The organism is Euzebyales bacterium (genome assembly GCA_036374135.1).
Classification (GTDB): Bacteria; Actinomycetota; Nitriliruptoria; order Euzebyales; family JAHELV01; genus JAHELV01.
The window spans coordinates 1-57671 of sequence record DASUUK010000069.1 but is presented as its reverse complement, the minus strand read 5'-3'; the positions used below and the strand labels follow the sequence as shown (position 1 = coordinate 57671).

At 71.9% G+C, this 57671-nt stretch carries 54 protein-coding genes (1 of these 54 running past the window's edge); 21 read left to right on the top strand and 33 right to left on the bottom strand.

The features are described from left to right. The 4 genes from pucD to VFZ70_12130 form a co-directional block, all read left to right on the top strand. A protein-coding gene (gene pucD / locus VFZ70_12145) for a xanthine dehydrogenase subunit D (GenBank protein ID HEX6256548.1) crosses the window boundary here: on the top strand, positions 1–800 show its end. It extends 1546 nt beyond the left edge of the window; only the last 800 of its 2346 coding nucleotides appear in the window; its start codon lies off the left edge, out of view; its stop codon occupies positions 798–800. A gap of 4 nt (positions 801–804) precedes the next feature. After that, positions 805–1695: a urate oxidase gene (gene pucL / locus VFZ70_12140; protein ID HEX6256547.1), complete on the top strand. Its 891-nt coding sequence runs from the start codon at positions 805–807 to the stop codon at positions 1693–1695. Between the two features lie 41 nt (positions 1696–1736). Next, positions 1737–2780, top strand: a complete 1044-nt coding sequence (gene add / locus VFZ70_12135) for an adenosine deaminase (GenBank protein ID HEX6256546.1) — start codon at positions 1737–1739, stop codon at positions 2778–2780. A gap of 239 nt (positions 2781–3019) precedes the next feature. Further along, positions 3020–4540 (top strand): GGDEF domain-containing protein, encoded by a 1521-nt coding sequence (locus VFZ70_12130; GenBank protein HEX6256545.1) that lies wholly within the window; start codon positions 3020–3022, stop codon positions 4538–4540. Here VFZ70_12130 and VFZ70_12125 read toward each other — a convergent pair. The 4 genes from VFZ70_12125 to VFZ70_12110 all read right to left on the bottom strand — a co-directional run bounded on the left by VFZ70_12125 (position 4500) and on the right by VFZ70_12110 (position 8736). Further along, on the bottom strand, positions 4500–5069 hold the full coding sequence (locus VFZ70_12125) for a hypothetical protein (GenBank protein ID HEX6256544.1): 570 nt from the start codon (positions 5067–5069) through the stop codon (positions 4500–4502). The two genes, VFZ70_12130 and VFZ70_12125, sit on opposite strands and share 41 nt — an antisense overlap. A gap of 77 nt (positions 5070–5146) precedes the next feature. Further along, positions 5147–6280, bottom strand: coding sequence for a Coenzyme F420 hydrogenase/dehydrogenase, beta subunit C-terminal domain (locus tag VFZ70_12120; GenBank protein HEX6256543.1), 1134 nt, complete (start codon positions 6278–6280; stop codon positions 5147–5149). 247 nt (positions 6281–6527) lie between these two features. Further along, positions 6528–7394 (bottom strand): universal stress protein, encoded by an 867-nt coding sequence (locus tag VFZ70_12115; GenBank protein ID HEX6256542.1) that lies wholly within the window; start codon positions 7392–7394, stop codon positions 6528–6530. 61 nt (positions 7395–7455) lie between these two features. Next, complete coding sequence (locus tag VFZ70_12110; GenBank protein ID HEX6256541.1) at positions 7456–8736, bottom strand: hypothetical protein; 1281 nt, start codon at positions 8734–8736, stop codon at positions 7456–7458. 164 nt (positions 8737–8900) lie between these two features. Between VFZ70_12110 and VFZ70_12105 the strand changes: the two genes are divergently transcribed. Both VFZ70_12105 and VFZ70_12100 read left to right on the top strand, forming a co-directional pair. Beyond that, positions 8901–10016: a sialidase family protein gene (locus VFZ70_12105; protein HEX6256540.1), complete on the top strand. Its 1116-nt coding sequence runs from the start codon at positions 8901–8903 to the stop codon at positions 10014–10016. Then, a complete protein-coding gene (locus VFZ70_12100) occupies positions 10013–10351 on the top strand; it encodes a hypothetical protein (protein HEX6256539.1) in 339 nt (112 codons plus the stop codon). The genes VFZ70_12105 and VFZ70_12100 overlap by 4 nt, the downstream gene beginning before the upstream one ends. Before the next feature lie 36 nt (positions 10352–10387). Here the strand turns inward: VFZ70_12100 and VFZ70_12095 are convergent, their stop codons facing one another. The 7 genes from VFZ70_12095 to hutH form a co-directional block, all read right to left on the bottom strand. Beyond that, positions 10388–11410: a sigma-70 family RNA polymerase sigma factor gene (locus VFZ70_12095; GenBank protein ID HEX6256538.1), complete on the bottom strand. Its 1023-nt coding sequence runs from the start codon at positions 11408–11410 to the stop codon at positions 10388–10390. 116 nt (positions 11411–11526) lie between these two features. Beyond that, positions 11527–12765, bottom strand: a complete 1239-nt coding sequence (gene kynU / locus VFZ70_12090; GenBank protein HEX6256537.1) for a kynureninase — start codon at positions 12763–12765, stop codon at positions 11527–11529. A 35-nt stretch (positions 12766–12800) separates the two neighbouring features. Next, positions 12801–14006, bottom strand: coding sequence for an imidazolonepropionase (gene hutI, locus VFZ70_12085; GenBank protein HEX6256536.1), 1206 nt, complete (start codon positions 14004–14006; stop codon positions 12801–12803). Then, the gene (locus VFZ70_12080; GenBank protein ID HEX6256535.1) at positions 14003–15337 is read right to left on the bottom strand and encodes a formimidoylglutamate deiminase; all 1335 of its coding nucleotides are present in this window, start codon (positions 15335–15337) and stop codon (positions 14003–14005) included. The genes hutI and VFZ70_12080 overlap by 4 nt, the downstream gene beginning before the upstream one ends. After that, positions 15334–16557, bottom strand: coding sequence for an allantoate amidohydrolase (locus VFZ70_12075; protein HEX6256534.1), 1224 nt, complete (start codon positions 16555–16557; stop codon positions 15334–15336). Before VFZ70_12075 ends, VFZ70_12080 begins: the two co-directional genes overlap by 4 nt. After that, complete coding sequence (gene hutU, locus VFZ70_12070) at positions 16554–18227, bottom strand: urocanate hydratase (GenBank protein ID HEX6256533.1); 1674 nt, start codon at positions 18225–18227, stop codon at positions 16554–16556. The genes VFZ70_12075 and hutU overlap by 4 nt, the downstream gene beginning before the upstream one ends. Continuing rightward, positions 18224–19789, bottom strand: coding sequence for a histidine ammonia-lyase (gene hutH, locus VFZ70_12065; GenBank protein ID HEX6256532.1), 1566 nt, complete (start codon positions 19787–19789; stop codon positions 18224–18226). The genes hutU and hutH overlap by 4 nt, the downstream gene beginning before the upstream one ends. Before the next feature lie 101 nt (positions 19790–19890). Here hutH and VFZ70_12060 point away from each other — a divergent pair, with 101 nt between their 5' ends. The 4 genes from VFZ70_12060 (at position 19891) to VFZ70_12045 (ending at position 24222) form a co-directional block, all read left to right on the top strand. After that, positions 19891–20679: an IclR family transcriptional regulator gene (locus tag VFZ70_12060; GenBank protein ID HEX6256531.1), complete on the top strand. Its 789-nt coding sequence runs from the start codon at positions 19891–19893 to the stop codon at positions 20677–20679. A 219-nt stretch (positions 20680–20898) separates the two neighbouring features. Beyond that, positions 20899–22032: a M20/M25/M40 family metallo-hydrolase gene (locus VFZ70_12055; protein HEX6256530.1), complete on the top strand. Its 1134-nt coding sequence runs from the start codon at positions 20899–20901 to the stop codon at positions 22030–22032. Further along, positions 22029–23093: a pyridoxal-phosphate dependent enzyme gene (locus VFZ70_12050; GenBank protein HEX6256529.1), complete on the top strand. Its 1065-nt coding sequence runs from the start codon at positions 22029–22031 to the stop codon at positions 23091–23093. The genes VFZ70_12055 and VFZ70_12050 overlap by 4 nt, the downstream gene beginning before the upstream one ends. Before the next feature lie 16 nt (positions 23094–23109). Further along, the gene (locus VFZ70_12045) at positions 23110–24222 is read left to right on the top strand and encodes a helix-turn-helix transcriptional regulator (GenBank protein HEX6256528.1); all 1113 of its coding nucleotides are present in this window, start codon (positions 23110–23112) and stop codon (positions 24220–24222) included. A gap of 304 nt (positions 24223–24526) precedes the next feature. Here the strand turns inward: VFZ70_12045 and VFZ70_12040 are convergent, their stop codons facing one another. The 3 genes from VFZ70_12040 to VFZ70_12030 are packed head-to-tail and all read right to left on the bottom strand — an operon-like array spanning position 24527 to position 26515. Next, positions 24527–25312 carry a cupredoxin domain-containing protein gene (locus VFZ70_12040; GenBank protein HEX6256527.1) on the bottom strand — a complete coding sequence of 262 codons (786 nt, stop codon included), beginning with the start codon at positions 25310–25312 and terminating at the stop codon, positions 24527–24529. Between the two features lie 31 nt (positions 25313–25343). Then, entirely contained in the window at positions 25344–25775 is a 432-nt protein-coding gene (locus VFZ70_12035) for an ester cyclase (GenBank protein HEX6256526.1), read from the bottom strand. A 26-nt stretch (positions 25776–25801) separates the two neighbouring features. After that, positions 25802–26515 carry a hypothetical protein gene (locus VFZ70_12030; GenBank protein HEX6256525.1) on the bottom strand — a complete coding sequence of 238 codons (714 nt, stop codon included), beginning with the start codon at positions 26513–26515 and terminating at the stop codon, positions 25802–25804. Between the two features lie 153 nt (positions 26516–26668). On the opposite strand from VFZ70_12030, the gene VFZ70_12025 reads away from it, so the two are divergent. Next, positions 26669–29338 carry an AAA family ATPase gene (locus VFZ70_12025; GenBank protein ID HEX6256524.1) on the top strand — a complete coding sequence of 890 codons (2670 nt, stop codon included), beginning with the start codon at positions 26669–26671 and terminating at the stop codon, positions 29336–29338. Between the two features lie 328 nt (positions 29339–29666). On the opposite strand, the gene VFZ70_12020 is transcribed toward VFZ70_12025, so the two are convergent. Both VFZ70_12020 and VFZ70_12015 read right to left on the bottom strand, forming a co-directional pair. Beyond that, complete coding sequence (locus VFZ70_12020) at positions 29667–30035, bottom strand: DUF3995 domain-containing protein (protein HEX6256523.1); 369 nt, start codon at positions 30033–30035, stop codon at positions 29667–29669. Further along, positions 30001–30498, bottom strand: coding sequence for a MarR family transcriptional regulator (locus VFZ70_12015; GenBank protein HEX6256522.1), 498 nt, complete (start codon positions 30496–30498; stop codon positions 30001–30003). Before VFZ70_12015 ends, VFZ70_12020 begins: the two co-directional genes overlap by 35 nt. Positions 30499–30627: 129 nt before the next feature. Here VFZ70_12015 and VFZ70_12010 point away from each other — a divergent pair, with 129 nt between their 5' ends. The 5 genes from VFZ70_12010 to VFZ70_11990 all read left to right on the top strand — a co-directional run bounded on the left by VFZ70_12010 (position 30628) and on the right by VFZ70_11990 (position 36961). Next, positions 30628–31845: an NAD(P)/FAD-dependent oxidoreductase gene (locus VFZ70_12010; GenBank protein HEX6256521.1), complete on the top strand. Its 1218-nt coding sequence runs from the start codon at positions 30628–30630 to the stop codon at positions 31843–31845. Between the two features lie 119 nt (positions 31846–31964). Then, entirely contained in the window at positions 31965–32456 is a 492-nt protein-coding gene (locus VFZ70_12005) for a pyridoxamine 5'-phosphate oxidase family protein (GenBank protein ID HEX6256520.1), read from the top strand. Between the two features lie 59 nt (positions 32457–32515). Next, complete coding sequence (locus VFZ70_12000; GenBank protein HEX6256519.1) at positions 32516–33367, top strand: isocitrate lyase/phosphoenolpyruvate mutase family protein; 852 nt, start codon at positions 32516–32518, stop codon at positions 33365–33367. Between the two features lie 144 nt (positions 33368–33511). Next, positions 33512–35926, top strand: coding sequence for a phosphatase PAP2 family protein (locus VFZ70_11995; GenBank protein ID HEX6256518.1), 2415 nt, complete (start codon positions 33512–33514; stop codon positions 35924–35926). Positions 35927–36133: 207 nt separating this feature from the next. Continuing rightward, positions 36134–36961, top strand: coding sequence for a CPBP family intramembrane glutamic endopeptidase (locus VFZ70_11990; GenBank protein ID HEX6256517.1), 828 nt, complete (start codon positions 36134–36136; stop codon positions 36959–36961). A 526-nt stretch (positions 36962–37487) separates the two neighbouring features. Here VFZ70_11990 and VFZ70_11985 read toward each other — a convergent pair. Continuing rightward, the gene (locus tag VFZ70_11985; protein ID HEX6256516.1) at positions 37488–38372 is read right to left on the bottom strand and encodes a TIGR03619 family F420-dependent LLM class oxidoreductase; all 885 of its coding nucleotides are present in this window, start codon (positions 38370–38372) and stop codon (positions 37488–37490) included. Next, the gene (locus VFZ70_11980; GenBank protein ID HEX6256515.1) at positions 38372–38866 is read right to left on the bottom strand and encodes a nucleoside deaminase; all 495 of its coding nucleotides are present in this window, start codon (positions 38864–38866) and stop codon (positions 38372–38374) included. Before VFZ70_11980 ends, VFZ70_11985 begins: the two co-directional genes overlap by 1 nt. A 522-nt stretch (positions 38867–39388) precedes the next feature. On the opposite strand from VFZ70_11980, the gene VFZ70_11975 reads away from it, so the two are divergent. After that, on the top strand, positions 39389–39952 hold the full coding sequence (locus tag VFZ70_11975) for a CGNR zinc finger domain-containing protein (GenBank protein ID HEX6256514.1): 564 nt from the start codon (positions 39389–39391) through the stop codon (positions 39950–39952). Between the two features lie 187 nt (positions 39953–40139). On the opposite strand, the gene VFZ70_11970 is transcribed toward VFZ70_11975, so the two are convergent. The 3 genes from VFZ70_11970 to VFZ70_11960 all read right to left on the bottom strand — a co-directional run bounded on the left by VFZ70_11970 (position 40140) and on the right by VFZ70_11960 (position 44094). Then, complete coding sequence (locus VFZ70_11970; GenBank protein ID HEX6256513.1) at positions 40140–41570, bottom strand: aldehyde dehydrogenase family protein; 1431 nt, start codon at positions 41568–41570, stop codon at positions 40140–40142. Positions 41571–41667: 97 nt separating this feature from the next. Continuing rightward, entirely contained in the window at positions 41668–42552 is an 885-nt protein-coding gene (locus VFZ70_11965; GenBank protein ID HEX6256512.1) for an amidohydrolase family protein, read from the bottom strand. Between the two features lie 9 nt (positions 42553–42561). Beyond that, complete coding sequence (locus VFZ70_11960) at positions 42562–44094, bottom strand: benzoate-CoA ligase family protein (GenBank protein HEX6256511.1); 1533 nt, start codon at positions 44092–44094, stop codon at positions 42562–42564. 95 nt (positions 44095–44189) lie between these two features. Here VFZ70_11960 and VFZ70_11955 point away from each other — a divergent pair, with 95 nt between their 5' ends. The 4 genes from VFZ70_11955 to VFZ70_11940 all read left to right on the top strand — a co-directional run bounded on the left by VFZ70_11955 (position 44190) and on the right by VFZ70_11940 (position 47579). Beyond that, positions 44190–44606: a thioesterase family protein gene (locus tag VFZ70_11955; protein HEX6256510.1), complete on the top strand. Its 417-nt coding sequence runs from the start codon at positions 44190–44192 to the stop codon at positions 44604–44606. A gap of 149 nt (positions 44607–44755) precedes the next feature. Continuing rightward, positions 44756–46186, top strand: coding sequence for an aldehyde dehydrogenase family protein (locus VFZ70_11950; GenBank protein HEX6256509.1), 1431 nt, complete (start codon positions 44756–44758; stop codon positions 46184–46186). 12 nt (positions 46187–46198) lie between these two features. After that, a complete protein-coding gene (locus VFZ70_11945) occupies positions 46199–46969 on the top strand; it encodes an enoyl-CoA hydratase-related protein (protein HEX6256508.1) in 771 nt (256 codons plus the stop codon). A 55-nt stretch (positions 46970–47024) separates the two neighbouring features. Further along, entirely contained in the window at positions 47025–47579 is a 555-nt protein-coding gene (locus VFZ70_11940) for a TetR/AcrR family transcriptional regulator (GenBank protein HEX6256507.1), read from the top strand. A 117-nt stretch (positions 47580–47696) separates the two neighbouring features. Here the strand turns inward: VFZ70_11940 and VFZ70_11935 are convergent, their stop codons facing one another. The 12 genes from VFZ70_11935 to VFZ70_11880 all read right to left on the bottom strand — a co-directional run. Further along, positions 47697–48809, bottom strand: a complete 1113-nt coding sequence (locus VFZ70_11935) for a glycosyl hydrolase family 8 (GenBank protein ID HEX6256506.1) — start codon at positions 48807–48809, stop codon at positions 47697–47699. Beyond that, entirely contained in the window at positions 48806–49834 is a 1029-nt protein-coding gene (locus tag VFZ70_11930; GenBank protein HEX6256505.1) for a GtrA family protein, read from the bottom strand. The genes VFZ70_11935 and VFZ70_11930 overlap by 4 nt, the downstream gene beginning before the upstream one ends. Continuing rightward, on the bottom strand, positions 49831–50526 hold the full coding sequence (locus tag VFZ70_11925; protein ID HEX6256504.1) for a glycosyltransferase: 696 nt from the start codon (positions 50524–50526) through the stop codon (positions 49831–49833). The genes VFZ70_11930 and VFZ70_11925 overlap by 4 nt, the downstream gene beginning before the upstream one ends. Continuing rightward, on the bottom strand, positions 50526–52259 hold the full coding sequence (locus VFZ70_11920; GenBank protein ID HEX6256503.1) for a DUF4214 domain-containing protein: 1734 nt from the start codon (positions 52257–52259) through the stop codon (positions 50526–50528). Before VFZ70_11920 ends, VFZ70_11925 begins: the two co-directional genes overlap by 1 nt. Next, positions 52256–53527, bottom strand: a complete 1272-nt coding sequence (locus VFZ70_11915) for a glycosyltransferase (protein HEX6256502.1) — start codon at positions 53525–53527, stop codon at positions 52256–52258. The genes VFZ70_11920 and VFZ70_11915 overlap by 4 nt, the downstream gene beginning before the upstream one ends. A 357-nt stretch (positions 53528–53884) precedes the next feature. After that, positions 53885–54655 (bottom strand): enoyl-CoA hydratase/isomerase family protein, encoded by a 771-nt coding sequence (locus VFZ70_11910; protein ID HEX6256501.1) that lies wholly within the window; start codon positions 54653–54655, stop codon positions 53885–53887. A gap of 135 nt (positions 54656–54790) precedes the next feature. After that, complete coding sequence (locus tag VFZ70_11905; GenBank protein ID HEX6256500.1) at positions 54791–55552, bottom strand: Phenylacetic acid catabolic protein; 762 nt, start codon at positions 55550–55552, stop codon at positions 54791–54793. Beyond that, positions 55549–55755, bottom strand: coding sequence for a hypothetical protein (locus VFZ70_11900; GenBank protein ID HEX6256499.1), 207 nt, complete (start codon positions 55753–55755; stop codon positions 55549–55551). Before VFZ70_11900 ends, VFZ70_11905 begins: the two co-directional genes overlap by 4 nt. Before the next feature lie 2 nt (positions 55756–55757). Further along, positions 55758–55967 carry a hypothetical protein gene (locus VFZ70_11895; GenBank protein ID HEX6256498.1) on the bottom strand — a complete coding sequence of 70 codons (210 nt, stop codon included), beginning with the start codon at positions 55965–55967 and terminating at the stop codon, positions 55758–55760. Between the two features lies 1 nt (position 55968). Continuing rightward, on the bottom strand, positions 55969–56298 hold the full coding sequence (locus tag VFZ70_11890) for a metal-sulfur cluster assembly factor (protein HEX6256497.1): 330 nt from the start codon (positions 56296–56298) through the stop codon (positions 55969–55971). A gap of 65 nt (positions 56299–56363) precedes the next feature. Continuing rightward, positions 56364–57302 carry a Phenylacetic acid catabolic protein gene (locus VFZ70_11885; GenBank protein HEX6256496.1) on the bottom strand — a complete coding sequence of 313 codons (939 nt, stop codon included), beginning with the start codon at positions 57300–57302 and terminating at the stop codon, positions 56364–56366. A gap of 149 nt (positions 57303–57451) precedes the next feature. Continuing rightward, positions 57452–57671, bottom strand: a 220-nt coding sequence (locus tag VFZ70_11880) for a LuxR C-terminal-related transcriptional regulator (protein HEX6256495.1), incomplete at its 5' end; no start/stop codon positions are given.

Here is a 57671-nt window from a genome sequence, read left to right as displayed (position 1 = left end):
AGATCGTCCGCACCGAGCTGTGGGCGCAGGTCGTGCACCTGCACCAGGCCGACACGGCGATCGGCTCGGCGGGCTCGACCAGCGCGTCGCGCCAGACGTGGATGAGCGGCGGCGCGGTGCAGGGTGCGTGCGACCGGGTGCGTGAACGCCTGCTCCAGCGGGTCGCTGACAGGCGTGGGATCGACCTCACGGGGGCGCGCCGCGAGGTGCTGGCCCTGCGCGACGGCGAGATCCGCCACGTCGACGACGGCTGGTCGGTCCCGCTCGGCGAGGCGTTGGAGGACGGGCCGGTCGAGGCGAACTACGAGCACCACCACGTACGCACCGACCCGTTCGACGAGCGCGGACAGGGCGACGCACACGTGTCGTTCGTGTTCGCCGCGCACCGCGCCGTGGTCGACGTCGATCCCGAGCTGGGGCTCGTGCGCGTCCAGCAGCTCACGACAGGCCAGGACGTCGGGCGCGCGCTGAACCCGCGGGCCGTCATCGGCCAGATCGAGGGCGGCATCGCCCAAGGGGTGGGACTGGCAGTGATGGAGGAGATCGTGCTCGACGAAGGCTGCATCGCGAACCCGTCGTTCACCGACTACCTGATCCCGACCGCGCTCGACATGCCCGTCGTCGATGCGACGCTGATCGAGCAACCCGAGCCGGGAGCACCGTACGGCGCCAAGGGCGTCGGCGAGCCACCCACGATCTCGTCGACGCCGGCCGTCGTCGCCGCGATCCGCGACGCCACGGGCCTCGACCTGCGACGGGTGCCCGTCCGCCCCGACGACATCGCGCTGCGCAGGAGCTGACGCCATGGGGATCACGCTCGGACACACCCAGTACGGCAAGGCCGAGAACAGGGTCGTCCGGCTGCTGCGTGACAACGACCCGCACCGGATCTGCGACTACAGCGTGAGTGTCAGCCTCGCCGGCGACTTCGACGCGGCGCACCTGGACGGGGACAACCGCAACGTGCTCCCGACCGACACCGCGAAGAACACGACCTTCGCGTACGCCGCGCACGACGACGTCGCGCAACCCGAGTCGTACGGGCTGGCGCTGGCCCGTCACTTCGTCGACGACGTGGAGCCCGTCTCCGGCGCCCGCATCAGCATCGATATGTTCCCGTGGACGCGGCTGAGCCACGGTGGCTTCCCCCATCCCCACGCGTTCGTCCGTGCGGGCAGCCACATCCGCACCGCGTCGGTCGCCTACGACGGCACGTCGACGTGGGTCGTGTCCGGGATCCGCGCCATGACGGTGCTGAAGACGACCGACTCGGAGTTCGAGGGGTTCCACACCGACGCCTACACCACGCTCGAGCCGGCGAAGGACCGCGTGCTGGCCACCACCGTGCGCGCCCAATGGTGGCACGCCGCCGACGACCGCGACTGGGACCGGTCGTTCGACACCGTCCACGCCACCATGCTCGACACGTTCGCCGGCCACTACAGCCGATCGCTCCAGGAGAGCGTGTACCTGATGGGCGAAGCCGTGCTGACCGCAGATCCCGGCATCGCGGAGATCCGGATCTCGTGCCCGAACTCACACCACTTCACGTACGACCTCGGCAGGTTCGGCATCGACAACCCCAACGAGGTGTTCCACGCCGACGACCGCCCGTACGGGTTGATCGAGGCGACGATCCGTCGCGAGGACGCGCCCGTCCCCGGCCCGGCGTTCGATCCCGGACAGGGCTGGTAGCGGCGACCTCCAGGTGTCGACGAGGGGAGGATGGCATGGGCATGACCGAGGCGGACCGCGCCGTGCTGGACGCACTACCCAAGGTCGACCTGCACTGCCACATCGAAGGGACGATGCGTCCGGCGACGGTCGTCGAGCTGGCGGACCGCAACGGTCGCGAGCTGCCGACCCGCGACCCGACCGAGCTGTACGCCTACACGAGCCTCGACACGTTCCTCGACGTGTTCTGGCTGGTGCAGTCGATGCTCACGACACGGGACGACTGGGCCCAGCTCGCCCGCGAGGCCGTGATCGATCAGGCGGCCAGCGGGTTGGTCTACGGTGAGCTCTTCTTCACGCCCGCGCGGCACCTCGACGCCGGCCAGGACCTGGCCGACATCGTCGCCGGCCTCGACGAGGGTCTGACCGCCGGCGAGCGGGAGACCGGCGCACGGGTCGCGCTGATCGCCGACATGGACCGCGCGTTCGGCGTGGCCGCCGCCGACGAGCTGGTCGATCGACTCGTCGAGTTGCGACGCGCAGGCGCGACCGGGACCGAACGGATCATCGGTGTCGGCATGGACTCGACGGAGCACGACGTCGATCCCGCCGGGTACGCCAACGCCTACCGGGCCGCGGCGTCGGCGGGGCTGCGCCGTACCGCCCACCAGGGCGAGACGATGCCGCCGTGGACGATCCGCACCGCTCTGGAGGTGCTCGGATGCGAGCGCATCGACCACGGTCTGACGATCCTCGATGACACCGAGCTGACACGCCGGATGGCCGACGACCGCATTCCGTTGACGGTGTGCCCGAGCTCGAACGTGCTGATCGCCAACCATGTCGACCGCCTCGAGCTGCACCCCTATCCGCGGATGCGCGAGGCCGGGCTGCTGGCGACCGTCAACACCGATGACCCTGCGCTGACGGATCTCACGCTGGCCGGCGAGTACCGGGCCGTCGCCGAGGCGTTCGGCTACGACCTCGACGACATGGTCGCCATCGCCCTCGACGGCATCGACGCGACGTGGCTCGATGACGACGATCGCCGCCTGTTGCGATCCCGCGTGCGCGACACGCTCGAACGGCACCGGCAGGGCACGTGAGGGCCCGGCAGCGGCGCGCCCACCACACGGACATCAGCTCCTGCCCGGTGTCACCCTCGCGGGACACGTCGAGCATCATCCGTCGCCGCTGGCCATCGAACCCCACGCCGCGTGCGTGTGCTGTCCGCAGACGGGAACGTGGATAGCGCAACGCGCGGACCCACGCACCGACCACCGCCGGCCGACGGACGGCGGGAGCGCCGGCGGCGGGGACCGCACGAGCGATCAGGTTCGAGGCGATGATGCACACTGAGGGTGGACCGGTCGACGACACGATGGACGGCGACGCCGCGATGGAGGAGCGCACCACCGACCAGGACGCCGTGCTGCACCGGTTGGCGGCCCACCTGGCCGTACCCGCCGACGCCCTCGATGCCTTCGTGTTCCGTCGCGTCGACGGCGGAAGGATGGTGCACCTCGGAGGCCGCGGGCGCGCCGTGGGCTGGGCCGGCGTCGTGGATGTGACGCTCAACGACGAGCAGCTGCTCCACGAGGCGTGGACGACGGCGCGGCCCGTCCGGCATCGCCATGCCGAGGCGCGTCGGGTGTTCGGCCCCTACTGGGCGCGGTCCGCCGTGGTCGTGCCGTTGCCACCCGACCACCTCGTGGTCCTCGGTGGCACGGGCCGCATCGACGCGCCGGACGAGATCATGACGCTGGCCGGCGAACTGGTCGACCACATCGGCGAGATCTCACCGGCCAAGCGGCTGGCCGACGAACTGGAGGTGCTCCACGCGGTCCGGCGCATCGCACAGATCGCGCAGACCGATGTGCAGGCCGCGGCGGACGACATCGTCGCCATCGCCGCGGGCGCCCTGTCGTGCGAGCTGGCGGCGCTGTGGATGCCCGAGCCGGAGATGCTCGCCGTGGTCGACACGACGAGCGGACCGACCCGTGTTCCCGCCGCGGCCGACGCACTTGCGCCGGCGATGGCCCGCCTGCTGGCCGACCGTGACACCCTGCCGCACTGCCAGCAGGACAACGCCACCCGTCCACTGCCAAGCCCCCTGGGCGCCGACAGCCCGGTCGTGGCGTGGTACGCGGTGCCGATCGCCGGGCCGCCGGACGGGTTGCTGCTGCTGTGCCACACGACCGCCAAGCCCCGGGGCTTCACGCTGCTGTGCCAGCAGGTCGGGCGCAACATCGCGGAGGCCGCGGCCACACCGTTGGCGACCGCGCTGGCCCAGGAGCGCCTGGCTGCCCGGCTCGCGCAGGTCAGCGTCGAGGCACGTCAGGATCCCCTGACCGGTCTGGCGAACCGGCGCGTGTGGCTCGAGGCGGTCGCCGAACTGTCGGCCGACCGCCGCCGGCACGAGGTCGTCGTGGCGATGCTCGACGTCGACGGGCTCAAGCAGATCAATGACGAGCTCGGACACCGGGTCGGCGACGACGTGCTGCGCGCGGTCGCGCACGCGCTCCAGCGCTCGGTCCGCGAGGGCGACGTCGCCGCCCGCCTGGGCGGCGACGAGTTCGCGGTGCTGCTGCGTGACATCGACGACGCGGCGGCCCGCCCGATCATCCGCCGGATCACCGAGGCGATCGATCAGCTGCCGCCATTCGGCGCGCGCCGCGCGTCGGCGTCGCTCGGTTGGGCGCACGTCGCGGCTGACGGCCACCTCGACGACGCGCTGCGCGCGGCCGACCGCGCGATGTACGCGGCGAAGCGTACGCGGGCGGCGGCGACCACCGCGTCCGGCGTCGCGCGATCTGCGGGGCGGCTCAGAGGAACCGTGCCGGGTCGAAGCGCTCCAGGGGGATGATCCGGACCCGGGGCAGCGGCGCGGTGAAGCAATCGACGTCGTCCTCGAGATCGAAGAAGTCGAGCCCGTCGTCGATCAAGCGGCCGAATCGGGAGTTGACGAACTCCCGGGACCCGAGCAGACCGATCCTGCGGACACCGTCCAGGAGGTTGACCACGTGGTCCACGAAGTCCCCGTCGTGGCTGGCCAGCAGCACGTCGCCCTCGCGCTCGCGGATGGCCTCGAGCGTGCGCTGGATGCCGATGTCGACGACCTTCTCCCCGGCGTCACCGGCCAGTGGGATCGGGCGGTAGCTCATCGCCAGGAGCGCCTGCACGAAGCTCATGGGCAACTGTCCTGACGACGCGTTGAGGAAGAACAGGGCGTTGACCGGCTGACCCCACACCCGGGCCGCGAAGTCGCGCACCTGCTCCCATCGGGGGCGTTCCTCGGGCTGAGGCCGCCGGCCGAGCACGCTCGAGCCCAGCGTGGCGTCGATGTTCTCGCCATCGACGAGGAGATACGTCGTCCGTCCACCTGGTTCGTCCACGTCTTCGATGCTATCCGGCGACGGCGCGGAGCCGATGGCGCCACGATCGGTGTCCGGGGCCAGGGCGCGACGGCTGGTCAGGTCGCGTCGACGACCGGAAGCAGCGCGGGAGCGCGGCGGTCGGTGGGCAGGTCGTCGGCGGGCCAGCGCTTGCGGGACCTGCGCGACAGCGCGCGCAGCAGCTTCATGGCCACCGGGTCGTCCTCCGCGGGCTTCGCCTCGATCAGATCGGCGTCGATGACCCCCGCCATCCATTCCTCGCCGCGCTGCGTGCGCACGAGCGTCAGCGTCCAGTCTTCGTCGGCGCCGATCCCGCCGACCGAGATGTCGGCGTGCTCCGCGGCGAAGTCCGGGCACTTCAGGCAACCCGGACGCGTGTGCGGGTGCAGTTCCTTCAACGGGATCTCGTGGTACCCACCGTCACGGGTCCACACCATGTACCGGCCCTTGACGTTGATCTTGGTCACGTCGGCGACGTCGATGCCGTGCTCGGCCAGCACCGTCTGCTGCCCGTCGTAGGTGAAGGTCTTCGAGCACAGCAGGCCGATCGTGAGCGCCAGCTTGTTCTTGTACTTGTTGACGCCGTAGGCCGACACCGTGCCGTTGATCGAGGCCTGACACGACATGCCGACCAGCGCGACCTGCTTGAGCCGCTCGTCCGCGGCCTCCTCCAGGGCGAGGGGGTTCGCCGAGTACGTGTACCGCGACCCTGCGGTGGCCAGCACGTCGTCGCGCGTTCGCGCCAGGAACGGCGCCGAGTCGAACGGACCACGCTCGTCGACGATCCGCGACACCGCGGCGGCCTCGATCAGGCCCTGTTCGAGGCCCCAGATCAGCAGGACCGACACCAGCCCGCCATCCTGTCCCGCGTCATGCACGGCGGCGTCGGTCGCGCGGCACAGCAACAGGGACCGCGCGATGCCGTACACCTCGTCGGGCTCCCGCGGCCGGCCGAACAGCTCGACGTCCAGATCGGACTCCCACGCGCGGAAGCGGGGGCACGCCCGCGTGCAGATGTCGCACCCGCGGTCGCCGATCCAGCATCCGTCGAAGGCGTTTCCCTCGCCGATCTGCACCGGCCAGTAGTCGTCGGTGTAGCCCAGCACGTCCCGCGGGCACGCCATCACGCACGCCGCGCATCCGGTGCACAGCCCAGTGTCGACGACCTCGTGGTACAGCTCGTGCCAGTGGACGTTGTCACGGTCAGCCACGCGATGCCTCCTCGACGGACGGGCGGAGGGCCACAGCCCTGGCCGAGAGTGAGCTGAGAATCGCACTGCCTCCGACCACCACACGATGTCCAGCGGGTCCATGATGCGCTGGCTCATCAGCGCACCGCAAGGGGGTCCGGTACCGATCAGCGCGCGGATGGATCGGTCGCGGCGGTCACCGCTGGCCGACTGCGTGCACCGTCGAGGGGCGCACCGCCACCATTTCCCGTTGTCCGGCAGCGGTCGCCTACCGTCCCACCAGCGTCGCGGGCGCGTGTCGGACCATCTGGTCGCTGACCGATCCCAGGACCGCGCGGTCGACCGCGTCGATCCCGCGCGATCCCACGACCGCCAGCGCGGCCCCCGAGTTGTCGATCTCGGCGAGCAGGCGCTTGACCGGGTGTCCCATGACGACCTGCGTGTCGACGCTGAACCCTGCCGCGCCCAGTCGCTCCGCGGCGCGCTCGGCGTGCTCGCGCGCCGGAGCGAGCACCTCGGCCTCGACCTCGGGCGACGGCGCCCGGGTCGCGTAGCCGGTGTACGGCGGCGACAGCCTCGGCGCGAGCAGCTTGGCCGCCGCGAGGACGGTCACCGGGCACCGTTGCGCGTCCAGCAGCTCCGCCGCGACGTCGACCGCGCGCATCGCATGGTCCGAGCCGTCGACGCCGACGACCACCCCGGCCGAGGTGCCGTGGGGTGCCTGATGCGTCACCAGCACCGACATGGGCGCGGTGTGCAGCAGGCTGGTGCTGACGCTGCCGAGCAGACGGACACCGAACCACCGCACGCCGGAGCCCATCACGATCAGCTGCGCGTCGACCTCGCCCGCCAGCGCGATGAGGGTCGCCGCCGGTCTTCCGTCGTGGACGGCGCCGTCGGCCTCGAAGCCGGCCGAGCCGAGCTGTTCGACGGCCCGGTCGACGGCCTCGTCCGCCGACCGGCGGCGGGCCTCGTCTGACCGGAGCGCGGCGCCGAGGTACCGGAGCTCGGGCAGCCCGTCCGCCACCACAGACGCGGCGGTCACCTGGACACGTGCCGGGTCCGCGAGCAGTTCGAGCAACCGGCCGGCGTCCAGGGCCGCGGCGCCTCCATCGGTTGCGTACACCACTCGCATCACAGGCTCGAATCGTCGACGGGGCGGTCAGCCGGTGGAGCATGATAGGGGACGCGGCGCATCACGTGCTCGACACCCGACGGATGGCATAGCTCAGCGCGAGGAATGGCTGGCCGAACAGCGTGAAGGTGTGCCGGGCGGACAGACGTCCGCCGACGACGCGCACGTCGAGCGTCTCGGCGAACCCGTCGACCGACAACGCGGTGAGCCGGTCGGAATCCGGATCGACGTACGTGAGGTAGTGACCGGGGTGCGCCAGTTCGCTGCGGCTCGACAGCGTGAGCGATCCGTCGGCGTGGCTGTGGGGCAGCAGCGTGGCCGTGAAGCTGCCGTGGGGCACGGGGAACCCGACGCTGACGTATCCCCGGTCCGCGTCGCGGTAGGTGGTGTAGACGCCGACGTAGATCGGCTCGCCGGTGTCGGCGAACGAGCGGATCCATCCGCGGACGTCGACGACACCGTCGCGGTCGACGTCGATCGTGTCGATGCGGCTGCGCACACCGCGCAGCGCCTCGCGCTGGTTCATCGGCACCCTGGCCTGCCCGAGCGGCCTGGCGACCAACGACCGGTACAGCACGTATCCGGGACGCACCCACGCCCGCCAGTGCGGCGTGATGTCGAGCGCGAACCGGGTGGTGTGCTCGTAGAACTCGCGGACCAGGGGATCGACCGCATCCGGGTCGAAGTCGGGACCGCGCAGATCGTCCAGCGACGCCACGATCCCGACATCGCGGGCGTCCCGCACGTAGTCGCCCCCGAGGGCACCGGCGAGGGCCGCGACGTAGTCCACGCCGACGTAGGGACCGTCAGCGGCCAGCGGCACGACGAACGGGAGGTCGGCGGCCTCGACCTCCTCGGCGAGCAGGGCGACCTGCGGAGCCCGGAACGCGACGGCTGACAGGCACCGGTACACGGTCATCGTGACCGCGGCCACCATGGCGCCGTCGACGACGCCCGCACGCCGGGCCACGCGTCCGCACGCCGCACCGACCAGTGGCCCGGCCAGCACCTTCTCCGGTCGCACGCCCAGCACGCCGGCGAGTGCGCCGGTCGCCGTGGCGACGCCTGTCGGACCGAGACCGGCAGCCCGTGCCAGAAGCGCGCCGAGCGGTGCGGCCAGTGCCGCACTGGTCAGCACGCGGCTCCACAGCGCGGGGATCTCGTGCGGTCGCTGCCGTGTCCGTGCGACGATCGATGCCGTGGCGAGCACCGCCGCACCGGCGGCCGCGCCGATGACGCGCGCCATCCGGCGGCGACCGCCGGTGAGCGCGACGCCGGCCGTGCCGCCGATCACCGCGGCCGTGGCCAGCGCCGCTGGGTCGTGGGGAGATCTGTCGGCCATCGGATCCGCACCCTACCCTGCGCGCCGATCGAGCCCATCGTGGCGCACGGCGATGAGCTTCGCCCGGCACGAGCGTCTACCTGGGTGGAAGTTGGCGGGCCACCGGTGGAAGACTGCAACGACAACGGCCGGCCCCGACGATCGCGACAGGAGTGGAGCAGACGATGAGTGGCGTGCGCGTGCTGGTGGGCACCAGCAAGGGAGGGTTCGTGCTGACCGCTGACGGTCACCGGCAGAGCTGGGACGTGACCGGACCGCTGTTCGGCGGGTGGGAGGTCTACCACATGGCCGGTTCGCCTGCGGACCCGGACCGGCTGTACGCGTCGCAGTCAACCGGGTGGTTCGGACAGGTCATCCAGCGCTCCGACGACGGCGGCGCCTCCTGGGAGGCGGTCGGCAACGACTTCACCTACGAGGGAGACCCGGGCACGCACCAGTTCTACGACGGATCGTCGGTCCCGTGGAAGTTCACCCGTGTGTGGCACCTGCTGCCGTCGGACGATGACCCCGATGCGGTCCTCGCCGGTGTCGAGGACGCCGCGCTGTTCAGCACCACCGACGGCGGCAACTCGTGGTCCGAACTGCCCGGGCTGCGGACGCACACCACCGCCTCGTCGTGGGCACCCGGTGCCGGCGGGATGTGCCTGCACACGATCCTGCCGCGTCCCGACGACCCGGCGAGCATGCTGGTCGCGATCTCGTCGGCGGGGGTGTTGTCGACGGAGGACGACGGCGCGACCTGGGCGCTGGCGAACAAGGGCCTGATGTCGGAGTTCCTGCCGGAGCCCGAGGCGGAGGCGGGCCACTGCGTGCACAAGCTCGCACGGCACCCGGAGCGTCCCGACGTGGTGTTCATGCAGAAGCACTGGGACGTCATGCGCTCCGACGACGGCGGGCGGTCGTGGCGCGAGATCAGCGGGAACCTGCCGAGCGACTTCGGCTTCGTGGTCGACGTCCACGCACACGAGCCCGACACCGTCTACGTCGTCCCGATCACCAGCGACGGCGAGCACTACCCACCCGACGGAAGGCTGCGCGTGTACCGCTCGCGCGTCGGTGGCGACGAGTGGGAGCCGCTGACCGACGGGTTGCCGCAGTCGGACTGCTACGTCAACGTGCTGCGCGACGCGATGGCGGTCGACGCGATCGATCCCTGCGGTGTGTACGTCGGCACGACCGGCGGCCAGGTGTACGTCTCCCCGGACGCCGGTGACCACTGGACGCCCATCGTGCGGGATCTGCCCCGGGTGCTGTCGGTCGAGGTGCAGACCCTGCCATGACATCCGGAGAGCACCAGCCCGGACCGGACGGCACGGTGCCGATCAGGGTCGCCGTGCCCCAGCACCTGCGCACCCTCGCGGACGTCAGCGGTCACGTGGTCGTGGCAGTGCCGACGCCGGTGACCGTCGCCGCGGTCGTCGACGCGCTCGAGTCCGCGCATCCGGCGCTGGCCGGGACGATCCGCGATCGCGACACCGGGCGCCGTCGGGCGATGATCCGGGTGTACGCCGACGGCGAGGACTACTCCGACACCTGGACCGGCGCGACGCTACCGGACGCGGTCGTCGACGGGCGGGAGCCGCTGCGGCTCGTGGGAGCGATCGCAGGTGGCTGACGGCGGCGAACGCCGGGCGCCGGGCCGCCTGGGTGGCTACCCGGCGCCCGGCGTCGCGGTGACCGCGGCGTCGTCCCCGTCGTCGAGGCGGGCGGACAGGCCGAACAGCGGGAAGACCCGGTCGGTGTCGAGGAAGAACGTGAACCCGGTGATGCGGCCGCCGGACGTCTCGAGCACCTGCAGGGCCCACGGCTCGTGGCGACCGCCGGGCCCGCTGGGCCGGTACTGGCCGAACGCGGGGCGACCGTTGGCCACGGTCGGCAGCAGCCGCGAACCCCGGCATGCGGCACCGGGTCCCGCCCAGAACGCGGTGATCGTGTCCGGTCCCTCGAGCCACAGTTCGTAGGGCGGCATCGACTGCACGGCGTCGTCGCGCATCAGCGTCGCCAGTTCCGCGAGGTCGTACCGCTCGAACGCGTCGACGTACCGGGCCAGCAGTGCCTGCTGCTGGTCGTCCATCGGCGCGAACGGGTCGCCGTCGGTCAGGTGCTGGTCCTTGAGCGACGCGCGTGCCCGCTGCAGCGCGCTGTTGACCGACGCGACGCTGGCGTCGAGCAGGTCGGCCACGTCGGCGGCCGGCCACCGCAGGACCTCACGAAGCAGCAGCACGGCGCGCTGACGCGACGGCAGTCGCTGCAACGCCGCGATGAACCCCAGCCGCACCGAGTCGCGGAAGACGGCGACCTCTGCGGGATCGGCTTCTGTGGGCACGACGCGTTCGTCGGCGATCGGACCGACCCATGTGGTCTCGCCGCGCACGGCCCCGGCGTGGTCGATCGCGCCGGACGTTCCCGGTCCGAGGTCCATCGGCAGCGCGCGTCGGCGCCGGCCGCGCAGCTGATCGAGGCACACGTTGGTCGCGATGCGATACAGCCACGTCCGCAGCGACGACCGCCCGGCGAACCGGTCGCGGCTGCGCCACGCGCGCAGCATGGTCTCCTGCACCGCGTCCTCGGCCTCCGCAGCGGAGCCGAGCATCCGGTAGCAGTGCGCCGTCAGCTCCCGGCGGTGCCGCTCGAAAGCGTGGTCCAGATCGCCGCGTGCGATGGTCGTCGTCATCGCGCGCCCCATGGGATGTGGCCTGGCGGCTCGGCCGCTGTCGCGTTCATCGTTCCAACGCTACACGCCCGCGCCGCGGGCGGTGCGGGCCCACACCGGTCCATCGTCGACCCACGTCACCGCTGTGCGGACAGCTCGGCCCGCAGGACCGACATTCCGGCGTGCACCTCGGCGAAGCTGGTGCTCAGCGGTGACAGGCCGATGCGGACGCTGTCGGGCTCCCGGTGGTCGGGAATGACGCCGCGGTCCCACAGGCGGTCGACGACCTCACGGAATCCGGGTCGTCGCAGCGTCACGTGACCGCCACGCCGGGCGCTGGCGCGGGGCGAGGCGACCTCGACGCCGAGAGCCGCGAGCCACGCGTCGACCAGGTCGAGGGCGTACGAGGTCAGTCGCACCGACTTGGCCCGCACCGCTGCGATGCCCACGCCGGCGAGCACATCCAGGCTCGCGGTCAGCGGCACCATCGCCAGGATCGGCGGGGTGCCGCTGAGCACGCTGCGCAGCCCCTGCGCCGGTTCGTAGCGGGGCTCCATGGCGAAGGGGTCACGGCGACCGATCCATCCCCAGATCGGCTGACGCACGACGTCCTGCAGGTCCCGGCGGACGTACGCGAACGCCGGCGAGCCCGGCCCGGCGTTGAGGTACTTGTAGGTGCACCCGACCGCCAGGTCGACATCCCAGTCGTCCAGCGCCAGCTCCACCGACCCGACCGAGTGGCTGAGGTCCCACAGCATCAGCGCGCCGGCGTCGTGGGTGAGCCGGGTGATGGTGGCGGCGTCGGCCATCCAGCCGGAGCGGTAGGCCACGTGACTGAGCGACACGAGCGCCGTGTCGGCATCGACGACGGCGGCAACCTGGTCGGTGGTCACGCCAGTCGCGTCGTCGGTGCGGATCCACACCAGATCCAGACCACGGTCCGCCGCCACGCCCTCCAGGACGTAGCGGTCGGTCGGGAAGTCGTTGGAGTCGACGACGATCCGACGGCGGTCCGGTCGTGCGGTGACTGCGGCGTGTGCCAGCTTGTACAGCAGCACGGTCGTCGAGTCGGCGACGACGACCTGCCCGGGCCCAGCCCCGAGCGCGACGCGACCCAGCCTGTCACCTACCTGTTCCGGCCAGTCGAGCCAGCCATCGGACCACCCACGGATGAGGCGTCGGGCCCACCGGTCGTCGATGAACGCCTGCATGCGCTCGGCGGACGCACGCAACGGCCGGCCGAGCGAGTTGCCGTCGAAGTAGGCGACCACGTCGGTGTCGTCGACATGGAGGAACTGCTGGCGGTACGACGCGAGCGGGTCGGCCGCGTCGAGCGCCCGCGCGCGGTCCAGCAGGTCGTCGTCATCTGCAGTCACGGTCCGCCCTCCTCGCCGCGGCAACAGTGCCGACGCTACCCGTCGGTGTCACCGATCCGGTCGCCGGCACGCCACACTGCGTGCGGCCGCACACCCCACGACCACGCGAACGCGCCCTCGTGGTCGGCGTCCCAGGCCACGAGGTCCGCGCGCGCCCCGACCTCGACCACGCCCCGATCGCGCAGCCGCAGTGCCCGCGCCCCGCCGACCGTGGCCGCCGTCAACGCCCGGTCGACGCTCAGACCGAGGGCCGCGACGGCGAGGCACACGACCAGGCTCATGTCGGTCGTGCCGACCATCCCGGGATTGTGGTCGCTGCCGAGGGCGATCGTCACGCCGTGGCGTCGCAGCGCATCGACATCCGGCACACGGCCGACCGCGAGGGCCGTGCCGGGACACAGCACCGCCGCGACGCCGGCCGCCGCCAGGGCACGGGCATCGGCGGGAGTGACGTGCAGCAGGTGGTCGGCCGACGCGGCACCGAGCTCGGCCGCCAGCCAGGCACCGCCGGTGTGGGCCAGTTCGTCCGCGTGGATGCGTGCCAGCAGGCCGGCACGCTGTGCCGCGGTCAGCACGCGGCGCGCCTGCTCGACCGTGAAGTAGCCGGCATCGCAGAACACGTCGCAGGCGTCCGCCCCGGCCGCGGCCGCGGCGGGGATCCAGGACGTCACCGCGTCGATGTGTTCATCGGCGGTCACGACGTCGTCCGGCGGCAGCGCGTGCGCGCCCAGGAAGGTCACCTGCACGTCGGGCAGCCCGTCGGTCGCGCGCAGACCGTCGAGCAGGGCCACGGCGCCCAGTTCGCCCTCGCGGGTGAGGTCGTACCCGGTCTTCGCCTCGACCGTCGTCGCGCCGGCCGCGACCCAACGACGCAGTCGGTCACGGACCGCAGTGTGCAGCGCGTCGGCGTCCGCGGCCCGTGTGGCCGTGACGGTCGCGCCGATGCCGGTGTCGGCGTCCGAGGCGCCGTAGGGCTGGCCGGCGGTGCGGGCGGCGATCTCTGGCAGGCGCGGGCGGGTGTACACGGGGTGGGTGTGCGCGTCGATCAGGCCGGGGGTCACCAGACCGCCGGCACAGTCGATGCGGTCCTCCCAGACCAGACCATCGACGGCCGGGTCCTGGCCGGACCGCCCGATCCAGGTGATCGCACCGTCAGCCATCGCGACCGCGGCGTGCTCCACGACGCCCCGCGCCCCGCACGTGAACAGGCGGCCGATGCGGTCGAGCAGCACCCCGCTCACGGCGCCACCGCCGCGATCGCCTCCCGCAGCCGGGCACCGACATCGCCGACGCGCACGTGGCATCCGCCGGCCACGACCACCCGGCCGCCGACGATCACCTCACGGACATCGGCCGCCGTCGCGGCGAACACGACCATGGCAGCGTCGGGCGGCTCGGCAGCCGCCAGACGTGGTCCCGCCACATCGACGACGATCAGGTCGGCGAGGCGTCCGACCTCGATGCGTCCCGCGTCCCACCCCAGCGCAGCCATGCCCGCACTGGTGGCGGCCTCCAGCAGCGCGGCGGGACGATGGTGGCCGCGTCGACCGGTCACCAGGCGCTGGTCGAGTTCGATGGCACGGACCTCCTCGAACAGGTCGATGACGGCGTGGCTGTCGCTGCCGACCGCGAGCGGGCAGCCGGCCGACGCGAGCGCGGACGCGGGCCCGACGCCGTCGGCCAGGCTGCGTTCGGTGGTCGGGCACAGGCAGACGATGGTCGAGTCGCGCCCGAGCAGCGCGACGTCCTCGGGCGACACATGGGTGGCGTGCACCGCGGTCGTGGCGGGCCCGAGCACGCCGCCATCGGCGAGCAACGCGGTCGGTGTACGGCCGGTCGCGGCCGCGCACGCGTCGTTCTCCGCCGGCTGCTCCGACAGGTGGACGTGCAACGGCGCATCGCGGCCCGCGGCCCACCGGGCGACGACGCCGATCGCGTCGGCGGGGACGGCCCGAACGCTGTGGATGGCCGCGCCGATCCGCAGCGTGCGCGTGGTTGGCATCCGTTCGACGCGGGACGCCCACGCGTCGACGTCGCCGTCGCTGAAGCGGCGCTGGGTTGCGTCGAGGTCCGTGCCGAACCCGCCCCGCAGGTAGCACGCGTCGATCAGGGTGAGCCGGATGCCGGCGTCGGCAGCGGCGGTGGCCAGCGCGTGGCCCATCGCGTTGGGATCCGTGTGCACCCGTCCGTCCGGCGCGTGGTGCAGGTAGTGGAACTCACCGACGGCGGTGACGCCGGCGAGCGCCATCTCGGCATACGTCGCCCGCGCGAGGGCGTAGGACGTGTCGGGGTCCAGCCGCGCGGCGACCCCGTACATCTGGCGCCGCCACGACCAGAAGTCTCCCGGCCCCTGCTCGGTCCGTCCACGCAGCGCACGGTGGAACGCGTGGCTGTGGGTGTTCGCCAGGCCCGGCAGCACCATGCCGCCGAGATGTCGCGCTCCGGGTGGCGCGGGAACGCCGCTGGCGACAGCGGTGATGCGTTCGCCGTCCGCGGTGATCGCAACGTCGCGGGCGACATGGCCACCAGTCCCGGTCGGCAGCCATGCGTACGGTGCGAACCACGTGGTCATCTGCCGATCAGGTCCTCCAGCACGTCGGTGAGTGCCGTCACGCCTGCGGCGCAGTCGGACGGGTCGGCGTGCTCGTGTGGGCTGTGGCTGACGCCGGTCGGGTTGCGCACGAACAGCATCGCGGCCGGGACCTGCGCGGCGAGGACGGCGGCGTCGTGGCCGGCGGCCGTCGGGATGCGCGGCACCGAGGGACCGAGACGCTCCGCCAGACGGTCCACGAGCGCGGCATCGAACGTCGTCGCCGCACCGCGCGAGTCCAGGTCGACCGTGGCGGCGCACCCGTGGTGGGCGGCGGCGGCACTGACATCGCTGCGCCAGCGCGTGTAGAACCCGTCCAGGGTGGCGTCGTCGGCGGCACGCGCGTCGAGGAACGCGGTGACACGCGCCGGCACCGTGCTCGCGGCGTTCGGCGTCACGTCCACGCGACCGATGGTCGCGCGGCAGCCCAGCCGGGCCGCGTGGGACCGCGCCGCGGTGGTCGCGGCGGCCGCGACCAGCATCGGGTCGGCGCGGTCGTCCAGCGCGGTCGTGCCGGCGTGGTTGGCCTCACCGTCGACATGCAGGCGCCATCGGCCCCTCGGCCACACCCCCGCACACAGCGCCACCCCGGCACCTGCGTCGACCAGGTGGCGTCCCTGTTCCACGTGCAGTTCGACCATCGCCGTGACACGCCATAGGCGTGCGGGATCGGGACCGACGCCGTCGGGGTCGACGCGGGCGCGGCGCAACGCTGCCTCCACGCTGGTCCCCGCGGCGTCCCGACGCCCCAGCACGTCGGCGGCGACGCGACGGCCGGTCAGCAGCCCCGAGCCGAACGTCGGTGTGTTGAACCTCGCGCCCTCCTCGTCGGCGAAGGCCACGACGGCCAGCGACGTCGACCCGATCCGCACGCCGCGCCCGCGCAGTGCGTCGACCGCCGACAACGCCGACACGACGCCGAGCGCACCGTCGTACGCGCCACCGCGCACAACCGTGTCGAGGTGGCTGCCGGTCACCACGACGTCGGCGTCGCGCTCGCCCCACCACGCCCACAGGTTGCCGTTGCGGTCGGTCTCGACGTCCAGACCGCGCGCCTCCGCGGCGGCGGCGAACCACGCGCGCGCGGACAGATCCTCGTCGCTCCACGCGAGCCGCGTGCAGCCCGGGGCGTCGGCATGCGCGCCGATGCGGGCGAGGTCGGCGAGGAGCGCGGCGAACCCGGTGGTGCCGGCGGTGCTCACCGGTCGGCGTCGCCGTCGTCGAGCATCGGCATGCGGATGCCGCGCTCGGTCGCGGTGCGACGCGCGAGGTCGTAGCCGGCGTCGGCGTGGCGGACGACGCCGGTGCCGGGGTCGGTCGTCAGCACCCGCTCGAGGCGCTGCGCGCTGGTATCGGTGCCCTCGGCCACCACGACCATCCCGGCGTGCAGCGACTTGCCGATGCCCACGCCGCCGCCGTGGTGCACGCTGACCCACGACGCGCCGGCCGCAGTGTTGACCAGCGCGTTGAGGATCGGCCAGTCGGCGATCGCGTCGCTGCCGTCGGCCATCGCCTCGGTCTCGCGGTGCGGAGAGGCGACCGAGCCCGCGTCGAGGTGGTCACGGCCGATCACCAGTGGCGCGCTGACCTCGCCCGACGCCACCAGGTCGTTGAAGCGCCGCCCCAGCCGCGCCCGCTCGCCGTAGCCGAGCCAGCAGATCCGCGACGGCAGCCCCTGGAAGGCGACCCGCTCCTGCGCCAGCCGGATCCACCGGCCGAGGGTCTCGTCGTCGGCGAACTCGTCGAGCACCGCGCGGTCGGTCGCAGCGATGTCTGCGGGATCACCCGACAGCGCCGCCCACCGGAACGGCCCGCGTCCCTCGCAGAACAGCGGCCGGATGTAGGCCGGGACGAACCCCGGGTACGCGAACGCGTCTTCGAACCCGCCCTCGCGCGCCCCACCGCGCAGGCTGTTGCCGTAGTCGAAGACCTCCGCGCCCACGTCCTGGTAGCCGACCATCGCCGCGCAGTGCCGGGCCATCGATGCGTGCGCACGCTGGACGTACTCTGCGGGCTTGCGCGCGCGCAGATCATCAGCCTCGTTCAGCGTGAGCCCGGCGGGGATGTACCCGCCCAGCGGATCGTGCGCGGACGTCTGATCGGTCACGACGTCGAACGCGACGCCCCGGCGCAGCACATGGGGGAAGACGTCCGCGGCGTTGCCGATGACGCCGACCGACAGGGCGCGCCCCGCGTCGGCGGCGTCGCGGACGCGGGCCAGCGCGTCATCGAGGTCGTCCGCGAGCTCGTCCAGGTAGCGGGTCTCCAGCCGGCGCTGCGCGCGACGCGGGTCGACCTCGACGCACAGCGCGACGCCCTCGTTCATGGTGACGGCCAGCGGCTGGGCACCGCCCATGCCGCCGAGGCCCGCCGTCAGGACGGTCCGGCCACGCAGGGAGCCACCGAAGCGCTGCCGGGCCACGGCCGCGAAGGTCTCGTACGTGCCCTGCAGGATCCCCTGGGTGCCGATGTAGATCCAGCTGCCGGCGGTCATCTGGCCGTACATCGTCAGCCCGTCGCGCTCCAGGGCGCGGAAGGTCTCCCAGTCCGCCCAGTCGGGCACCAGCAGCGAGTTGGCGATCAGCACCCGCGGCGCCCATTCGTGCGTGCGGAAGACAGCGACCGGCTTGCCGGACTGCACCAGCAGCGTCTCGTCGTCGGCCAGGTCGCGAAGCGTGGCGACGATGGCGTGGAACGCTGGCCAGCTGCGCGCCGCCCGGCCGGACCCGCCGTACACGACCAGGTCGTCCGGACGCTCGGCGACGTCCGGGTCCAGGTTGTTCATCAGCATCCGCAGGGCGGCCTCCTGGGTCCAGCCCCGGCAGGTCCGCTCCACGCCGCGCGGGGCGCGGATGGTGGGGATGTCGCTCATGACGGCTCCAGTCCGAATCGCAGGGTCGTGATGCCGGTCGCGTCGGCCGCCGCGGCGAGCAGGGCGCCGTCTGCGATGACGGCCGCGACCGCCTCGATCTCGTCGGCGACGACACGGTCGCGTCCCGGTCCCGCGATGCCGGCGGCGCGGATCGCGTCCCGCGCGGCGGCGGTGCCGGGCGCAGGCTCGAGTGGGGCACGTAGATCCAGCGCACGCGCCGCAGTGAGCAGTTCGACGGCCAGCACGCGTCCGAGCCCGTCGATCGCTCGGCGCAGCTTGCGCGCGGCGGCCCAGCCCATCGACACGTGGTCCTCCTGCATCGCACTGGACGGGATCGAGTCGACGCTGGCGGGAGCGGCCAGGCGCTTGAGCTCGCTGACGACGCCCGCGGCCGTGTACTGGGCGATCATCAGGCCCGAGTCGACACCCGGGTCGTCGGCGAGGAAGGCCGGCAACCCGCCGTTGCGGGCGACGTCGAGGAAGCGATCCGTGCGCCGCTCGCTCATGCTGGCGACGTCGGCGACGGCGATCGCGAGGAAGTCGAGCACATAGCCCAACGGGGCACCGTGGAAGTTGCCGTTCGACTCGACGCGGCCGTCGACGGTGACGACCGGGTTGTCGATCGCGGCCGCGAGCTCACGGTCGGCGACGGCGGTGGCGTGGGCCACGGTGTCGCGCGCTGCCCCGTGCACCTGTGGCGCGCACCGCAACGCGTACGCGTCCTGCACGCGCGTGCACGCCGGTGTGCGGTGGCTGGCCATGACGCCACTGCCGGCGAGCAGCGCCCGGAGATGCGCGGCGGACACCGCCTGACCCGGATGCGGCCGGAGTGCCTGCAGGTCGTCGGCGAACACGGCGTCGGTGCCCAGCAGCGCTTCGACGCTCATCGCCGCGGCGACGTCGGCGGTCGGCAGCAGCCGGCGCAGGTCCCAGATGGCGAGCACCAGCATCCCGAGCATCCCGTCGGTGCCGTTGATCAGCGCGAGCCCCTCCTTCTCGCGGTAGGCCACGGGCGCGATGCCGTGGGCGCGCAACGCATCGGCGGCCGGTCGGATCCGACCGCCGGCGTCACGGACGTCGCCTTCGCCCATGAGGGCGAGGGCGACATGGCTCAACGGCGCAAGATCGCCGGAGCATCCCAGGGACCCGTGCTCACGCACGATCGGCGTCAGGCCGGCGTTCAGCAGTGCCGCGTACGACCGGACCGTCACCGGCCGCACACCCGTGCGACCCGTGGCCAGCGTCGACAGGCGCAGCAGCATCATCGCCCGCACGACCTCCCGCTCGACCTCGTCGCCCGCGCCCGCCGCGTGCGAACGGATGAGGCTGGCCTGCAGCCGCGAGCGCAGCCCGGGTGGGATGTGCCGGGTCGCCATGGCGCCGAACCCGGTCGACACGCCGTAGTGCGGCTGCGTGTCGTCGGCGAGCGCTTCGACGACGGCGCGGCTGCGCGCCACCTCGTCCATGGCGTCGTCCGCGACGCGCACCGGCACGTCGTGTCGTGCGACGCGCACGACGTCCGCCGCGTCGACCGGGCCGGTGCCCACCACCAGCGTCTGCATGGCCATGTTCGCACTGTGGCCGCAGACGGACGCGCGGCGCCACGCCTGTACGCCGCAATCTGTCTGCGATCACAGACAGGCGGCCGCATATCGTGGGTAGTGTGGAGCACCGCAGGTCGGCCGCCCGGCGCGGCGTCCCCGCCGCGCGACACACGCTCGCGATCCTGCGGGCGTTGGCCGCACAGCCGGGGCCGGTGCCCGCGGCGGTGCTTGCCCGCGATCTGGGCCTGCCGCGCTCGACGACCTACCACCTGCTCGGCGAGCTGACCGCGGCGGGGTTCGTCGTCCACCTGCCCGAGGAGCACCGCTACGGCCTCGGCGTGACCGCGTACGAGATCGGCGCCGCCTACATGCGGCAGGAACCACTCGCGCGCCTGGGCCGTCCGGTGCTGGCCCGCCTCGTCGACCGTGTCGGCCACACCGCGCACCTCGCGGTGCTGCACGGACGCGAGGTCCTGTACATCGTCGAGGAACGCGCGCCCGGCAGACCGCCGCTGGTCACCGACGTCGGCGTCCGCCTGCCCGCGCACCTGACGGCCAGCGGCCGTGCGATCCTCGCGGCGCTCCCGGTCGCCCAGGTGCACGCGCTGTTCCCCGACCGGGCGGCATTCGTGGATCGCCACGGCACCGGGCCCGCCTCGCCCACCGCGTTGCGGAGCCTGCTGCGCGACGTGCGCCGGGCGGGTCACGCCACCGAGCACGGCGACGTCACCCCGGGGTTCGCGTCGGTCGGAGCTGCCGCGAGGGACCACTCCGGCCACCCCGTGGCGAGCGTCGCCGTGACCTACCCGTCGGCGGCGGTCGACCCGGGTGCGCACCGGTGGTTGATCGATCAGGTCGCCGCCGGCGCGAACGAGTTGACCCGCCGCATCGGCGGCCGCGCGGGCTGACGGCCGCAGGCGGGTCAGCTGACCCGGTCCCGGTGCACGACGTCGATGACGGGACGACGGGATACCGACGCCACGGCCGACCGCTGTGATGCCGGGACCCGTAGGAGATCGATTCCGTGTGTCCGCGACGTCTGGACGGGTGACGCTCGCCGCAGCAGGGGCGGCGCCGCACGCCGGGGCGACGGTTGCGCACCCGGTCGCCGGCCCGATACTGACGTCATGCCACACGCCGCCGTCGGTCTGCTCCGGGACCTCGTCGCGATCGACTCGGTCAACCCGTCGCTCGTACCGGGCGCGGCCGGCGAACGCGAGATCGCACGGTTCGTGGACCGGTGGGCCAGGGATGCGGGGCTCGCCACGCAGATCGTGGAGACGACCCCGGGACGCCCCAGCGTGATCGTCCGGGGCGGGACGGCGGGCGGCGGACCGACGCTGCTCCTGTGCGGGCATCTCGACACGGTGGGCGTGCGCGGCATGACCGATCCACACGAGCCGCGTGTGGACGGCGATCGCATGCACGGTCGCGGCGCCTACGACATGAAGGGCGGGCTCGCAGCAGCCCTGATCTCCTGTCGCGACGCGACCCTGGCGGGGATCGCCGGGGAGGTGGTCGTCGCGGCCGTCGCTGACGAGGAGCACGCCAGCCTCGGCGTCCGGGCGGTGCTCACCCACGTCTCGGCCGATGCGGCGGTCGTGACCGAGCCGACCGAGCTGACGGTCGCGGTCGCGCACAAGGGCTTTGTCTGGACGCAGATCGACGTGACGGGCAGTGCGGCGCACGGTTCGCGACCGCACCTGGGTGTCGATGCGATCCTGAAGACCGGCCCGGTCATCGTCGGCCTGTCCGATCTCGACGCGCGCCTGCGCGCCGACGAGCATCCGTTGCTCGGGTCGGGCTCGCTGCACGCCTCGCTGATCGACGGCGGTCTGGGGGAGTCGACGATCCCCGACCGCTGCACACTGACCGTCGAACGCCGCACGCTGCCGGGCGAGACCGGCGCAGACGTCGAACGTGACATCGAGGACCTGCTCGGACGGTGTCGTGACGCCGATCCCGATCTGCGCGCGCAGCAACGCACCACGCTCGTGCGCGACCCGTTCGAGGTGCCGCCCACCGAGCCGATCGTCGGCGTCGTCCGGGACGCCGCGACAGCGGTGATGGGCCGCCCGCCGAAGGTCGGCGGCGTCAGCTACTGGAGCGATGCGGCGTTCATCGCGGCGGCGGAGATCCCGACCGTGTTGTTCGGGCCCGCAGGTGACGGGGCGCACGCCGCAGTCGAGTGGGTCAGCATCGAGGCGACCGCGGCGTGCGCCGACGTGCTGACCGCCGCGGCGCGCGCGTTCTGCCGGTGACCACCACCGCCCGCTGCGTCGTCAACATGCGCCTGCGGCCCGCCGACGTGCCGGCGCCGGCCGGTCCCGACGTGCAACGGTTCCACGCGGGCATGGGCGGCTACCGGCCCACGCCACTGCGCGCCGTCGACGGTGTGGACATCAAGGACGAGTCGGACCGGTTCGGCCTGCCCGCGTTCAAGTTCCTCGGCGCCTCCTGGGCCATCGAACAGCTCGTCCGCAACGATCCGTCCATCTCTGCGTTGGTCACGGCGAGCGCGGGCAACCACGGGCGCGCGGTCGGCCGGGCCGCAGCACTGCGCGAGCTGGACTGCCGGGTCCTGCTGCCACGCACGATCAGTGACCGGCGAGCCGAGCTCATCAGCGCCGAGGGCGCCGAGGTCATCCGTGTCGACGGCCGCTACGACGATGCGGTCGCCGCGGCCGAGGCGGAGGCGGCAGCGCCCGGCGTCGCGCTGGTGGCGGACACGGGCACGACCACGTCGGCGCACTGGGTCATCGACGGCTACAGCACGCTGTTCCGCGAGGCGTCCACCCAGGCGGTGGCGCCGCACGACCTGATCGTCGTCCCGATCGGGGTCGGATCGCTGGCGGCCGCCGCGATCCGCTTCGCAGCCCACGCCGGACCGCCGGCGACCGTCGTCGGCGTCGAACCCGTGACGGCGGCATGCGTCGGCGCGTCACTCATGGCGGGCCGCGCCGTCACGATCGACACCCCCGGCACGAGCATGACCGGCATGGACTGCGCCACACCGTCGGCTGCTGCATGGCCCACCCTGCGCAGCGGGCTCGCCGGGATCGTCACCGTCAGCGACGAGGAGACCTGGCAGGCGATGCGGGACCTCGCGGACCGCGGCGTGACGGCCGGTGAGTGCGGCGCAGCGACCGTGGCCGCACTGCGCGCACTGCGCGACGATCCACGGTGCGCGCCCCTGCGCACGGCGGCCGGGCTCTCGCCGCGGACGCGGGTGCTGTGCGTGAGCACGGAGGGCGCCACTGACCCGGAGGCGTACGCGCGCATCGTCGGATCGCGACGGAGGTCACCATCGGGCGGCGGCTGACCGCCCGGGTGTCCTCGTGGTCGGCGCGACGTTGACCCTGCTCGCCGAGGTCAACTTCCACGGCGGCGACTCCGCCGAGGCGCTGCGGCTGCTGACCGAGGCGGTGGACCACGCCGACGACCCACGGACCGTCGCCGCCATCGAGCTCGTCATCGGCTACACCTACGCCAACGCATGGGAGCACGAAGCGTCGGCGGCGCACGCGGCCCGCGGTCTCGAGCTGGTCGAGGCGTCCGGCGACCGCCCTCTCATCGCGCAGGCGCTCGCCGCGACGGTCATGTACCGGTTCCTGTGCGGCGGCGGCGTCGACTGGACGACGCTCGAACGGTCGCTGAAGCTCGAGGACGCCGACGCCGTCGTGGCACTGGAGGCCCGGCCGGCCGTCATCGCAGCGCTCCTCCAGCTCTACGTGGGCGACCACGACCTGGCGCGTGACGGTCTGCGCACCATCGCGCAGCGAGCAGCTGACCGCGGCGACGAGAGTGCCGCATGCGAGCCGCTCACGACGGCCATCGAGGAGGGTGGTCTTGCCGAGCCGGTGCCCGCATTCTTCCTCCCGGACGCCCTCGAGGCGTTGATCGCACTGGGCGAGCTCGGTCGCGCCGACGTGCTCACGACCGCGCTCGAGCAGCGCGCACACGCGCTGGACCGTACGTGGGCGCTCGCGACGGGCGGGCGCTGCCGCGCGCTGCTGCACGCCGCCCGTGGCGACCTCGATGCCGCCCGCACCGCCGCGGACAGAGCCGCCGCGGCACACGAGCGCATCGACATGCCGTTCGAGCGCGCGAGGACGCAGCTGGTCACGGGTGTGATCCAGCGCCGCTGTCGTCAGCGCGCGCTGGCGCGGTCGTCGTTCGAGGAGGCGCTGAAGACGTTCGAACGACTGGGCACCCCGCTGTGGGCGGATCAGGCCCGTCAGCAACTCGACCGGGTCGGCACACGGCAGTCGTCGGGCACGCAGCTCACGGCAACGGAGCAACGCGTCGCCGAGCTCGCCGGGAGCGGCCTGACCAACCGCGAGGTCGCCTCGACACTGTTCATCAGCCCGAAGACGGTCGAGGCGAACCTGTCCCGCGTCTGCGTCGCGGTCACACGTGACCAGTCGTCGAGCGCGGCGCCACAGTGGTGACCGCGCGTCGGCGACGCCGCGACTTGATGCGCTCAGGTCGGCTCCGTCGTCACCTTCGCGCCGTAGCCGTCCCGTACGCGCGGCCAAGGACGAGTCTGGTCGCGCCACACAGCTGCTGATGATGGGGCTGGGCGGTCAAGGAGTCGTTCCGACGGATCGATCCGGTCGACGCGCGTGCCGCCGCGATCCACCGCCCACGCCACACCGACCATCGCGAACGGACGACCATTGACGGGTGGTACACCCGACCCGATCGGCACCGGGCGAGTTCGTCCACGTACGTGGATGGCCCGGGCCGATCCGGTCAGCGCACGGTGAGTTCGCCGGCCATGTCCGGCGCGTGGGGGATGCAGTAGAAGCGGTAGGTGCCGGGATCGGCGGGGAACGTGACCCGCTGGGTGGTGCCGGGCGGCACGTTGAGGTCCACGCCGAGCTCGTCGACGGTGAACGTGTGACGAGTCGCATCGTCGTTGGTGACGGTCACCGCGACGGTCCCGGCACCCGCCGTGACGCTGGGGGCGTCGAACCGGAAGTCGGCCGTGGTCAGCTCGATGTCACCGGGCTGCGCGGTGACGCTGTCGACGCGGCCGGCAGCGATGATCGAGACGGCGGTCGCGGCCACGAGGATGACGACGGCGGCCACGGCGACGAGCATGGCGGAGCGCGTGGTCGGTCGGCCAGGGTTCCTGGCCTCCCGGAAGGCGGGCACCGCTGCGACGCCGCCGACAAGTGTCGCCACGGCGAACAGCGTCAGGGGCAGGAAGTCGCCGGGGGTCTCGGGATGGGCCAGCGCGTCGGCGAGGAATGGCGCGCTGGACAGCAGCTCGGCGAGCAGCACGACACCGAGCACCACGATGCCGGCCCGCCGCCACCGCCACACCACGAGCAGTCCGACCACGATCGGGACGGCCATCGCCAGGAAGAACGCCTCGATGCTGCCGGCGATGATCATGGCGATCACGAACGACGCGATCGTGGCCCAGCCCGCCGCGACGAGCAGGCTTAGCCATCCGACGCGTGGCTGCCTGCTCGGCGCCGGCGCGACCGGGTCGGTGCGGGTGGGCTGACTGCTGGGGCTGGTGGTGGTCATGGCGGTGTCCTTCCTGGGGTGGTGTGGGCGCCTACGCCGCCGAATCCGCGCGCAGTGCGCCGAGTTGCTGGAGCAGGCGGTGGGTGTCTACGGCTGCCCAGTGCTCGGTGATCCGGCCGTCGTCGCAGACCCGGTTGACGTCGATGAGCTCGAAGGCGACCCGTCGGCCGGTGGGGGCGACGCCGAGGAACTCGCCGGTGTGGGTGCCGCGGACGGTGCTGCGGGTGACGACCCGGTCGGCCTCGACGATCTGGTCCTCGACGATCAGGTACAGGTCGGGAAACGCCCGGCGCAGGACTGTGACCCGGTCTTTCAGGGCCGCCAGGCCGGTGCGCTCCGGCGGTGTCGAGCTGTGGTCGCCGTCGTCGTGCGCGATGAGCTCGTCGACGACGGCCAGGTCACCCTGGGTGAACACTTCCTCGGCGAGACGGCGGGCCTGGCGCTTCATCTGCTCCGGTGACATCGGCGGCTCCTGGGCGTGGTGGGCCGTCACGGCACGGGCGTGTGCGTCGGGACGTTGCGCCGTCGCGCCGTCGTCACAGAGGACTGACCGCCGGTCGGCGGCCCCACGACAGACCGGTGCGGAATGGCGCACCCGAGCGCCAGCACCGCGAGGAACGACCAGAAGTACAGCGCGACCCAGGCGCCGCGGGATGTCGTCACGGCCAGCTCGGGACCGCCGAACCCAGTGACCGTCAGTATCCAGATCGGGATCGGCGTGAGTGCGATCAGACCGCAGACGATCCGTCCCCACAGCCGACCGCGACCCGACAGCGCGTAGCCGCCTGCCATGCCGAACAGTGGCATGCCGATCGCGCCGCCACCGAGCCCGTCGGCGAGGAATTCCTCCAAGCCTGCCATCGGGCCACCGGGCGCGGTCACCAGCCCGTGCACCAGCACCCCGGCGAACAGCAACGGCGCGGTGGCGAGCCACCGCCAACCCCGCCGGCCACCGGTGCGTCGCAGGTGCTCGGCCCAGCCCAACAGCGCACCGGCGAGCACGCCGGGCGCCAGGATCCACACGAACGTGCCGACCCATTCGACACCCGAGGCGGTGCCCGCGATCTCTGCCATGAACCCCCGCAGTCCCGTAGCCCACGCCAGGCCACACACCCCACCGACAGCGGCCAACGACACGGGGTGGATCGACTGCGGAGCACGCTCGCGCCCCTGACCATCGGTTGACGTCGTCGACATCATCATCGACCTCCACCGGCAGTGCCCGGACCGCCGGACCGCAGCGTGCGCCAGGGATGCGACGGTGCGCCACGACGAGGACTCCCCGTTCGCTGGACGTTTGCGTAGACTCCGACGGTGGACGTCAGCGCGGGTTGGGATCAGCCCCCGTTCGGAGCGATGCTCAAGCGCCTCCGACTCGCGGCTGGCATGACCCAGGAGGCGCTCGCCGAGAGCGCGCGCCTGAGCGCCAAGGCGGTCAGTGACCTCGAACGCGACCCCACGCGTCGACCACGGCTGACGACCGTTGCACTGCTCACGGACGCCCTGGGGCTGTCGACCGGGGACCGCGCCGCGCTGATCGCGGCCGCACGCCCCGACGATCTGCCGCCGGCCCACGCGCCCACGGCATCGCATCAGCGGCTACTGCGCCCCCTGACCCCGCTGCTGGGCCGGGCCGGTGTCACCGCGGCCATCGCCGAGCTGCTCCAACGCGGCGACACGCAGCTGCTGACGCTGACCGGACCCGGCGGTGTCGGCAAGACCCGTGTCGCGATCGATGTCGCGCGACGCGTGCGCGACGCGTGCGCCGATGGGGTGGTGTTCGTCGACCTCACGCCGCTGCGCGACCCTGCGCTGGTGCTGCGCAGGATCGCCGCCGGCATCGGCAGCGACGACCGCGCCGCCACCGCGCTGCACGACCGCATCGTCGCGGCGCTGCACGACCGGCGTGTGCTGGTGGTGCTCGACAACTTCGAGCATCTGCTGCCCGCTGCGACGGATGTGGTCGCGGTGCTCGAGGCATGTCCAGACCTGGTCGTGCTCGCCACCAGCCGCGTGTCGCTGCGCGTGCGCGCCGGACGCGATTACGCGATCGCGCCGTTGGCGCTGCCCGAGCGGTCCGACCCGGCCGAGGTGTTGGCCGGGTCGCCGGCGGTGGCGTTGTTCGTCGACCGCGCCCGCGCTGCGGGCGTGGACCTGCCGCCCGATGCGGACGGCATGCGGGTCGTGGCCGACATCTGCCGGCAGCTCGACGGCCTGCCACTGGCGCTGGAGCTGGCTGCCGCTCGCACGCGGGTGCTGCCGCCCACGGCACTGCGTGCGCGCCTCGACCGACGCCTGGCCGTGCTCATCGACGGCCCACGCGACCTGCCGGCGCGGCAGCGGACGCTGCGTGACGCCATCGCCTGGAGCCACGACCTGCTGGCCTCACCAGAACAGACGGTCCTTCGACGGTTGAGCGTGTTCGCCGGCGGCTGCACGATCGACGCCGCGGACGAGGTCTGCGGACACGGCGACGCCGACGTCGCCTCGGTGCTCGGCGAAGTGGCGGCCCTGACCGACAGCAACCTGGTCCGCGTGCAGGTGCCGGCCGATGGCGACACGCGGCCGCGTGTGATGCTGCTCGAGACGATCCGCGAGTTCGGGATCGAACAGCTGGTGGACCACGACGAGCTCGACGTCATCCGCCAGCGCCACGCCGACCACTACGTCGCGGTCGTCGAGGCCGTCACCGCACGCCTTGCGGGGCCCGACGCACCCGCGGCGGCGGCCCGGCTGGACGCCGAACGCGACAACCTGCGCGCCGCGCTGGCGTGGCTGTGCGACCGCGCGGACGCAGCGGCGGCGGTGCGGCTGGTCGGGTGCCTGTGGCCGTACTGGTTCCAGCGCGGCCACCTCACCGAGGGACGGCGATGGCTGCGCGACGCGCTGGATCTGCCGGGAGCCGACGCCGTCGCCGCGCCCCTGCGACTGGCCGCTCTGGTCGGCAGCCCCCGCCTGGCGATGGACCAGGCCGATGACGACGCCGCGCAGGCCGCGTGCGCAGCCGCCGTCGCGCTGGCCCGCGCCCACGGCGATTCCCACCAGCTCGTCGCCGCCCTCAACGTCCGCGGTCAGGTTGCGCAGCTGCGCGACCGCTACGCCGACTCGGTCCGCGACTACGACGAGGCCCGCGCGCTCGCGCACGCCGCCGAGGACGGGTCCGGCGAAGCCGAAGCGCTGCGCGGCCTCGCAGCGGCCGCGATGTTCACCGGCGACGGGGCCCGTGCGCGCGACCTCGCTGACGACAGCCTCACGGTCGCGCGAACCACAGGCGACGACCGCCTTGTCGCCCAGTCCCTGTCGTTCCTCGCGTGGCAGGCGACCAACACCGGCGATCACGACAGGGCCGAGGCCCTGGCGACCGAGAGCCTTGACCGCTGGCAACGACTCGGCGACACCGGCGAGGTCGCCGAGCTGCACTTCCAACTCGCCAACACCGCGATGTTCCGCGGCGACCATCACCGCGCCGACCAGTCGTTTGGCGAGGCCCTGGCGTTGCACCGACAGCGCGGTGACGTGCTCCACCTGTCGCGGGACCTTTCGGGCGTAGGAGCTGCCGCGCTCAACCTCGGCGACCTCGACCGCGCGCGGGCGGTGACCAGCGAGAGCCTCGAGCTCGCCAGACAGTACGACGACCGCTGGGGCCAAGCGATGTCATTGACGATCCTGGGGCACATCGAACTGGCCATCGGCGACGACGGGCATGCGCTGCAGCTGCTCGCCGAGGCTGCGGGCCACTTCGACGCCATCGGCAACCTGCTCTACATGCCGTGGTGCCTCGAGGGCCTGGCCGGCGTCGCGGCCGCCCGCGGCGACCCGACGTTCGCCGCCGAGCTCGACGGCGCCCGCGAGACCGTCGCCGCACAGGTCGGCGTCGCCATACCTCCCATCCACCCAGACGGCTACACCCGGACCCTGCGCGCGGTCCGGACCGCGCTCACACCCGAGGCGCTCGAGGACACACGCACCTCTGGCCGGACGCGACCGGTGCGACAGACCATCGAACGCGCGACCACCGACCTGTGACGCACGTTCGCTCCTCGTTGATGCGCGGGCGCCTGCCGATTCGAGCACCACGCTGCGGAAAGGCCCGATGGGTGGATCCGTCCGCGGTTGCGGAACCGAGTCCGATCTGGCCAAGGCAGCACCGGCCGCAACGACACCGACGGACGCGACTTCTTCGACGACGTCGACACTCATCGGATGAGACCCATCTGATTTCCGCCTACAGCGGCATCACAGATCAGCATCCGTCGTTGCGGTCGTCGCCGGGCGCCGCCGCGGCGCATCACCGTGTGGTCGGGACACCGCGGCAGTGGCGGCATCGTCAGACATGCCCATCACGTCCTACGGCTCACCGGCGATCGGTGCGCGTTCGTCGCGCGGTGAACCACAACGCCACGCCCCAGACGATGAACCACGGACGCCACAGCAGCGCGTGCCATGCCAGCGCGCGTGGATCGGTGACGGCACCGAACACGCCGGCCAGTGCAAGCAGCCCGGCGACGGTCAATCCGACGCCGTACGCCGCAAGCAGTCCGCCCGCGACGAGCCCCGACCACCGCACGAGCAACGACGCGCCACCCGATGCCAGGACGACCGCGACCGCCACGAGCGCGACCTTGGCGGCGACGACGACGGCGCCGACGAGCAGCGACCTTACACGATAGTCGTCGTCGATCAGGTCGTCACGTCGAGTTCCCGATCGACGTGTCGCCTTCATCGTCAGGCCTCGTCGGTGCGGGCGACGCCTCCGGTCGATCGGCGAGCACGTCGGCGAGGAACGCGGCGACGACTCGGAGATCGTCGTGGGAACGGCGGGCGAGCACCTGGTCGAGCCGCTCGGCCTGCTCTGCATAGTGGGGACCCAACCGCGCCGCCAGGCCGGCCTCGTCAGCGGACACGATGACCCGCCGGCGGTCCTCCGGATCGCGGCGGCGGACGGCGAGACCGGCGTGCTCCAACCGGTCGAGCACCCCAGTGGTCGAGCCACTCGTCAGCCCCGTCCGGGCGCTCAACTCGCCGGCGGTCATCGGTCCGTGCGCGCGCAGCAGCGTCAGGAACTGCGCATCGCTGGGTCCGAGGCCCTCGCGCTGCGCAACGGCGTGGTTGAACAGAACAGCGTCCGCGATGAAGCGGACCACCGACGATCGGATCTCGCCACGCAACGCCTCGCTCGTCGTCACATCGACTCCTGCGGTTGAACATCTCGTCTGAACGAGATACTATTTATCTCGTCCAAGCGAGATAACTCCTGAGATCGTCCATCGGCGCTGACGCTACCGCCGTCGGCGTTGCCGAACGTCGGAGGCACCATGCCCACAGCTCTGCTGATCGGCGCCGGCGTCGCCGGTCCCGTCGCGGCGATGGCCCTGCAACGCGCCGGAATCGACGCCGAAGTCTTCGAAGCCCACCCGCGGACCGCTGAGGACGTCGGAACGTTTCTGACACTGCAGACCAACGGCATGGACGCCCTGCGCGCGATCGACGCGCATGACGCGGTCGCCGGGATCGGCTTTCCCACGCCGATCATGCGGTTCACGAGCGGCCCCGGACGTGCGTTGGGAGCGCTGCCAACCGGCCGCGCACTCGACGACGGCACGGTGAGCCACACCGTCCGGCGGGCCGACCTGTACTCGGCGCTGCGAGACGAGGCGCTGCGCCGCGGCGTCGTGATCCATCACAGCCACCGACTGGTCCACGCACACGAGCGCGACGGCCGCGTGCGCGCCGCGTTCGCGAACGGCGCACGCGTCGACGCCGACCTGCTGGTCGGATGCGACGGCGTCCGCTCACGGGTGCGCGCCATCATCAACCCCGTCGGGGCCGGCGCCCGCCGTCTGCCCCTGCTCAACCTCGGGGGGTACGCCGAGCACGTCGTGCCCGATGCACGTGTCGGCGACTACCACATGGTGTTCGGACGACGCGGGTTCTTCGGCTACGTCGTCGCGCCCGACGCCACGACGTGGTGGTTCGCGAACCCACGAAGCCCGGCGAACGCCGAGGAGCAAAGCATCGCGGCGACGACCGATGCACAGTGGCGCAGACGGCTGCGGGACCTGTACGCGGACGACCGCTCACCGGCGATCGACCTCATCGACGCCACCCGGCACCCGCTGCGCGGCCACAGCACCTGGGACCTGCCGTCCGTGGGCCGCTGGCGCACCGACACCATGATCGTCATCGGCGACGCCGCGCACGCCGCGTCACCGTCGTCCGGACAGGGCGCGTCGATGGCCATCGAGGACGCGGTGCAACTCGCCCGCTGCGTCCGCGATCTGCCGGGCATCCCCGACGCGCTCGCCGCCTACGAACAGCTGCGACGGACCCGTGTCGAGCGGGTCGTCACTGCCGGCGCCCGCACCAGCAACGACAAGGTCGCGGGACCCGTCGCGCGGGTCCTGCGCGACACGTTCATGCCCCTGTTCATCCGGCGCGTGGCCGGCCGCGGTCGCCTCTCACTCGATTGGATCCACACGCACCACATCGACTGGGACGATCCCGTGGGCGCCACCCCCGCCGGCCAGCGCTGACCACCCCTCCGCGTCGTCGCGCCGAAGCCCGTGGCGCCACCGGTCACGTGCACAGCCGACCGACCAGCGCACCACGGCACTGCACAAAGGCACCTCTCGGTCAGGTAGTGTGCCGTTGCATGGTCACCTGGAACGACTTCGCCGCCGAGGCGCCCCGGATCGCGGATGTGTTCGTCCGTCGCCATGCCGCCGCCGGCAACCTGTGCCTGCTCGCCACGCTGCGGTCCGACGGGTATCCCCGGATCAGTCCGATGGAGCCACGCCTCTTCGAGGACCACCTGGTGCTCGTGGGCATGCCCGGCACCACGAAGTTCCGCGACCTCGGTCGCGACCCGCGGTTCTGCCTGCACACGGCCACCGTCGACCCCTACGTGAGCGACGGCGACGCCAAGCTGTGGGGCGAAGCCACACACGTGCCGGACGACGACCTCCACCAGCGGTTCGCGGCGGATCTGTACGAGCAGACAGGGATGGACCTGCGGGGGCAGACGTTCGATCCGTTCCACGTCGCCGAGCTCACGGGAGCGTCATCGGTGGCGATCGAGGACGACCAGTTGCTGATCACCGTCTGGCGGCCGGGCGAGGGCGAGCAGGTCGTGCGCAAGACCTGACAGGGTGACGCGGGCGTACCGCGGCGCCCGGACCGGTGCCCCGTACACAGGAGACAGCGATGCCGCTGGAGGCCAACGACCCCGAAGCGCTGCGCCGCCGCTTCGCGCGGTTGCATGACGAGGGCCTGTTCGTGATGCCCAACGCCTGGGACGTCGGATCGGCGCGGGTGCTCGCCTCGCTCGGCTTCGCCGCGATCGCCACGACGAGCTCCGGCCATGCGGCGTCGCTCGGCCGCGCTGACCAGCTCGTCACCCTCGACGAGCTCGTCGACCACGCGACCGCGCTCGCCACCGCGGTCGACATCCCGGTCAGCATCGATGCCGAGCGGTGCTACGCGGACCGGCCGCAGGCCATCGCGGCGAACGTGAGCCGCCTCGCAGAGACCGGCGCTGCAGGTCTGTCCATCGAGGACTACGACCCCCGCCATGGCATCGACCCGTTGACGACCGCCACGGCGCGGGTGGCCGTCGCGGCCGCCGCCGCTCACGACCACGGCATGGTGCTGACCGCACGCGCCGAGAACCACCTCTACGGCCGCGACGACCTCGACGACACCATCCGGCGCCTGCTCGCCTACCGGGACGCGGGCGCCGACGTGCTCTACGCGCCGGGCCTCGACGACATCGATCGGATCGCACGGGTCGTCGAGGAGACCGGCGGCGCCGTCAACGTCCTGCTGCTGAGCTCGGGTCCGTCTGTCCCAGAGCTCGAAGCCGTTGGCGTGCGGCGCGTCTCGACAGGAGGAGCGCTCGCCTTCGCCGCCTACGGGGCACTGGCGGCCGCCGCACGCGCGTTGCGGGCCGAGGGCACCGCGGCGTACTCGAGGGCGGCCCTGTCGGCCGCTGATCGCCGGGCCGCGCTGACGTTGGCGCCACCTACCCGGGACGGAAGGGGACGCGCGGACACCTGACGCACCGCGTGCAGAGCGCCGCTCGGCGGCCGCGGTCCACCGGCGCGATGACGGCGGCCGCAACGCGACCGCGGACGCGTCATGTATGTCGTGGCCACGGCAGGCGATGATGCTGCCATCGCGATGATCGGACGGGTTGGGTCCATGAGTGGCGTGGTCGATGCCGATGAGGGGACCGCAGAGGGACAGGCGGTTGACGTGGCGATGGAGCGGGTCGAGGCGACCGACCGCGAGCATGTGCGTGACCGGACCGACATCGTGCGCACCGTGTGCGGCGCCGCGATCGGGCTCGCGGGCACCTGGCTGGCGCGGCGACCGGAGGTCGGCATCTTCGAGATCGACCTGTTCCGCCTGCCCAACCATGTCACGGGCGTGGTGCTGCCGATCGTCTATGTCGTCATGCAGGCCGGTCAGTTCCTGGCGGTCCCCGCCTCGGCCGCGGTGGCATGGTTCACGGGGCGGCGGCGGCTCGCGTTCGACCTGGCGATCGTCGGCGTCGGCGCATGGCTGGCGATGCAGGGGTTCAAGCTGCTCATCGAGCGGGGCCGGCCAGCCGAGCTGCTGGCGGACGTCATCGTCCGTGGTTCGCCCCAGGCGGGGCTCGGCTTCCCGTCGGGCCACTCCGGGGTTGCGGCGGCCCTGGCGACCGTCGCCGGTCCGTGGCTGCCCCGGCGGTGGCGGCGTGTGACGTGGGTCGTCGTGGCCGTTGTCGGGTTCTCGCGCCTGTACATCGGTGCGCATCTGCCCTACGACGTCGTCGCCGGCGCAGCGCTGGGATGGATGACCGGCGCGGCGGTGCTGTTCGTGCGCGGCGCACCGCGCCACCGGCCCGATGCCGCATTCGTCAGCGACGCGTTGACGTCGCTCGGGTTCCACGTCTCGACGTGCGTCCCGCTGCGCTCCCGTGGGCGCCGGACGACGCCGTTCGCGGTGACGGTCGCTGACGGAGAGCCGTTGTTCGTGCGCATCGCCGGCGTGCAGCAGCGTGACGCCGATCTCCTGGCGCGGTTGTGGCGGTGGATCGTGCGCGACGATCCGGAGGACGCCGACCCCCTGACCACGCCCGGCCACGCGACCGACCACGAGGCGACGGCGACGCTGCTGGCTGCGCGGGCGGGCATCCGTGTACCGAGCGTCGTCGGTGCAACGGTGACGCCGGACGGCTCCGGTGTGCTGGTCGAGGCGTTCATCGATGGCACCGCCGCTGACCGCCTCCCACCCGGCTCGGTAGACGATCGCATGCTGCGCGTGATGTGGGGCCAGCTCAGGGACCTGCATGCGCGCCGGATCGCGCACGGCGATCTGGGACCGGGCAACTGGATCGTCGCCGACGACGGGGCGGTGACGCTCACCGGCCTGCGCTACGCGACCGTCGGCGCGGGTGACGCCGCGCTTCGACGTGACGTTGCGGAGCTCCTGGCGGCCACCGCTGCCGTGGCGGGCGCGCGGCGCGCCGTGGCCGCGGCAGTCGACGTGCTGGACGCCACGACCGTCGGCGGCGCGCTGGTGCAGCTGCAACCGCTCGCGCTGTCCGGGCCGATCCGACGTGCGCTGCGCGCCACGTGCGGGTTCGAGGCGCTCCGGACGGCGGTCGTCGAGGCCACCGCCGTGCCGGGACCGCCGTCCCTGGCCCCGGTCACGACCGATCGGCGCACCGTGATCGGCATCGCGATCGTCGGCATCACGGTGTTCGGATTCCTGCCACAGGTTGGTGCGTTCGACCGGACGCTGGCAGTGCTCACGACTCCCGAGTGGGCGTTCATCGCCGCCGCCGCCGCGCTGGCGGGCCTGCAGTACGTCGGCGGAGCCGTCGCGCTGCGGGCCGCGGCCCAGGTGCCATTGCCATTGGGATCGACGACGCTGACCCAGATCGCCGATCCGGCCGTCGAGGCGCTCGCCGACGCCCCGGCGCGGGAGGCCTCCACGCGCGCCCGGTTGACCGAGCGCGCGGGCGCCACGCGGGATGCCGCGAAGCGCACGGCAGACGTCGACCGCCTGGCCGGTCTGGTCGTGAACGTGGTCCTGCTCGCCGCCGCCGCCGTGCTCGCAGGATCCGAACTGACGCGCAACGTCCGTGACGTGCCGGCCGACGCGGCGCTGCTGGCGGTCCCGGTCCTCCCGGCGGTCGCCACGGGGCTGCTGCTGCGGGTGCCGCAGCGCCACCTGCGACGGTCGCTGCGCGCGCTACGGGCCTGGCGCGATCTGCGGCACGTGAGCACGGATCCGCTCCGCGCCGCACTGCTGTTCGGCGGACGCGCCACCCGGACGGCGACGGTGCTGCTCGTGTTGTTCATGTCGGTACGCGCGTTCTCGCCGATCGTCGGCTTCGGACGGATCGCTCTCGCCTGTCTGCTGGCGGCGGCCATCAGCGCGCTCGTGCCGACGCCGGCCGGCGTGGGTGTGGTCGATGCCACCCTCGTGCTCGGTCTGGTCGCCGTGGGAATCGCGGCGGCCCCCGCGGTCGCCGGTGTGCTCGCGCACCGACTGGTGACCTTCTGGCTGCCGCTGGCGCCAGGCATCCGCGCTGCGGGCCGCCTCCAACACGCCGGGGTGCTGTGACGCGGACAGGCCGGCCGCGCGGCAGGACGCGTCCGTGTCTGCCTCGGGTGCCGCCCCACTCGGGTCGAAGGCCGCCGCCGGCAGGGCCGCAGGTCCCTTGCCCCGCAGTGGACGCCCGCGACGCTGTGACGCATGCACGCGTCAGATGGTCGCAGCAGCGGGTCGGCACGCACGCCTGACAGGACGGGACCGCCACGCGATGTCGTGATGTACGTCGTGATCGCCTACGTGGTCACGTGGCTCGCGGTCGCTCCGTTGGCGGCGGCGGGTCTGGGTGCGACCGGCACGTCTCCACCGCTCTGGCTGCACGCATTCGGCGCGGCCGGGCCGGCCGTCGGCGCGGCCGTCGTGTTCTGGCGCACGGGCGGGCGGACCGCGGTGGCCGATCTGTGGCGAAGAACGACGGACGTGCGACGCATCCACGGTGTCTGGTGGCTGCTGGCACTCAGCCCGCTGGTGCTCGCCGTGGTGGTGCTGGCCGTCGTTGCGCCCTTCGGCGCCATCCGATCCCCCCGCGGCCCGGTGCTGCTCGCCGGCGTCGGTGTGTCACTTGCCTACGGCATCTTCGAGGAGATCGGCTGGCGGGGGTTCCTGCTTCCCCGGCTGCAGGACCGGCACACGGCGATCACCTCAGCGGGGTGGGTGTTCGTGGTGTGGGCGGGATGGCACGTGCCCATGTTCGCCTACCGCCTACCCGGCGGAGTTCTCGCGCTGGGCTGGCTGGTCGGGTTGTACTTCGGCAGCGTGTGGATGACCGTGCTGCACAACGGCACCGGCGGATCGGTGCTCGCGTGCGCCGTCTGGCACGTCGGCTACAACCTCGCGTCGACGAGCGGCGCGGAGCTGTCACCGTCGGTTCCGGCAGCCGTCACGACACTCGTCGTCGTCGGCACGCTGGTTGCCGTGCGGTGGACGGGCGTCACCGACCTGACGAGTGGGAGCAGGTTCACCATCGACGCGCACGGCCGCCCCGGTGCCTCCGCTGGCGGCGCCACCGACGCTCCCGCCCCGCCCGACGCGGCCAGGACCAGATGATCGGCGCCGCGATGTCACATCGCGGCGTGCTGATCCGAGGCCGACGCCGTGCACGCCGCGGTTCGTCGCCACCGTCCTGACGCGATCGTCCACGTCGCCACGGCGATGCCCGAGAAGGTCAACCCAGGCGCTCGGACGTCAGTTTCGCGCAGACCAACCGGCTCCGGACCGACGGCACCCGCAACCTGCTGTCGGCCGCGGCGCAGATCGGGATCGCGTTGCTGGTCGTGCTCGAATCGCTGTCCCCCGCCCAACGGACCGCGTTCGTGCTGCACGACGTGTTCGGGCTGCCGTTCACCACGATCGCCGATGCGGTGGGGCGCACCCCGGCGGCGTGCCGGCAGCTGGCTGCACGGGCACGCGCCCACATCGACCGGCGCGCACCACGGTTCGATCCCGACCCGGACCAGCACCGCCGGGTCGTATCGGCGTTCATCCACGCCACCGAGGGTCGTGACTTCGACGAGCTCGTGGCCGTGCTGGATCCGTCGACAGACGTCATGCCGTATGCACCGCGACGACCGCGTCAGCGATGGCGACGAGCATCCGCCAGTCCTCGGCGGACTCGCCGGTCACGGGGATCATCCGGGTTGGTGTCGAGGATGATCTGGGTTGCGCCGAGCTCGACGAGCGCATCGACGTCGGCACGGATCTGCGCGAGGCTGCCGACCCCGATCGGACGGTCGACGGCGTCCAGATCACCCACGGTCCGCCGCGCGCGGATGCGCGGAGCGAACGCGGGCATGGGACGGCCGAGCTCCGCGGCGGCCGCCCTGAGCGCGGGCAGCCCTGTCGCGCGGAGCCATGCGAGATCGGCGTTCACCGGATGCCATGCGTCACCGAAGCGCGCGGCTCGCCGGATGGCGGCCGGACTGGCACCGCCGACCCACACCGGCGGATGCGGCGATGCGACGGGACGTGGTCCGGTGCACACGTGGTCGTAGGTGACGGTCGGACCGTCGTGCGAGACGACGTCGTTGGTCCAGGCGTCGATGATCGCGGCCAGGTACTCGTCGGTGATCCGACCGCGATCGCGGAAGGACACTCCCAGCGCCCGGTACTCGAGTCGCGACCAGCCCACGCCGACACCCAGCACGAACCGACCGCCGGTGAAGCGGTCGATGTTGGCCGCCGCGCGGGCGGTCAGCAGCGGATGCCGGTACGGCAGGATCGTCACGGTCGTGCCCAGCCGCAGTCGCGTGGTGAGGCCGCCCAGCCATGCCAGGGTCGTGAACGGGTCGTAGAACGGCGACGGGTACTGCGCGACGACATCGGTGGTGGGGGCGACGTGATCGGAGAGCATCGCGAGCGCGAAGCCGTGCTCCTCGGCGAAGCGGACCCAACCGCGCAGGATCGCGGGCGTGGTCGTGGACCGAAGTTCGGGACATTGACACCCAGCTCGAGCATCGATCAGTCCCCGTCGAGGTAGCGGCGAAACGGCGCGTCGGCATCGTCGACGGCGGCGTGGACGACCCGTCCCGGGTCGATCAGGCGCAGCTGTCGCTGGAGCTCTGTCAGGACATGCAGGTCTGCCGTCCCCACGTCGTCGTCGAACAGGGGGACATCCTCTTTCGTGGCGGCGTACACGATGCGGTCGATCCCCGCCGCCACGGCGACAGCGTGGCACAACGCGCATGGCTCGCAGCTGGAAACCAGCATCGCACCCGACAACGACGTGGAGGCGATCCCCCGGCACGCGGCACGGATCGCCGCGATCTCCGCGTGCGCGGTCGGATCGTGATCGGCCAGCTCCGTGTTGACGCCCGTGGCGAGCACGATGCCATCGAGCACGACCATCGCCCCGAAGGGCAGCTGTCCGCGGGTGGCGTTGTCCACGGCCAACGCGATGACCCGTCGCAGCAGTGCACGATCGGCGTCGGCCCGCGCCGCGACGTCCGTCAGCACGGTCCTGCGGCCCCGTGGACCACTGCTGTGCGCGACCCTGCACCGGGCGCCGCCGGACCGGCGACCGCCGAGCCGGCAGCCACCAGCCACCCGCCCACGCGCACGCGCCATGCCGGCACGCCGCGGCGTGCCCTTCCAACGCGACGTGCGCTGGCGATCCTCCGCTGCCGCGCCGCCTCGCGTCGACGCTCGGCGAGCGTGACCTCCACCACGTCGTTCATCATCGACTGTTGCATCGTCGCCCCTCCATGTAACGGTCATAAGCCCTTTGGATCATTACACCATACCCGGCACGCCGTAAGCTGTCAAACACATTATGAGCATTACGCCCGACGGTGCCCCCACGACCCGGCGGATCATCGCCCGGTGGTCGACCCCAATCGGACCGTCGGGTGCACGATAGGGGCGGTCAGTGTCCGCTGGCGCCCTCCGAAGGGATGCGGCCGCATTGCCGCAGGAGCGTGTAACTGTCATAATCAGCTTAGACAGTTACGGTCTCACGCCGTCGAGGTCCACGTCCGCATGAAGTACGAGCACTACAGCGACCCGTCCGTCGGCATCGCCGTCGACCTGATCAACGCGTTCGGGACCGCACCGCGGGCGGCGGCCGGCCGCGGCGACGAGCCGGTCGGCGACCCCGCCGAGTTCCTCCGCGGTCACGGGCTCGACGACACCGGCGTCACCTCTGCCGATGGGGGCGCTGTGCGGCACCTCGCAGACCAGTTGCACACGATCTTCACGACCGACGACGACGCAGCGGCCGTAGAGGTCATCAACCGTGTGCTCGTCGAGGCGGGTGCGCGCCCCCGGGTCAGCGGCCACGACGGATACGACTGGCACGTCCACTACGACGCAGCGGGGGCGGCGCCGCTCGATCAACTGGCCGTGACGGCCGCCATGGGCCTTGCCGCGGCGCTGTGCACCGGAGGGACCGACCGCTTCGGACGGTGTGACGGCATCGCCTGCCGTGACGCGTACGTCGACGCCTCGCGCAACAACAGGCGCCGCTTCTGCAGCGACGGCTGCGCCAACCGGGCGCACGTCACCGCGCACCGCGCGCGGCGACGCAAGGACGCCCCGCAATGACCCACCGCTGCGATGAGATCGGACAAGCGTCATGACCCCGCCGGGCACGACCTGGCTGCGACTGACCGGAGGCCCCGGCGCCAAGGAGGCGATCGCCCCCGACGTCGCCGACCTCGTCACCGTGGCCACCACCCCCGCCTGAGAGGGGCAGGCGCGGGTCGCAGCCGCCGGTCGGACGCGGCGACGGTCAGGTGCGGATGACCACCGACTTCTGGTCGGTGTAATAGCTCAGCGCCTCGGTGCCGTGCTCCTTGCCGTATCCGCTCTGCTTGACGCCGCCGAACGGCAACTCGTCGTACACCTTGGTCGCGGCGTTGATCCAGGTGTAGCCGGCCTCGATGCGCTCGGCGGCCGTCATCGCGGCGGCCAGGTCGGTCGTCCACACCGACGAGCCCAGGCCGAACGGCGAGGCATTGGCGCGCTCGATCGCTTCGTCGAGGCCCGAAACCGGCCACACGGGCAGCACGGGACCGAAGGTCTCCTCGGTCGCCACCCGGGACCCGTGCGACGGCCGGTACACGATAGTGGGCTCGTGGAACCAGCCGTCGGCGTACTCCTCACCGTCCGGACGCCCACCCCCGGCCAGCACCTCCCCGCCGGAGGCCACCGCGTCGGCGAGCTGCGCCGAGATCAGGTCACGCCCCTCAGCCGAGTGCATCGGGCCGATCTGCGTGCCCTTCGTGGTCCCCGCGCCCAGCACGAGCTTGGCGGCCTTGCGTGCGAGCCCTTCCGCGACGCGGTCCGCGACGGCCTCGTCGACGTAGACGCGCTTGATCGCCAGGCACGCCTGACCGCAGTTGAAGAACCGCCCCATCGACGCGGCGCTGATCGCGGCGTCGACGTCGGCATCGGCGCAGATGATCAACGGATCAGATCCGCCGAGCTCCAGCGTCACACGCTTCAGCTCGTCCGCGGCGGTCGCCATGATGCTCCTGCCGACGGGGGTCGACCCGGTGAACGCGATCTTGCGCACGCCCGGATGGGCCACCAGCGCGGCGCCGGTCACCTCGCCGGTGCCGGTCACCACGTTGAGCACGCCGTCCGGCAGACCGGCCTCGCGCGCCAGCGCAGCCAGCCGCAGGGTGACCAGCGGCGTCGTCTCGTCGGGCTTGGCCACGACCGTGTTGCCGGTGACCATCGCGGGACCCAGCTTGTTGGCCAGCAGCGTGGTCGGGAAGTTCCAAGGCACGATCGCGCCGACCACACCGAGTGGCCGGTGCAGCACCATCCCGCGCGTGCCCGGATCGAGGTCTGTGACGGCGCTGCCGCGGATGGCCAGCGCCAACCCGGCGTAGTGGCGCAGCGTCTCGGCGCACCGGTGCAGCTCCAGACGCGACTCCCGCAGCGGCTTGCCCTGCTCGGCGGTCAGCACCGGAGCGAGCTCGTCGGTGTGCGCGTCGACCGCGTCGGCGAACGCTGCGACCAACCGACCCCGGCGACTGGCGGGCATCGCCGCCCACCCGACCGCGGCCCGCACCGCCGCCACCACCGCGCGGTCGACCCCGTCGGGCCGACTCTCGGCGATCGTGTCGATGGTGCGCCCGGTCGCGGGGTCGACCACCGCGATCTCGTCACCCGGCTGCGCCGTCGGCGCTCCGGCGATGAAGGCGTGCTGCACAGCGGGTCCTGTCGGAGACGGCACGGGCGACAAGATCAGACTAACCGGTCAGTCAGACGCGTCAAGCGCTCCACCCGGTCCACCAGATCCGGACGCGTCAGACCGGCAGACGCGCCGTGAGCCCCGGTGTGCTGTCAAGCCTGTAGACGTCGACCGCGTTGCGCCAGAGCACACGCTCGAGCACATCGCGCGGCAGCCCGAGCTCAGCCACCGCCTTCGCGTTCTCGCGCAGGCCCGGTATCGCCGGGAAGTCGGTGCCGAAGATGCACCGCGGCGCCAGGCGCTCGAACCCCACCGACCGGTAGTAGTCGGGCAGCCGGTGAGGTGGCAGCCCGGACAGCTCGATCCACACGTGCGCGTACGTCAGCGCCATCCAGGCCGCCTGGTCGTAGAACCACCCACGTCCGCCGTGCGCCAGCACGACGTCGAGTTCCGGGAAGTCGCGGACCACCTGCAGCAGCGGCGTGGGATCGGCGCGCGCGTTCGCCGCACCGGCGAAGTTGCTCGTGCCGCAGTGGATCACAACAGGCAGGCCGGCGTCCTGACAGCGGGCGTACGCGGGGTACAGGTCCGCCCGGTCGACCGCGTGGTCGCCGTGGACCGGGTGCAGCTTGAGCGCCACCGCGCCGAGCGCCAGCTGACGATCCAGCTCGGCCTCGGGTGGGAAGTGCAGGTGCGGGTTGATCGCGGCGATGAGCCCGATCCGGTCGGGCGCCGCGTCGCGCAGCGGGACCATGTCCTCGATGGTCTGCAGGCCCGTGACCCGCGGGCTGTACTCGGCCATCAGCAGTGCGACGTCGATGCCGTGGTCGTCGAGGTGCCCGACGTACCCGGCGGGGTCGACCGTCCCGTCGGGGCGGTAGATCTCGTCGCGCCGCAGACCGGTGACGCCGGGCGGCGCCCACCGCTCCCACGGCATCTTCAGGGAGGCGACCGGTACGACGTGCTGGTGGACGTCGATGACCGGGATGTCGTCGAGCACGGGGTGGACCTAGGCGTCGGCGCGAAGCTTGAAGCGCTGCACCTTCCCGGTGGCCGTCCGTGGCAGGTCGTCGACGTACACGACCTCGTGCGGGTACTGGTAGCGCAGCAGCTCGGCCTTGCACCAGTCCTGCAGCCGCAGCGTCAGCTGGGCGTCCCCGTCATGTCCCGCGGCGAGGATCACATGGGCGACGACCGACGTGAGCCCGTCGTGGGGCACACCGACGACCGCTGCCTCCTGCACGGCCTCGTGCTCGATCAGCCGGTTCTCGATCTCGATCGGGCTGACCCACAGGCCCTTGACCTTCATCATGTCGTCGGCACGGCCCTCGTACCAGTACACATCGTCGGCGTCCCGCCGGTAGCGGTCGCCGGAGAAGAACCACCGGCCCTGCAGCGAACGGCGGGTCTTCGCGTCGTTGTGCCAGTAGTACGCCAGCGCGCTGCCGCCGCTGACCCACAGCTCACCCTCGCCTTCGCCCTCCATGACACCCGCGCCGTCGGGATCACGCAGCTGCAGCTCGTAGCCGGGCACCGGCGTGCCCGACGATCCGGGTCGCACCTCGCCGGCGCGGTTGGAGCAGTAGATGTGGAGCATCTCGGTGGAGCCGACGCCGTCGAGGACCTCGGTGCCCGTGCGTTCGTGCCACTGCCGCCAGACCTCGGCGGGCAGCGCCTCGGCGGCCGACACGCCCAGCCGCAGGCTCGACAGGTCGCGCGTGCCGCACTCGGGATGCGCGAGCATGGCGTTGTACAGCGCCGGCACGCTGAACAGCACCGACGGCCGGTGTGCCTCGATGATCTGCAATGCCCGGTCCGGGGCCGGCCGGCCGGTCATCTGCACCGCCGTCGCCCCGACCCACAGCGGGAACGACAGGCCGTTGCCCAGACCATATGCATGGAACAACTTGGTGGTCGAGAAGACCCGGTCGTCGGCGGACAGGCCGAGCACGGCGACCGCATAGCGATCGCAGGTCACAGCGACATCGTGCTGCATGTGGACGACGCCCTTGGGGCGGCCCGTCGACCCGGAGGAGTACAGCCAGAACGCCGGATCGTCCGGATGGCTGTCGACCGGGTCGACATGGTCGGGGCCGTCCGCGATCCACACGTCCACAGATTCGTCAGGGTCGACGTCGTCGCCGCCGCCGATCAGCAACGGCACGCCGAGGCGGTCGGTCTCGGGCGCGACCTTGCCGAGGAACGCCGCGTCGGCGACCACCATGACGGCGTAGGAGTCGTCCATCACGTAGGCGAAGTCCGAACGGCGGGCCAGGAAGTTGAGCGGCACCGGGACGGCGCCCGCGCGGATCGCGCCAAGGAACGCCGCATGGAACCGCGGCGTGTCGTCCATGATCAGCACGACCCGCTGCTCACGGGCGACGCCGCGGTCGCGCAGTCGCGCTGCGAACCGCGACGCCAGCGCGTGGACCTCGGCGAACGTGACCTCGTCGCCGTCTCCGGTGATCAGCGCCGGCTTGTCGCCACGCCCCGCCTCCAGGTTGCGGTCGGTGAGCAGGCTGATGTTGCGATGCGGATCCATGGCGGCCCTCCACCGTCCGCCGGCCCTCGCTGCATCACCAGCGGCCGGATGTCGCGTAGACTAACCGGTCAGTCAGGGGTGTCAAGCGATCGAGGGTGACCGTGGGTGCGGGCGTGACGCTGCGGCGGCAACTGGACTGGATCGACACCGACGCCGCCGGCTACTGGCACCACAGCGTGCTCTGGCGGTTCATCGAGGCCGCGGAGGCACAACTGCACCGCGACCTTGGCATCATCGACGTCACGTTCGGCTTCACGCCACGTCGCCACGTCGAAGCGGAGTTCTTCGCGCCACTGCACTTCGACCGGCCGGCCGAGATCTCGCTCACGGTGGCGCGCGTCGGACGCACGTCTGCGACGTACAAGGCGCGCCTGACGTCGGCGGAGCGCCTGATCGCGACCGCACGGTTGGTCGTGGTCTTCATCGACGGCGACGGTCGTGCGTGCCCGTGGCCCGACGCCGTGGCGCGGGCACTGTCCGACGGCGAGCCGGTGGCGACCGCCGAACCTTGACAGACCGACCGGTCAGTCAGCTACACTCCGACCGTCCCGTCCCACGATCGCGCAGGGACGGGCCACACCGCCGGACGAGGCACCGTCACGGCCCGATCAGCCTCGCGGCGTCGTTGCGGGCCGGAACCAAGGAGTCCGACGTGGCCGACATGTGGATCGCCGGAGAGACCGTGTCCGGAGACGGCGATCGCCTCACGGTGACCGATCCCGCCACCGGCGCTGCGATCGATGACGTGCCCGAAGCGGGATCGCGGGGCGTCGATGTCGCGGTGGGCGCCGCCCGCGAGGCGTTCATGTCGTGGCGCACCACCGACGCGGCCGACCGTGCTGACCACCTGCGGGCGCTGGCCGATCTCTTCGAGCAGCACCGCAGGGAGCTCGTGTCCAGCCTGGTGGCCGAGCAGGGCAAACCGACCTTGGAGGCCAACGGCGAGTTCGCCCACTTCCTCGCAGGTCTGCGCTACTACGCCGAGGCGGCCACGAAGGTGAGGGGCAGCTACCAGGATCTGCCGAGCCAGTTCGGCCGGTCCTACGGCCTGATCGTCCGCCGCCCGCTCGGCGTGGTAGGCGCGATCATCCCGTGGAACTTCCCGTTGACGCTGCTGGCCAACAAGCTCGGCCCCGCCCTGGCGACCGGCAACACCGTGGTCGCCAAGCCGGCGGAGACGACGCCGCTGACGACGCTGCGCGTCGCCGAGCTGAGCGCCGTGGCAGGGCTGCCGCCGGGTGTCTTCAACGTGGTGACCGGCGGGCCGGACACGGGTGCGGCTCTGGTCGCGCACCCGGACGTGCGGCGCATCGCCTTCACCGGCCAGACGGCGACCGGTCAGAAGATCATGGAGACGGCCGGCCCGGCGCTCAAGCACGTCAGTCTGGAGCTCGGCGGGTCGGATCCCACGATCGTCCTGCCTGACGCCGACCTGGGCAGCGCGATCAAGATGATCCAGATCGGCCGCTACTGGAACTGCGGACAGGCCTGTCTGGCACCGAAGCGCGCCTTCGTCCACACGGATGTCTACGACGCATTCCTCGACCAGTTCGTCACCCGCGTCTCCCGCTACGAGCCGGGTCCTGGCACGTCGAAGCCCGAGAGGCCCAAGTTGCCCATCGGGCCGCTGCACACCGCCGCGCAGCGAGACCTGCTGGTCGCCCAGCTCGCCGAGGCGGTCGACCGCGGTGCCAAGGTGCTGGTGGGCGGTGAGGTGGTCGATGGCCCGGGCAACTTCTTCCAGCCCGCCGTCGTGGTCGATGTGCCGGGCGACTCCCGTCTCGCGACCGAGGAGGTGTTCGGACCGGTGCTGCCGGTGTGGCGGGTCGACGACCTCGACGAGGCCATCGCGCGCGCCAACGACACCACATACGGGCTCGGATCCTCGATCTGGACGACCGACGCGACGGCGATCGACCGGGCGATGCGCGAGCTCGAGGCCGGCGTGACCTGGGTCAACCAGCTGCATTACGGCTACGACGAGATGCCGTTCGGAGGCACGAAGATGAGCGGACTCGGCAAGGAGCACGGCCTGGAGGCCATCGCCGAGTACGTCGAGACCAAGTCCGTGGTCGTCGGCGGCCTCGGGTAGGACGGAGGATCCATGGCAGTGACCGCGGCCGTCGATGGCGGCATCGGCCGGATCACCCTCGACCGGCCACCGGCGAACAGCTACGACCCCGCGTTCCTCGACGAGCTCGACGATGCGATCGGCGTGGTCGTGACCGAGGGCGCGCCCGTCGCGGTCGTCGCGTCCGCCAACGAGAAGTTCTTCTCGGCGGGCGCCGACGTGAAGGGCTTCCTGGAACGGGACGCCGACGCGAACAACGCGATGGTCCGCCGCGCCCACGAGGTCTTCGACCGCTTCGCCGCGGAGGCGCCGGTGTTCATCGCCCAGATCGCCGGCCACGCGCTGGGCGGCGGTTACGAGATCGCACTGGCGTGTGACGTCCGCATCGCCGCCGAGGGCAGCTACCGCATCGGGCTGCCCGAGGTCACCCTCGGGCTGCTGCCCGGGACCGGAGGAACCCAACGTCTGCCCCGGCTGATCGGGCGGGGGCGCGCGCTCGAGCTCATGATCACCGGACGCGCCGTGCAGCCGGCCGAGGCCTACGACCTCGGGATGGTCGACCGGCTCGTCCCCGCCGACGAGATCGACGACGTGGTGGGCGAGCTCACGGCGACGCTGGTGTCCGGCGCGCCACTGGCGGTGGCGGCCGTCAAGCGCGCCGTGCACGACGGCGTCGACCTGCCGCTGGCGGACGGGCTGCAGCACGAACTGGACCAGCTGGCGCCGCTGTTCGCGAGCGACGACGCGCGCGAGGGCATGACCGCGTTCACCGAGAAGCGGCGTCCGTCCTACGAGGGAAGGTAGTCACATCAGCGCCGCAGAGGCCGCACCGGAGCTGTCGCCGCGTGAGGAGGCGCTGGTGCGCAGTGCCTACCGGGTGATGTCCCGCCAGGGTGGGCACCGGCTGTCGTTGCAGGACATCGCCGACGAGGCCGGCGTCAGCAAGGGCCTGGTCCTGTACCACTTCAAGAGCAAGGACCGGCTGTACCTGACGACGATGCGGTGGGCGCTGGTCCGCACAGCCGACCGCATCCGCGGCCGGCTGTCGGACACCACTGACGCCGCGGCGGCCGTGGCCGCCCTGGTCGACGCGATCTTCGTCGATCCCGAGCGCAACCACGACTTCACGCTGGTCTACCTCGACCTGATCGAGCACGCCGCACGTGTGCCGTCGTTCGGCGAGTTGTCCGCCGTCACGCACGACATCATCAACGGGCTGTACTCCGAGGTCATCGCGGACGGCGTCGCCCACGGCGTGTTCCACGTCGACGACGTCGACGAGGCCGCGGCGGCGGTGCGCGCCTACATCGAGGGCATCCTGCTGACGTGGCTGCAGGATGACTGGCGTGCCACGCACGACCGCTACCGGGCGCGGTGCGAGGCTGGCCTGCTCCGCCTGCTCGGGGCGGCCTGAGCGGCGCGTCCGCCACCGCCCCGGTATCGCCCCGAACGATGCGAACCGGACACCACGGACACCGCCCGCCGTGTCCCTGATGTCCGAACCGACGCGCTCGGGGCGCGGCAGGTCGATCTACCCGCACCCGGCCTGGCCGGTCTGCAGCCACATTCGGCCCAGCGCGATCCACGCCGCGCCGTAGTAGGTCGAATGCGCGCGTTCGAGCCGCTCGGCCTCTGCCAGCAATGCTGCGCGCGCCCCGTCATGGCCCGCCGCGTGTGCGGCCGCCGCGGCGGCGACCAGCATGACCGGGTTGCGTCCCTCCGCCGCCGACCGCCCGTCCAGTGTCAGGCGGTCACCGAGCTCAGCGCGTCGCGGGTAGACATCGACCAGCGACGCGGCCAGCGTCCGCCACCGTGCGTCACACGACGCGGCGGCACGGACGGTCGTGCGGGCGGCGTCGAGTCCGTGGTACGGCGTCGCGTCGGGTTCCCTGGGTGAGCCGATCGGGGTGATGCCGTCGTCCTTGTCTGCGCGAAGCCAGTCGGGAGGCAGGCGCGATCCGCCGGTCAGCTGACGCACGAGGGCGTAGCTGCCATCGTCGAGCCGCATCCAGGCGCCATCGACGCCGGTCGTCACGCGTAGCTCGCCGTACGCCACCGGGGACAGGTAGCTGGGGTTGACGATCGCCGTTCGTCCGTCGCCGTCCACCGCCCACGGGCCGGCGGCCAGCACCAACCCCCCGCCGCCCAGTCCCACGTCGGCGGTCGGGACGGCCTCGTGGTCGAGGATCGCCTGAGCGAGATCCGCTGCATCGCGCTCGAGTACAGGGTCGTCGAAGCGGCGCGAGGCGAGGACGAGCGCGTACGCGGCGTCGAGATCCGCGTCGGCGGCCGACTGCGGATCGACGACGCTGCCGTCGCGCCAGCGGTACGACAGCAGTCCGTCGCCCCGCCCCAGGTGCCGTCGTGTCCACCACCAGATCTGTCGGAACTCCTCCTCATCGCCCAGCGTGGCAGCGATCAGCATGCCGTACGCCTGGCCCTCGCTGACGGTGTCACCACCCTGGTCGCGGCGCACCACCCGACCGTCATCGACGTACCTGTCGAGGAACCGTCGGCCGGCCTCCCGCGCGGCACGATCGATGCCCGGTTGCCCACCGGACCGGCCGAGGACCGACACCGTCCCCGCGGCGCACAGCAGTGTGACCGCCAGCGCCAGTACCGCCATCGCCGCGCGTGTGCTCATGTCTCGGCCACGATGCGCCACACGCCCCGACGATCGGAACGCCCGGGGGCGTCGTGCGAGATGTAGAAGGTTCCGGATTCGTCCCCGACCTCGAACAGCAGGCGACCTCGTCGGACGGCTCCGGGCGAGACGGCGCGTCCGGCGACATCGGAGTCCGTGGTCACCGCCGCTGGGTAGACATGGCCGGCAGGGGTGTGCACGCGCCAGCGGGTCCGCCGGATCCGGTACGCCGCGTCGCTGTGGTTTGCCACCGCAACCGTGACGCCGAGGTAACGGCCGCGTTCCAGTTCGCTGAGGCCGTCGATCAGCTGGCCCCGCTCCACGGTGGTGGCGACGCCGTCCACGGTGACGCCGGCGCCGAGCACCGCCTCGATGTCCGACGCTGCGGCATGTGGCCGACCCGGGTAGAGCGCCGTGTACGGATCGTCGGGCACATCCGCCGTCGCCAACGCACCGGCGGCGGCGACCGGGACGAGCAGCAGCGCGACGCCGGCGACCAGTGCGCGACCCCACACGTCCGTGGTGCGCTGCCAGCCGTACAGCAGTCTCGGCGACCACAGGGGACGGCGAGGAGGTCGATGCGGGGACTCGCGTTGCCGGACCTGTCGCCCACGCGCGCCGCCGCGGGGCGTCGCGAACACCAGCCCGTCCAGCACGAGGTACTTGCCCACCCACACGACGCCGAACGCCCCGATGTTGACGACGTTCGCGGTGACAGCCGACGCCCCGGGGGACACCAGCAGCCAGACGAGGCCCGTCGACAGGGCGAAGCCGACGGCGGTTGTGATCGCGAACAGCGTGACCTCGGTGCGCTGTCGTGTGCCCCGCGTCCGCGGCCACACCCAACGGCGGGACGCCGGATACGTGAGCACCGCAGCGATTGACACGGCGATCGTGTTCGCCGTCACGGCCGGCAGCCCTGCGAGCTGAAGGCCGAACAGCATGAGCTGGGTGCACACGATGCTGCACGCCGAGACCGCGCCGAACCGCCCGGCCCGCCGGAACCGTCCTCCGATGTCCCTCACGACGACAGGCGCAGCCGCAGGAGGTGGGTGCCGAAACGGATGCCCTCCCGCAGGGACGCGTTCGACGCGCCCGCCAGCCGCTCCGACATCTCGTACGGCAACTCGCGGACCGTCTCCCAGGAACCGCGGACGAGGACCTCCAACAGGATCTTGAATCCCACGGGCCGCAGCGGGGCGTCGTGGACCACGCGACGACGACAGGCGAAGAACCCGGCCAGCGGATCGCGCACCGGCCGCGCCCGCCGCAGCAGCAATCGTGCGGCGGTCCTGCTGACCCTCGACACGAGTACACGACCGAGGCCGTCGAGGCCTCCCGTTCCGTCACCGGCCGCGTACCGACTCGCGATCACGACGTCGACGTCATCCAATGCGCGCCACAGGTGGACGAGCATGGCCGGGTCGTGCTGCAGGTCGCCGTCCATGACCGCGAGTGCATCACCGCGGGCGGCTGAGAAGCCCTCACACACGGCCCCCGACAGGCCACCCCGGCGCTGACCGGCGCTGCGGTGGAGCACGCGGACGCGTCGATCGCCCAGCGCGGCGATGACGTCGGGCGTGGCGTCGTCGGAGTCGTCGACGAAGATCAGCTCCCACTCCGCATCCTCGAGTACGGCTGTGACGCGGCGCGTCAACGGCACGACGTTCGCCGCCTCGTTGCGGGTCGGCACGATGACGGACAGCAACGGACTCATCAGCGGTGCTCCCTTCGGTAGGCCGCGTCGGCGAGTGCCTGGATGACCTCGTCGTGCGTGGTGCCCGTCCGCAACCGATGCAGCCAGCCGGTCAGCTCGTCGCGGCGCGGCGCGCGATCGAGGAACTCGCGGTAGTGGTCAACGACGAACTGGCGGTCGGACGTCACGCGCGCCGGCACGCCCCCGCGATGGATGCGTCGCACCTCGACGGGTTCGCGGTCACCGAACGTGGCGACGGTGACGCTGTTGTCCAGCGCCGCTCCGATCTCGGGAAGGTCCTCGGCGGAGTCGCGGACGATCTCGCTCGCGATGACGTAGTCGAAGGCGCGATGACCCCGTGGGAACGCGACGCCGACACCGGCCGGGTCGAGATCGAGTTTGTAGAACCAGACGACGTTGCGCTCCGGGAAGCGTGCGGCGACGAGATCGAGCCACAGTGAGTTGTCCACCAGCAGTCGTGCGTCCGGCTCGACGTTGGCGGTGACCCACCGTTGCGCCGCCCGCAGCGCCGCGTCCTGATCGTGGGTCGCGGCGGTCCGTACACCTTCGACCCACGTCGGCCCGATCAGTGCGGTGAGCACCAGAGCCGCGAGCACGCTGACGACCGCGGGGAGCGCACCGACACGGGCCCGGGGCAACGCCGCTCTGGACAGTGCGTCGAAGGCACCGGCGACCAGGAGTGACGCGGGCATGAGTGCGGCGACCACATAGGGCACCGGCAGGTAGCCGGGGCGCAGCACGATCAGGCCATGGATCGCGGCCATCAACGCGTACGGACGCAGCCTCGGGATGAACAGCGCCACACACGCGGCAGCCGCGCCGAGGCCGAGCAGCCACGGATCCAACTGCACCCAGTTGCGGATGGTCTCCGCCGAGTCGCCCCCGGTGCGGCCGAGCTGGAACGCGATCGCGTCGATGACCGACACACGATCGGGCGACGTGAGCAGCTCGCCCCTGAGCAGCGCATACACCGGGTACAGCAGCCCGGTGAGCACCAGCACGGACCAGAACAGCGACCACGCGTACATCCGGTTGGCGGCGTCGGTGTTGCGCCACATCTGGTAGACGAGCGCCGGCAGCACGAGCAGGAACGTCTCCTTCGACAACACGGCGCCGGCGAAACACAGCGCGGCGCCCGCGTAGGCCGACAGGCGATGCCGCGGTGTGCAGGCGAGCACGAACGCACCGATGAGCCAGGGCATCGCGAGGTTGTCCAGGAACACCATGCGATGCATCGACAACGCCAGCGGCGACGCGGTGTAGAGCACGAGCGCGACGACGGACCACCCCCGCGCGAACCCCAACCGTCGCGCCAGGACGTACAGCAGACCGCTCGAGACCAGGTGGGCGACCAGCATGGCCTCGCGGCCGGCCGTCACCGCGTTCCCGCCGCGATCGAGCGCTCCCGTCGAGGCGAACCAGCCCGCCAGTTGCATCCAGCCGAGTGGTGGGTGGTCGTACCAGTAGGTGTACGGCGACAGCGCGCCTCTGGTCAGCAGCGACCATGCCTGGGAGACGTAGGTTCCCTCGTCGTCGAAGCGCACGGGGAACGTCGCCATCCCCCACGCGTGGACGACCGCAATGGCGCCGAGTGCGACCGAGACGACGACGATCGACGTCGCATGCGTGTGCAGCCAGGACGCCAGCTGCGCCGTCCAGGTGGTGCCGGCCGCGGCGGCGACACCGGCCGGGCGGCGGGCCACCGGCACCCGGGGCGCGGAAGTCGTCGTCATGCCGTCGACTCCACACGCGCCGGCGCGCGATGCAGTCCGTGGTGTGCGGTCTTCTCCCACCCGCGTTCGCCACGACGCTCGCGGGCCACCGCGCGTACGGCCGCGGCCGCGAGGAGCATCTGGTACGGGAACGCGCCGATGATCAGCCGGGCGTGGTCGACGATCCTGGCCCGGCGACCGTAGACGGCGCAGAACTCGCGCAGCGCCGCGACCTCGACCGCCAGGGTCGCCAACAGTGGGATCAGCGGCGTGAAGCTGAACAGCGCCAGACCGATCGGCACCTGCAGCCACAGGATGGTGACCAGCGCCACCACCACAGCCAGTCCCGTGAACGCCTGCAGGAACGGCATCGCGAGCACCAGCCGGGCCAGCACGCGCTGCCGACCGGTGCGCAGCCGCGCCCAGTCTCCCTTGCGGAGCACCTGCAGGAACCCCTGGTTCCACCGCGTCCGCTGCCGGACGAACGACGCCAGCGTGTCCGGTGTCTCCTCGCGCGTCACGAGGTCGGCGTCGTAGCACACCGCGACGCGGGCGCCGGCGGACGACATACGGATGCCCAGATCGCAGTCCTCCGCCAGGCAGTCAGTGTCCCAGCCACCGATGCGGCGGATGGCTCCGGTGCGGGCGAACACCGTGTTGCCACCCAGCGGGACCAGGCCCAGCTCGGCGTACCGGTGCAGACGGCTGCGGAAGTGGAAGTAGTACTCGAGCACGTTGCGCAGCGCGTACCAGCTCGAGTCGTGGTTCATCAGCTGGACACCGGCCTGCACGATGTCGGCGCCGGTCGCGCGGAACTGACGATCGATCGCCGCGAGGAGGTCGGGGTGGACCTCGTCCTCGGCGTCAAAGATGCCGACGATCTCACCCCTGACGTGCGGGAGTGCGACGTTCAGCGCTCCCGGTTTGCTCTGCGGCGCCGGGTCGACGACCACGTCGATGCGCGCGGGGAAGCGTGCAGACAGACGTTCGGCCACCGCGGTCGTCGCGGGATCGTCGGCGCCGACGATCACGATGATCTGCAGGCGGGGGTACCGCTGGGCCGCCAAGCCGGCCAACGTGTCGGCCAGCACGTTCTGCTCATGCCGGGCCGGCACCAGCAACGTGAAGCTGAGCGGCAGCCCCGGCGCCGGCTGCGAGACGAACGTGGACGCGCGCACCAACTCGGGCGACGTCCAGACGTGGACCATCCACCACAGGCTGACGCACGCGAAGCCCAACAGGCCCGCGATAAACAGCACGTAGAGCACCGACAGTGCGACCGCGATCATGTTCGCGGTGCGCGAGACGTCGCGCGCGGCCGCTGCGAACGGTCACCAGCCGACGGCGCTGTGCGCACGACCGCGCTGCACGCCACAACCCGCAGGTGTAGCTGATCCTTCACCGAAGTCCTGCCATCCACGTAGAAGCTGCGTGGTTGCCACCACGACCCGAGCAAGGCCTGCGGGTCTTGGCAGGACTGATGAACAAGCTATCACGGGCGAGCCGGCGGTGTGGCGTCTTTGGACCTCGAAGCAACCATTACTGACCGCTGCCGCCGTGAGCGACCCGATTCGGACAGCACGGACACCGCCCGCCGTGTCCCCGATGTCCGAATCGGCTCGCTCGCCCCGGCCGGCGTGGGCGAGTCAGTCGGGCCGGCCAGCGGACCGGTCGCGGGCGCGCGCGAGGCGTTCGGCGAACTCGTCGGTGCCGACCAGCAGGCTCTGACCGAGCGTCTCGACGCTCAGTCCCGTCGACAGCGGCAGCCCGGCAACCGTGCCCAGGACGCGCTTGGCGACCGCATACGCGTCCGGGCTGCGACCCGCGATCAACCGGAGCCGGTCACGCACGCAATCGTGGAGCACGTCGTGCGCGACGACCTCGCTGACAAGGCCGATGGCATGCGCACGTTCCGCGTCGAGGTCGTAACCGCCCAGCACCAGGTCACGGGCCGGCGCCAGGCCGACCAACTGGACCAGCCGCGCGATCCCGCCGTGCGCAGGCAGGAGACCCAGGTGGCCCTCACGCCACAGCAGCCGCGCACGCTCCGACGCGATCCGCACGTCGCAGGCAAGGGCGAGCTGGGCACCGACACCCGTCGCGACGCCATTGAGCGCGGCCACGACCGGCTTCTCGATGCGCTCGATCAGTCCGACGACCTGCGTCAGGTCATGGCTGGCGAACCGGAACGGGATGTGATCGGTCTCGTCGAAGCGGGACAGGTCCCCGCCCGCCGAGAACGCGGGGTCGGTCCCGGTCAGCACGATCGCGTCGACATCGCCGTCGACCGCCGCGTCGGCGAGTGCGGCCGCCAGCGCCTCCTGCGTCTCCACGTCGATGGCGTTGCGGACGTCCGGCCGGTGAAGGGTGATCCACCGGGTGCCCTCGTCGGTGGCGACGAGCACCGGGTCACCCATCGGCGTCCCTCCCACCCCGGTGACGGACGCGCTCGAACGGGCTCCCGCACGCGTTGCAGAACCACTGCGCGGTCATGAGCAGCGAGCCGTACGCCGCAATCTGCTCGACACGGTCAGAGCCGCACCAGGGGCAGGTCAGGCCGTCGTCTCCAGGCGGCGCTGGAGCGGGTTCCAGTGCTCCCACGGCAGCTCCTCACAGGTCCGATCGCCGGGTGTTCCCGATACGCCGATGTCGTACTCGAGGTCGAGCAGCACGGGCGCGACGACGTCGAGGTACGCCGAGCGCATGCCCGCGCCGTCAGCCGTGAGCACACTTGCCTCGCGGAGGATCCGGACGCCCTCCTCGCCGTCCGGGCCGAACCAGCACAGCACCTCGGGCAGCACCGTGGTCAGGGGCCCGGTCAGATGGCTCCGGCCGTGCTCCCACCGCGTCGTGAGCTCCACCAGCCGCCCGCGCGCGAACTCGGTGTTGAAACGCGACTCGTCGAGCACGCGGTGCAGGCGGCGCACCTGGTCCTCCGCCGGCGGCTGGAGCGCACGCAGCACCACGTCGAGTGCGGGGTCGACCAGGAACATGGTGGCCACGGCCTGACCCCACGTCTCGAACGGCGCATCGAGCGCCGCCATGTTGTAGCGCCGCGTCCGGCCCTCGTCCGGGCTCGCAAAGCCCCCGTCGATCAGTTCGTCGACCAACGGATACAGCGTGCGGGCCTGTCCCAGGTGACCCTGCGCGATGCCAGCGGCGGCGACGGCGCTCTCGAGGCCCGGCGCGCCGACCGCCCACTGCGACAGCCACCGACCGAGGTGGTACTTGTTGTCGGCGACCACGCCGAGCAGGTTGGCGATGCCGTCGTCGATCGCCGCCTCGCGCGTCGCTTCGGCGTAGGGCGATGTCATGCGACCCGCTCCCGCTCGCGGCGGGGCGCGGGGGCGCCGTCGCGCAGGATCCAGATGATCGCGTCGGCGGGAATGACGACCAGCTCCAGCCAGTCGGTGCCGACGTCCAGGTCCTCCAGCGCCGGCGTCGAGGCCGCGTCAACGGTCGTCACGAACGCCAGCGGTTCGGCGTACTCGGTCCGTCCGAACACCAGGTGCTCCATGGTCACTCCGGTTCGATCAGACGGACGACCGCGTCAGCAGGCACGACGAACATGTCCTGCCATCGGCGTTCGTCGTACAGCGTGTGCGCGAAGATCACCGCGTCATCGTCGTTCGTCGCCTGCACCTCGCCCCCCTGGTGCAGCTGCGGTTCCTTGTCGTGGCGCACGTACACCTCGTAGGCGCGCATGCCGGAGTGTGCGGGCAGCGCCACGTCAGACCACCGCCACCGCGCGGAGCAGTTCCAGGCCGTGGGGCGTGACGTCCCGCCGGGTCCACGGCTCGAGCACGTCCTCCACGACGGCACGGTGCACACCCGACACCGCGCCGACCGCCTCGACCACGTCCTCCCGGATCATCTCGACGCACGGGCAGGCGAGCGACGTGTAGGTCAGCCCGACCGTGACCACGCCGTCGGTGATGCCGAGCCGACGGACGAGGCCGAGGTCGACGATCGACAGCGGCAGCTCGGGATCATCGACACCCTGCAGCGCCGCCCACACCGCATCGCGGTCGACCGACCCGTCACAGCGCTCGACGGCCACCGCGCCACCATGCGACCGACTGCTCGGGATCGCACCTGAGCCAGCGCTGCCGCTCCCCGACATCATCACGCCGCCCGCGAGAGCTGGTCGACGCCGCGCTGCAGCTGACGGACGAACCGTTCGTTGGAGGGGCCGCGTCCGCGCCAGCGGACCATCACATCGTCCCAGCTGATCGCTCCCCTGGCGTGGTCCCACTCCTTGGCTTCGGGGTCGAACCCCATCGGGAAGGCGCAGTCGATGACGAACTCGCCGGCGTCCTCGTCGTAGTGCGCGGGGACCTCGAAGCCGTGCTTGTCACAGAACGGGACGACGGCCGACATCCAGGTCTGTCGCAGTTCGTCGTTCGTCTTGCCCTTCAGCCCGTACCCGACCTGGTCCTTGTGGCGCTTGAGCTCGTCGGGCAGACCGAACCACTCGAGCGTCAGGATGAACATCCAGTCCATGGCGCGCTGGATGTCACGCTTGGCATCATCGTCGTGCGCGAGCTTCGCGATCCACCGTTCGCCGTGACGCAGGTGGAACGTCTCCTCGCGGTCGACCTTGACGAGCGCTCGCTTCCACGGGGCGAACGTGGTGTGCTCGAACACGTCCGACAACAGCACGAAGCCCGCGCGGTCGTAGAACGCGTTCGCGACGATCATCTCCGACCAGTTCTCGAGCGGTACGTCGAACGCGTAGGGGTGCTTGAACTCGTGTGGCTGGCGTCCGTAGACGAGCTCGTCCACATCGACGCCGAGGTCGCGCAGCATCCGGTAGGCGATGTGGGCGTGACCGACCTCGTCCTGGATGATCGACACGATCGACATGTAGCTCGACGTGTTCGGCGCTGACGCGGCCGCGCCCAGGTACGAGGGTGCACTGATCAGCTCGGTGTCCGCCGACACGATCAGGGTCCGCTCGAGCGCCTTGAGGTAGTCGTCGGAGGCGTGTTCGACGCCTTCGACCAGGCGTCCGGCCGCGATCCGCTCGCGCAACTCGTCGTTCGACAGGCTGCCTCTGCTCATGGCCTCTAGCTCCCCAACACGGTCAGACCAGACTAACCGACCGGTCAGTCAGCGTCAATGGTGGCGCCGTGGGCGACTGTTCGTTCCGCATGGCCGACCCGCCTCCCGCGTCGATCGAGGGGAGGTACGTGCTGGGGACAGCCGAGCCGTCAGATCACGGCGTCCCTCGCGCGAGTGCTCGCCAGGTACGCGGCCGCCTCTGCACGGCGTGACATGTGCATCTTCGACAGGATCGACGAAACGTAGTTCTTGACCGTCTTCTCGGCCAGACCGATCTCGTCGCCGATCTCGCGGTTGGTCCTGCCGAGCGCGATCAGCTCGACGATGCGGATCTCGGTAGCCGTCAGCCTGGCCAACCGGTCGTCGCCG

Bases quoted from the DNA above. Each gene is read 5' to 3' on its own strand.
- pucL (HEX6256547.1), top strand. From the start codon at position 805: ATGGGGATCACGCTCGGACACACCCAGTACGGCAAGGCCGAGAACAGG.
- add (HEX6256546.1), top strand. From the start codon at position 1,737: ATGACCGAGGCGGACCGCGCCGTGCTGGACGCACTACCCAAGGTCGAC.
- VFZ70_12130 (HEX6256545.1), top strand. From the start codon at position 3,020: ATGATGCACACTGAGGGTGGACCGGTCGACGACACGATGGACGGCGAC.
- VFZ70_12115 (HEX6256542.1), bottom strand. From the start codon at position 7,394: ATGCGAGTGGTGTACGCAACCGATGGAGGCGCCGCGGCCCTGGACGCC.
- VFZ70_12110 (HEX6256541.1), bottom strand. From the start codon at position 8,736: ATGGCCGACAGATCTCCCCACGACCCAGCGGCGCTGGCCACGGCCGCG.
- VFZ70_12105 (HEX6256540.1), top strand. From the start codon at position 8,901: ATGAGTGGCGTGCGCGTGCTGGTGGGCACCAGCAAGGGAGGGTTCGTG.
- VFZ70_12100 (HEX6256539.1), top strand. From the start codon at position 10,013: ATGACATCCGGAGAGCACCAGCCCGGACCGGACGGCACGGTGCCGATC.
- VFZ70_12095 (HEX6256538.1), bottom strand. From the start codon at position 11,410: ATGACGACGACCATCGCACGCGGCGATCTGGACCACGCTTTCGAGCGG.
- VFZ70_12080 (HEX6256535.1), bottom strand. From the start codon at position 15,337: ATGACCACGTGGTTCGCACCGTACGCATGGCTGCCGACCGGGACTGGT.
- hutU (HEX6256533.1), bottom strand. From the start codon at position 18,227: ATGAGCGACATCCCCACCATCCGCGCCCCGCGCGGCGTGGAGCGGACC.
- hutH (HEX6256532.1), bottom strand. From the start codon at position 19,789: ATGCAGACGCTGGTGGTGGGCACCGGCCCGGTCGACGCGGCGGACGTC.
- VFZ70_12055 (HEX6256530.1), top strand. From the start codon at position 20,899: ATGCCACACGCCGCCGTCGGTCTGCTCCGGGACCTCGTCGCGATCGAC.
- VFZ70_12040 (HEX6256527.1), bottom strand. From the start codon at position 25,312: ATGACCACCACCAGCCCCAGCAGTCAGCCCACCCGCACCGACCCGGTC.
- VFZ70_12035 (HEX6256526.1), bottom strand. From the start codon at position 25,775: ATGTCACCGGAGCAGATGAAGCGCCAGGCCCGCCGTCTCGCCGAGGAA.
- VFZ70_12030 (HEX6256525.1), bottom strand. From the start codon at position 26,515: ATGATGATGTCGACGACGTCAACCGATGGTCAGGGGCGCGAGCGTGCT.
- VFZ70_12025 (HEX6256524.1), top strand. From the start codon at position 26,669: ATGCTCAAGCGCCTCCGACTCGCGGCTGGCATGACCCAGGAGGCGCTC.
- VFZ70_12020 (HEX6256523.1), bottom strand. From the start codon at position 30,035: ATGAAGGCGACACGTCGATCGGGAACTCGACGTGACGACCTGATCGAC.
- VFZ70_12010 (HEX6256521.1), top strand. From the start codon at position 30,628: ATGCCCACAGCTCTGCTGATCGGCGCCGGCGTCGCCGGTCCCGTCGCG.
- VFZ70_12005 (HEX6256520.1), top strand. From the start codon at position 31,965: ATGGTCACCTGGAACGACTTCGCCGCCGAGGCGCCCCGGATCGCGGAT.
- VFZ70_12000 (HEX6256519.1), top strand. From the start codon at position 32,516: ATGCCGCTGGAGGCCAACGACCCCGAAGCGCTGCGCCGCCGCTTCGCG.
- VFZ70_11995 (HEX6256518.1), top strand. From the start codon at position 33,512: ATGAGTGGCGTGGTCGATGCCGATGAGGGGACCGCAGAGGGACAGGCG.
- VFZ70_11990 (HEX6256517.1), top strand. From the start codon at position 36,134: ATGTACGTCGTGATCGCCTACGTGGTCACGTGGCTCGCGGTCGCTCCG.
- VFZ70_11975 (HEX6256514.1), top strand. From the start codon at position 39,389: ATGAAGTACGAGCACTACAGCGACCCGTCCGTCGGCATCGCCGTCGAC.
- VFZ70_11960 (HEX6256511.1), bottom strand. From the start codon at position 44,094: ATGGATCCGCATCGCAACATCAGCCTGCTCACCGACCGCAACCTGGAG.
- VFZ70_11950 (HEX6256509.1), top strand. From the start codon at position 44,756: ATGTGGATCGCCGGAGAGACCGTGTCCGGAGACGGCGATCGCCTCACG.
- VFZ70_11945 (HEX6256508.1), top strand. From the start codon at position 46,199: ATGGCAGTGACCGCGGCCGTCGATGGCGGCATCGGCCGGATCACCCTC.
- VFZ70_11935 (HEX6256506.1), bottom strand. From the start codon at position 48,809: ATGAGCACACGCGCGGCGATGGCGGTACTGGCGCTGGCGGTCACACTG.
- VFZ70_11925 (HEX6256504.1), bottom strand. From the start codon at position 50,526: ATGAGTCCGTTGCTGTCCGTCATCGTGCCGACCCGCAACGAGGCGGCG.
- VFZ70_11920 (HEX6256503.1), bottom strand. From the start codon at position 52,259: ATGACGACGACTTCCGCGCCCCGGGTGCCGGTGGCCCGCCGCCCGGCC.
- VFZ70_11915 (HEX6256502.1), bottom strand. From the start codon at position 53,527: ATGATCGCGGTCGCACTGTCGGTGCTCTACGTGCTGTTTATCGCGGGC.
- VFZ70_11910 (HEX6256501.1), bottom strand. From the start codon at position 54,655: ATGGGTGACCCGGTGCTCGTCGCCACCGACGAGGGCACCCGGTGGATC.
- VFZ70_11905 (HEX6256500.1), bottom strand. From the start codon at position 55,552: ATGACATCGCCCTACGCCGAAGCGACGCGCGAGGCGGCGATCGACGAC.
- VFZ70_11900 (HEX6256499.1), bottom strand. From the start codon at position 55,755: ATGGAGCACCTGGTGTTCGGACGGACCGAGTACGCCGAACCGCTGGCG.
- VFZ70_11885 (HEX6256496.1), bottom strand. From the start codon at position 57,302: ATGAGCAGAGGCAGCCTGTCGAACGACGAGTTGCGCGAGCGGATCGCG.